Origin of the sequence: Bacillus sp. FSL W8-0223, assembly GCF_038006805.1 — a bacterium.
GTDB classification, from domain to species: Bacteria; Bacillota; Bacilli; order Bacillales; family DSM-4216; genus Bacillus_O; species Bacillus_O smithii.
Genome location: NZ_JBBOVX010000001.1, coordinates 3,196,286 through 3,253,956 on the forward strand (window position 1 = coordinate 3,196,286; position 57,671 = coordinate 3,253,956).

Genomic DNA, 57,671 nt, shown 5'->3' on the forward strand with positions numbered 1-57,671 from the left:
AAATCCTAAGATCCGTCCCATAAAACCTTTTATCCAATTTCATTTGGATAGCCTAAAAAAATCTTTATACGCCAATCAAGCACTGTATATTATGGATAATATGATGCTGTCAAAGCTAAGGAAGGACGCTGTGTGTAATCCTTTTATTATACAAAAGGGATTTCAACTATCTAAAATCATTCTCATTCCAGACATCATTCTTGAAGAAGCCTCAAAAAACTTACCCGATGAAAAGGCATTTGAAAAATACTATTATGAATTATTTCGAATTCTATCTACAGAGCATGAAATATACGTAGCAGATTTACAAATCATATTTGAATTATTAAGGGATATGATTGGCACAAAAGAAGCCGCATTCAATATATTGAAAAACATATCTTTAGAAGCTGTAAGAACAAATCAAACAATACGTGATTCCATTAAAGAAATCGATTCTCATTCTGAAGCTGCTTTAGAAACATTAATTGGTTGTATTATTGCCAATGGAAAAAATGCCGGCGAACGTTTTATCACTATTTTTTCCCTTGCATTATTGAGCTTGTATTTCGGTCCTGTTTATATCGTCAGTGAAGATGAAAAGGGAATTTATGGACCCTTTAGGACATTTTTAAACAATGAGAGGTTAATGGAATTAATTAATATCGATAATACTTTTGACTTTATTCAATTGTATCAATTCATGTCCTATGAATCCTTAATTCTTTCTCTTTTTCATCAAGCTGATTTAAGTAAAGAAGAGTTGATCGATTTGATTGAAAAAAGTAATCGTAATCAATCAAGAAATATCCTATATAGTTTGAACGGAACCTCTTTCCATACACCAATCTCTAACCAAAATTTGGTTGAATGGATTAGCCAACAAATAATCAAAATACAATTTTAAAAGTTCCTGTCCTTTAAAGAGGCAATACCTGAATTTCTTCATCGGCTAATCGAATAAAAGCAGAGGGAGCTCCGAAAATCTTTACGGATTTCCGGCTCCCTCTGCTTAATTTTCTCTCAATACAATCTCTCCAAGCACTCCACATGACAGGGAGCAGTTCATTAAGGACAGCCCTTTTGTTTTATCTTTAATTATATTTTCTTTTAAAAACAAGGAATAAGCCTATCTTTAAAGCCGATCAGCAAATAATGGAATATTGATGCAGCCGTATTTGGCAATACAATAATTCATAAAAAGATCACCTATTTATAATTGTTCAATTTATGAGTGAAAAGTCTTTCTTTAAAAATCGTGAGTAGATCTGCTCAATTTTCTCTATAAATTTATAAATTTGATCGTAAACACCCAGTTCCTTTAACATTTCCATATCCTTTATTTTATAAACATATATCTTCCATTTTACTAATGAAAAAGGCATCTAAGAGTGGCTATAAAAACCCTTAAGACGCCTTTAATAGTTAAGCGTAAAATATTCAGCTAGGCCCTGACAATATCCCCAGAGTTCTTGTTAATCTCGTCAATAATGCCAATGATTTTCCTTACGTCATTCTGTTTTTCTTTAAATGAGTCTACAATGCTTTTCCTACACATTAAAATGTTATTCCTGCAGCACTTTTTTATCCATGACTCCGTTATTGACAATGTAATCGACAATTCATTTAAAAAAATGACTTTGGTTAAAGTTAAGTGGTTCATTGGATAAAAACTCGGAAAATGCCTCATTCTCTGCTTGCGGGTCAAGACCACCAATTGGTAATCACCACCTATTCAACCAATTGTTGATGTCGCTTGTGTAACCAATTCATAATAATCAATCCCTTGAGCATCAAGGATACTTTTAGCTCTACCCTCATACCCTTTAACTCGATCCGTTTTTTTGCCCGGATTTTCATTACCCTTCTTTTGAGCAATAAAACAAGACCTTTCAAATGAAAGATCTTTGTTCAATTCACTCCGGAAAATACATTCGTAACCATCGTGGTTAAAAGGTCGCCAATTTTATTGAATAGCAGTTGAGTCACTCCTGTGTCAATGACCACGAAAAACACGACAGTGACCACAACTAAAATTATAACCGCCTTGTTTTCTGACATGGATCACACCTCCTTTCAAGGAATAAAAAAGAACACAGCCCTTTGGCTATGCTCTCTTCTTGTTTTACAAATATTTATTCCGTTAGTCCCTCATACTGCGGTAATGGATAGGTTGAAATGTCTAATCGCTTCATTACTGGAATCGAACGAGTATACCAGCCTAATTCTTTTGCAAACTCTCTCACAGGGACATAAACGGTTCCATTTTTCGCTTCTACATTGACGGATAAAGTCTTGCTTTTCCCATTCACTTGAATGTCATTGCTTCCCGGCGTGAGATTGATCGTGGTTCCGTTATATTGAACGGTTTCGCCATCATTGGACACCGTGACAGTTGGCACTTGAGCAAACAGACCTTTGACATCGACCATCACGACACCAGATTTTGTATAGGTTGGTTGAACTTGACCAACCGTCACTTTGTCATGACCGTATACACCAAATTGAGTATATGGAATATGCAAGTCAATCCAATATTGATTTGCTTCTTTCGGTTGAGAAGGCATAGTAACCGTTACCGGATGATCTTCCGGAAAAGGAGGATTATAAATTTCTGAATCCTTATAAGCCTTACCGTTGAATGAAATAATTTCATAGTCTGGATAATGAGCGCTTATCAACGTTTTTTGAGATAGTAAAGACTGTGTTTCATTTTTTAAATAGGTTTCAGGATCTGGAAGATTTTTATAGGCATCTTTTGATTGATGTAGTTCGTTGTAAAAATCTTTTAACAAATCAACATCTGCTACAATGCCCCCTCCCGGCACCATACCATCAATTCTCCGAACTAATGTCCAGTCTCCATATTTTGCGTGAAGCTCACTCAATGACATATTGACATAATCAGGAACCGTATCCGAAGGATTCGTAGGTGTAGATGGACCTGTCGGATTGCTCGGTTCAGTTGGATTCGTTGGCGCCGGTGTTGATGGACTTCCTGGATTGCTTGGTTTCGTTTCATTTCTTTCGATAACCTGCAGCATCCGGCTCACCAAAACGCTGGATGAAGCACGGTCGGCGTCTTCACTAGGAGCAAATGTACCGTTTGTTTTTCCTTGAATCACGCCATAAAAGACCATTCGTTTGACTGATTCTAAAGCATAGGCCGGAACATTGTCTTTAAATTTCAGATTTCCTTCTTCTTTGAAATTCCCTTTGAGATTCATGGCCCGATCTAACATAACGGCCATATCAGCGCGTGTTACGGGACGATCAGGATAAAATTTACCACCTGTCCCCTTAACAATTCCTGCACTCGCAGCACGACTAATTTCATCATAAAGTGCCTTCGATTCTGGAACATCTTTGAAACGACTCGTTCCCTTTGGTAACTTCAACGCTCTAGCAACCATGCCAGCAAATTGTCCTCTTGTTACCTTTTCATCTGGATGAAATTTGCCATCAGAATAGCCAGTGACAGCACCACGTTCTACTAATTTCTCAATATCCGAATAAGCGTATGAACTTTTCGGAACATCTCGAAAGTCTGTATTAGCTGCACTCGCCCCAACAGCAGGGATAGAACCCGTTAAAAAAGTCGCAAATGCCAAAGCTCCTACAAAACTCTTTTTCTTCAATTCAAACGCCTCCTTAAAAAGATACCATTAATTTCATTATACACAACTATCTACCTATATTGGTTATATGTTCCACTGAATCCTCTTTCAATCGGGCCGTAGCTACTAACTGTTTCAATTCATCGATAGATAAATTTTCAAGAGGCTCGCCTTTATGGGTGTAAAAATGCAACCTTTTCAATTCTTCTATAAGAACTGATTTTGTTTTGTTATGCAAACCACCCAACGAAAACCCCCCTTTCTTTCATTTGAACAATGCTTTATATTTACAGTTAAGGAGAAACCCACGATAATAACTTGGAATCTCCTCATAATTCCGAGCAAACAAAATTCGTTGAGGAAGTTGGAAGAAATCTTCCAACTTGTTGAGTTTTTCTCGGTTGCAGAAGCTCAAGCCGGCTTCTATCCGTTGATATTGCCGGATCGTGGTTCCGATTGCTTGAGCCACATCTTCTTGAGTAAAATCCATCTTTTCACGCATTTTTTTCAAATATGTCATGTACCACCACTCATTTTCAATGTTATAACGACATTTTATGTCGTTTTATAAGTTCAATATATGCGACGTTTTATGTCGTGTCAACAATTTTTTCGGAGGATTTTTCTATGGCATCATTAGGCGAAAGAATTAAAGAATTAAGAGTCTCAAAAGAGCTAACTCAAAGTGACATTGCAAAATTACTTAATATCACCACTAGGCAAGAACAGCGTTATGAAAGTGACAAAAGCGATATGCCGATTTCCAAAGTTATTATTCTTGCCGATTTTTTCGATGTATCCATCGACTATCTCACAGGACGTTCGGATGATCCAACACGAAAATAGCAACGAAGGGAACAAGCCCTCCGTTGCTACTTCCTTTGAAATATGCATAATTGAATCGGAAACTGTTTGAGAATCATTGCGGCAATTTACTGCATTTTTTGAAACATCATCAATCATTTCATTTTTATCATCCCCTTTTTGATTAGCATAAAAAAAGAACATAGCCCTTTAAGCTATGCTCCTTTTTATCTCACACTATCATAATAGCAGATTTTTTTCTGTTTTCCGTACCAAAAAAGTATCAAAAAAATTGCAAAAAACTATCAAAAAAATCTCACGAAAGTTGCACAAAAGTCGCACGAAAATCTCATAAAACTCTCATATTTTTATTAATTGATACTCTTTTCTAATAATAAAGTTTAAAGTCTCTTCACCATTTTTGTTATTAGCATAGAATTTGGCAATAAGTTAATTAGAATGGGATACACTCAAACCTTCTCCTTCTTCAACTTACTGACCAGCCAGTTGATGAAAAAAAGCGGTCAAGCGCTTTCCTTGGCGATTCTTTTCCATCAACTATCCTTTATTACCGTGCTGAAGAAGTTTAGTTGATCGAATCGAAATAAAAAAGCGACGCCGCAGTAAGCGTCGATGACCGCTTCATCGCCTTTTAATTCGGCATATTCCAAAGCCTTGTCATACAATACTTTCGTTTGTTCAGCATTCACTTGGTAAGAGGATTTGTCCGAAATGTCAAATTGAACTTTGCCGAGTCGTAAATGGCACCCCGTCCTCATATTTTTTCCGGGAATGACATTCATCCGCTTACTGTTGACGTTTTGAATGATACCCATACATTTCATCCGAGAAAAGGATTTTATCGACAGGATTAACGAGCATAGATACAGTTCAAGTACATACTCACGGAGAACTGTCTATTATCGGATAACAATATACGGTCTCATCATCTCATAATCCTCGTGCTCCAAGATATGACAGTGCCATACATACAACCCTGTATAAGGACCAAACTTCATGATAATTCGAGTGACTTGGTTAGGATTAGCTCTTACTGTGTCCTTCCATCCTTGTTCTTGTGGTTCGGGAGGCATCGCCGGACCCGTATAATGGATCATTCTCTCCTTTTTATACTTTTCTACATCGAAATCTCTCCGGTCTAATATTTGATAATCAATTAAGTGAAGATGAATAGGGTGTGTATCCGTAGTTAAGTTAATTAGATACCATATTTCAGTTGATCCCAATTTTGGATTTTCTGTTATGGGGGCATCCCAGTGTTTATTATCCAATAGCATGAATTCACGACCGTACTTATCCATATTATCATTTAATGTTAGGTATCGTATCTTGGAAGCTGACTGTACTTTTATTTTTGGAAGAGGCATCATATAAGCCGGAATAACACTCGTATCAACACTTGACAGTGGAAGAGTCACTCTAAACTGCATCACAGTACCTGTATTTTCATTTGGTGGATCTCCGGTTGGAAATGGCGCGGGGGCATCATTTGTCATGATAATATTCTTGCCTTCAAGATTGGTAAAATCAATGATCACATCTGCTCGTTCTGCAGGTGCCAACATGATTTCTTTGACGCCTATCGGGTGCTGCATGAATCCTCCATCCGTTCCGATTTGATAAAAAAGTTGTCCCGAATCAAGCTTTAGCCTATAGAAACGGGTGTTAGATGCATTTAACAACCTGAATCGATATTTACGGGGTTCCACTTTTAGATACGGCCATACTTTTCCGTTCACCAAGATGGTATCTCCAATAAATTCAGGAACTATCGACGTTTCTAATTCCGGGACTGGTTTTTCTGGTTGCTTCGGGTAATAAAGAGAACCATCTTTATTAAATGTCTTGTCTTGTATCATAAGAGGGACCTCATATTTCCCACTTGGTAAATTCAATAAACGTTCCCGATGATCTCTGATAAGATAGAATCCTGCCAATCCAGCATACACATTGAGCCTCGTGATACCAAGCGCATGGTCATGATACCAGAGGGTGCAAGCTCGATCGTCATTATCATATCGATATATTTGCTTTCTAAAATATGGACCGACTTGTTTGAATCCCTTTGTAAACCAAGCCTCCGGGTAGCCATCGCTTTCCCATTCAACACTAGCGCCATGTACGTGTACCACCGTTCGTACTTCCGGGACATCCATGTGGGCACCATGCACCGTATAGTCTACCGGCAAAAGATGCTTATCGGGAAGATTGTTGATCCATTTAATAAACACTTTTTCTCCGCTTTCTACTTCAATTGTAGGTCCTGGATAACTGCCTTCATATCCCCAAACAGTTGTATCGTTTAATTCGCTATGGAGCGACTGTTTAAATTCCGTCATATTCACTTCATAATAAGTATGAAACCGATCTTTCCATCGAGGTTTTAAAACAGGGGGAATGGAGAGCTCATCTACAAATTTGGAGAGAATCATATTTCCACTCCTTTATAACCTGCTGATTATAAGCATCTTCTTTCTAAAGGTTATAAATATTTCAAGCCCTGTATGACAAATTCAAATGGTTATTGCGGTTGACAAATAATGCGATTGCACGAGAAAATCAAAGAAAACAAAAGAGAAGTTCGTCGCTGTACACATAGTACGTACTATTCTGAATCATTGGAATAGGCGCTTGTTCAACTAAGGGTACTACTACAATAAGTGATGCCGCCTTTTTTATTGTGCAAATGGGGGTTTCGTTGAAGAAGACATACAAAAAAATCAACATTAAAATTTAAAAGTGCCTTTCTTTTATATCCCACCTAGTGCCGAACAAATCACTTTCCTATTTCATATGGGCAGCATCCCCTTCAAACAACACATGATGAACTTGCCATTGAGGAATTAAAACAGTTACTGGAAGCCTTTATGGTTTTTCAAAGAATTGGCTCCTGAAATCCTACATCGATGATATTGAGCGAATTGAAAAAAAGCAGATGGAACACCGAAAATCTTTTTCAGATTTCCGGCTTCCTCTGCTTATTTCTCCTTCAACACCATCTGCGCCACTGCCTCCACATGCCCTGTCTGCGGGAACATGTCGACGGGTTGGACTTTGGTGGTTTTGTATCCGCCGTCTTCGAGGATGCGGAGGTCGCGGGCGAGTGTGGCGGGGTTGCAGGAGACGTAGACGACTTTTTTTGGTTTCATTTGCAGGATGGTGTCCAATAGAGCCGGGTCGCATCCTTTTCTGGGGGGATCGACGACAAGAACGTCGGCTTTGACTCCTCTTTGGTACCATTCCGGGATGACTTCTTCCGCTTTCCCCGCCGCAAATTCGGAATTGGTGATGCCGTTTAGTTCGGCATTTTTCTTCGCATCCTCAATCGCTTCGGGGACGATTTCGACGCCGTACACTTTTTTCGCTTTTTTGGCTAAAAACAACGAAATGGTGCCGATGCCGCAATAAGCGTCGATGACCGTTTCATCGCCTTTTAATTCGGCATATTCCAAAGCCTTGTCATACAATACTTTCGTTTGTTCAGGGTTCACTTGGTAAAAGGACTTGGCCGAAATGGCAAATTGAACATCGCCGATCGAGTCATAAATGACATCCCGTCCCCATAAAACGATCGTTTCCTCGCCGAGAATGACATTCGTTCGCTTGCTGTTGACGTTTTGAATAATCGAACGGATCCCGGGCACACGTGCTTTGATTTCTTGTACGATCTTCTTTTTATGCGGCAAGTCTTTTGTCCGTGTAATCAAGACGACCATGATCTCACCGCTCGTCCGGCCATAGCGGACCATAATATGACGGAGTATGCCTTTATGCTGTTTCTCATCGTAAGGACGAATGCGATAGCGGGCGCAAATGTCTTTTACGACTTGAATCGTTTCGTCGGTTTGCTTTTGCTGAATGATGCAAGCGTCCATTTCCATGATCTCGTGGCTGCGTTTTTTGTAAAAACCGGCAATGATCTTGCCGTTTCTTTGACCGACCGGCACTTGCGCCTTGTTGCGGTAATGCCACGGTGTTTCCATTCCTAATGCCGGAAGGACTTCCGCATCCGTTATTTTTCCGATTCGCACAAGGCAATCTTGCACATGCTTTTCTTTTATTTTTAATTGTCCCTCATAGCTTACATGCTGAAGCTGGCAGCCGCCGCATTCATGGTAAAGCGGGCACGGAGGATTCATGCGTTCCGGGCTTTCTTCATAAATGTCGAGGATTTTGCCAAAACCGTAGCTTTTATTGATTTTGGTTACTTGAATCGTTCCCTTTTCTCCTTGCAGAGCTCCGGGAACAAACAACGGATAGCTGTCTACCTTGGCCACTCCTTGCCCTTCATGCGTGACATCATCGAAGATAACCTCGATCTTTTCATTTAATTGAACCGGTGCCTGTACTTTCGCCAAACCTATCACCTTCTTTGGTATCTCCTATAAAATCAGTATCTCAATTTCCCATTCGCAATATCCGATTAGATTTGTGCACATAACAAAAGGGCGGACTTTGCTTCCTAAGCCTGCCCCAATATCTAAAAATGGATTCGCATTTTAAATGAGATTTTTTTCGCCAACCTCAATCCACTCGATCTTGCGGACGAACTTTTTCAATAGGTACAAATACGTCCAAGTGGCGATAAAGATTTTCAAATTCTGCCGGTGCTTCTCCGCCCAGTTCTCCATCCAAGTTAATTAATACTTTTTCAGAGGAACGAACTTTTACTCGGTTGGCCGTTGTATAAATGACGTGATCGTCGGATAAATGTTCTCCCCGCAGCGCCAGCGTGGCAATTCGCAAAAATTCGGCTAGATTCGTTTTCTTTAAAATTAAAAGAGTAAAGAGACCGTCATTGATGGACGCATCGGGAGCCAGTTTTTCGAAGCCGCCGACTGAGTTGGTCAGGGCAATTAAAAACAGCATGGCTTCGCCTTCAAACAATTTTCCATCATATTCAATCGTCAATTCCGTCGCCTTTATCGACGGAAGCATTTCAATTCCTTTGATATAATAAGCAAGCTGGCCCATCATCGTCTTTAGTTTGCTGGGCACTTCATATGTCAGTTCTGTCAGCCGGCCCCCGCCGGCAATATTAATAAAATAGCGGTCATTCATCCGTCCGATATCAACCGGAAGCGTATCGCCTTTCACAATGATATCGACGGCTTTTTCAATATCACGCGGTATTTGAAGAGCTCTGGCAAAGTCATTGGTCGTTCCCATAGGAATAACTCCAAGTTTTGGCCGATATTCCTGCTCTGCTAATCCGTTTACGACTTCATTGAGTGTCCCGTCTCCTCCTGCGGCCACCACAATGTCATAACGTCGTTCCACCGCGATTTTGGCAGCCCTGATCGCATCGCCTTCACCGGTGGTCGCATGAGCGGATGTTTCATAACCGGCATTTTCCAACTTCTGCAAGACTTGCGGCAAATGTTTTTTAAACAATTCGCGTCCTGATGTCGGATTATAAATAATTCTCGCTCTTTTCATAACTCCCCATCCTAATCTGTTAAAGTCGTATGTGTTTGCATTTACCCTCTAACATCATAGCCTATCAGGACGAAGGAATCAATTTTGTAACCCCCTTCATTTACACCCCCATCCCTTTCAACTGGCAGCTCTAAGTGCAAATGCTTATCCACTTTCTTCAAACATCGAAGGATTCTTTGGAAACGTTTCTCTTCTCTGGACGACGCAAAAAATTCTTCTCACAAAAAAAGATTTTCCTTAACATACGCCTGCGCTCGCTCATCCTACCATCTCTATCTGCGTAAACTGCCTGTATATCTTTTGATTCAAACCATTTGTTTGAAATGCTGAAAGCAGCATATCCAATACGGGGCACTGCGGATAAAAATAAAAGGATAAACGAGTTGAAGCACGAAAAATACAATATCAAAAAAGGCGTTCGTCTATCGTTCAAGAAAAACAGTACATCAGAGCGACAAATAAATCTCTTCCTATTTTCTGTTGGATCAAACAACGATGGATTTGCAATGGATGAAAGGGTTGCATTGGGGACAAAAAAAGGGATGATTCCAAAACAAGATGCCTACGAGTTAGCCCGGCTATCTTACCGTTCACTCTCTTCATATTCCTTCATTGATTGGAGGAAGAATAATAGAACAATAATGTTCAACATGGCACGGATTTCTTTTTATTTACAAAAATGTTACACATTCTGTGGCAATCAATGGTATTATGGTGAAGGGTTCTACTTTCTTTGCTCGGGGGAAACCTTTCCGTTGAAAGGAGTTTCATATATGAAGAAACGAACCAAGCGGATCGTTTTGCCTATTTACTTGCTGTTGTTTTCGCTTCTCTTATTTGGACATACGCAAAGCGATCGAGCCAGCAACGAAAGTCCGGAAACTACTATGCTTTCTTTAATAGAAAAAAAATAGAAAAAAAAGATCAAAATTCCGTTTACGTCGATTTTAATAAAGACTTACATATGCATTTCGACCACGTCTTTCTTTTCCCGCCCTATACGGTTGAAAAGGAACAGAAAAAAGTGCTCGGCCAGGAATGGAAAAAGATCCAAAATATTGGTATAGCAAACCGGGACGATATTAATTTATTAATATTTGTCCAAAACGGAAAGATTTCCAATACCATTCTCTTGCCGCGCGAATACAAAATAAAAATGCCCCGTCCCATGAATAAAGACTACGAAATACCGTCGGCCGTCGTGATCGAAAAAAATGCTGACAAGTGACGGGTGATTCAAAAGCCAAAGAAATCCCTTTCATGTATCGGCATGGTCAAGAAAACAGAACCCTTAGCTCTCTTACCGGCCCTTTTTTTCTGCTTTAAAACAATCGTTCAGCCAACCTTGTTTTCAGGCTGTCGAAAACTTCATACCAATATTCTTCAGTTTCCAAATAGCTGTTTTTTAATTGTTGGTGCATTTCTTCATGCTTTTTCTCAAAGTCCGGATGATCCATTGGCGGAAGCGCCGAACGTTTTTCGATCACAAGCTTCTGAATTTCTGAAGCTCTAGGTCCCCAAACAGCTTCCTCTTCTCCATCTTGGTTCAAAAAAATGAAAATGGGGATCGACCTTGTTGTGCCGTTTGTTAAATATTGATCCATCAGTTCAAGATTTTCATCCCGATACAAAAACCGTACGTCCATCTCTGCGGCTTCCGCCAACTTTAACAAGATCGGAACATTCAGCATCGAATCACCGCACCAGTCTTCCGTCAACACAATCACGCGCAGTTTTTTTTCTTTTAAACCATTAATAAAATCCTCTTCCCCTTCCGGAATGGTAAATTGGTTGTATATGAAAAGCAGGTTTTCTTTGTTGACGTCCATCTGTTTGACATATTGCTCTGCTGTAATGCCTTTTTCAAACCATTTCTCTAAATTCATCGACACTCCTCCGTTTCTTCTTTAACCGGAAACATGAATGATGCATATTGACTTTCCCTTTATTTTAGCACAACTTCAAGCTATACTCATAAGTTTCTCTTATAAAACAGATGAAATAATCTGAATATTTTATCAAAATGATTAATAAATATACAATCATATCCGTAAAACAAGTCATAAGGTGAAATAAGCGTTGGCCGTGCAATCAAGCAAAAAATACGTCTTAAACAGAAAAGATTGGAGTATTAGCTGCTTAAATGAACCGAAATTTTATTTTTGTCATGCGCCTGATTTTTCTCATCCAAGAAAAAAACAGTTGATTTATGCTTCATACAATTCTATAATTATAAAAAATTACTTATAATTATGAGATTTTATAAATAAAAATACAATCCAGGAGGTTTCTGATGAAAGCTGCCGTTGTCGGTGCTTCCGGCTATGGAGGAGCCGAGTTGATACGCTTATTAATCCATCATCCCCATTTGAAATTGAATAAAATGTATTCTTCAAGCAAAGACCACGTTCCGATTTCTGCAGAATATCCGCATTTATCTGATATATGTGATCTAGAGCTTACGAAATTAGATCCTGACCAGATCGCAGAAGAAGCAGACGTTGTCTTTTTAGCTGTTCCTTCGGGAGCATCAGCAAAACTGGTCCCTGAACTATTGAAGAATGATGTAAAAGTAGTCGATTTATCGGGCGATTTGCGCTTGAAAAATCCTGAAGATTATAAAAATTGGTATAAGAAAACACCGGCGGATTCTTTCTATTTGGAACAAGCGGTGTACGGATTGACCGAATGGAACCGAGAAGCCATCAAAAAGGCGAAACTTTTATCCAATCCGGGCTGTTATCCGACCGCCACACTGCTGGGGCTCGCTCCCGTCGTCAAAGAACATTGGATTGATGTTCGGCAAATTATTGTTGACGCGAAATCCGGCGTCTCCGGCGCGGGCAGAGGGCTTTCCTTGAACGTTCATTTCGCGGAAATGAATGAAAACTTCCGTATTTATAAAGTCAATGCTCATCAACACATACCTGAAATCGAACAGCAGCTCGAACTTTGGAACAAGGCTAGTGGACCTATCACCTTTTCAACCCATTTGCTGCCGATTACAAGAGGCATTATGGCCACGATATACTCTCCATTAGCCAAAGAAGCGACATCCGAACAAGTATATGAATTGTACAAAGAAACATACAAGAACGAAAGGTTTGTCCGCGTTCGTCCTCTTGGTACGTTCCCAAGTGTGAAAGAAACAGCTGGTTCCAACTTTTGTGACATCGGGGTCGCCGTGGATGAACGAACGAACCGACTCACCATCGTCTCGGTTATTGACAATTTAATGAAAGGAGCCGCGGGTCAAGCGGTTCAAAATGCAAATTTGATGTTTGGATTTGACGAAACAAGCGGATTGAAAGGCTTTCCTTTATACCCGTGAAAATGAACAGGAGGAGTTTTACATGCAAGCATTGAAAAAACCGTACGATATCCATCAGCTGGAAAACGGATCTATCATCTCCCCGAAAGGGTTCGCCGCTGATGGAGTACATGCCGGGCTGCGTTATGCCAAAAAAGACCTCGGTATTATCTTTAGCGAAGTGCCTGCCCAATCTGCAGCTGTCTACACAACGAACGTGTTTCAAGCTGCTCCGTTAAAGGTTACTCAGGAAAGCCTTGCCCAGGAACATAAACTGCAAGCCGTTCTCGTCAACAGCGCCTGCGCTAACGCATGCACCGGAAACAGAGGGCTGCTGGATGCCTATCAAACGCGCGAATGGGTAGCCAAAAAATTCGGCATTCCCGATCACTATGTAGCCGTAGCGTCCACCGGCGTCATTGGGGAATATTTAGAAATGGAAAAAATGAAAAAAGGAATTCAGATGTTGAAACCGGCTGCCTCTAAAGAGCATTCGAATTCGTTTGAAACCTCTATTTTGACGACGGATCTTGTCACAAAAAGCTGCGGGGTCGAAACGACCATTGACGGAAAAAAAGTCACGATCGGAGGCGCGGCGAAAGGATCGGGCATGATCAAGCCGAACATGGCCACCATGCTCGCTTTTGTTACGACCGATGCCGCGGTTGAAGACGGATATGTGAAGCAGGCGCTGAAAGAAATTACGGATGATACTTTTAACCAAATTACCGTAGACGGCGATACCTCCACCAATGATATGGTCCTCGTCTTGGCCAACGGACTGGCAGGAAATAACCCGCTTTCCCCAAAACATCCGGAATGGCAGAAGTTTTTAGCCGCATTCAAAATGGTGTGCGAAGATTTGGCGAAAAAAATTGCCCGCGATGGCGAAGGAGCAACAAAACTGGTGGAAGTCAACGTCGAAGGAGCAGCCAATGACGAAGAAGCCAGAAAGATCGCCAAAACGGTAGTCGGGTCCAGTTTGGTGAAAACCGCCGTCTATGGCAACGATGCGAACTGGGGAAGAGTGGTTTGCGCTGTCGGCTATAGTGAAGCCACCGTTCTTCCGGATCAGATAGACATTGCAATCGGTCCTTATTGGATACTGAAAAATAGCGAAGTTCAAGCCTACAGCGAAGAAGCCGTCACGGAGTATTTAAAAAATGAAACGGTTGTGATCCAGATCCGTCTGAATGTCGGAAACGGGACAGGAACAGCCTGGGGCTGCGATTTAACTTATGATTACGTGAAGATTAATGCCAGTTATCGAACATAACGAAAGGTATGACAAAGGGGGATCCCAATGAAAACGGCAGTAGTGAAATGCGGCGGAAGTGTGGTGGACCATTTATCAGAAGATTTTTTCCAAAGCATGAAAGAAATGGAAAAAGACGGCTACCGCCTTGTATTCGTGCACGGCGGCGGTCCGGAAATCAGCGCCATGCTCGACCTGTTCAAGATCAAATCTGAATTTAAAAACGGTTTAAGAATAACCGACGAAAAAGTGCTGGAAACAGCCGAGCTGGTGCTTTCAGGCAAGACCAATCGAAAATTGGTCCACCTGCTGCAGCAGCACGGCTTCCAAGCGATCGGCTTAAATTCGAGCGACGCTTACTTGCTTGAGGCGGATTTTATCAATCGTGAAGAGTACGGACTAGTTGGAGATGTAACAAACGTCAAGGCCGATTTTCTGTCCAGCCTCACCGAACAGGGACTATTGCCTGTTTTAACGCCGATTGCTTCCGGTCCGGATGGCCGGATTTTAAATGTCAATGCCGATCATGCGGCTTGTGCGGTGGCTGCGGCTCTCAACGCGGACCATTTTTTAATGGTGACGGACGTCGATGGGGTCTACCAAAACGGCCGATTGATCGACCGTTTGACAGAAGAAAAAGCCCATCAACTTATGGAAAGCGGAGTCATTACAGGAGGAATGATTCCAAAAGTCCAATCGGCATTAAAAGCGGCTTCCCAAAATACGGGCCATGTGCATATTGTATCAGGGAAAAAGCGTTTTTATAAAAGCGGCCATTGGCATGGAACACAATTTGCAAAAGAGAAGGTGACAATATGAGTTACTTATTTCCCACATACGCTCGCTGGGAAGTGCAGCCCGTAAAAGCGAAAGGATCGCGGCTGACAGATCAAAACGGCGATGAGTATCTCGATTTTACAGCCGGTATCGGAGTGACCAATCTCGGACATGTACCATCCACTGTTAAAGAAGAGGTAATCGACCAGCTCAACCTGTTTTGGCACACTTCCAATCTGTTTCAAAGCAAACTTCAAGAAGAAACCGCCAAGCTTTTAGCGGAAGCATCCGGTCTTGATCTTGTATTCTTTTGCAACAGCGGAGCGGAAGCAAACGAAGCGGCGATCAAATTAGCCAGAAAGGCAACCGGCCGCTCGAAAATCATCACGTTCTTACATTCGTTTCACGGACGGACTTTTGCCGGAATGGCCGCAACCGGGCAGGAAAAAGTCAAAATCGGCTTTGGTCCGATGCTGGAAACATTTGAATACGTTCCTTTCAACGATATCGAAGCTTTAAAAGCAGCGCTTGATGAAAACACAGCGGCGGTGATGACTGAAATTATCCAAGGAGAAGGTGGCATAAATCCGGCCACGCCGGAATTTTTACAGTCATTGGAAACGTTATGCCATGAAAACGGTTCTCTCCTCATCATCGATGAAATTCAAACCGGCATCGGCCGGACGGGTAAACCGTTTGCCTTCCAACATTATGGCCTGCATCCCGACATTGTCTCGGTCGCAAAAGGAATCGCCAGCGGACTGCCTTTAGGTGCCATCATCGGCAAAAAAGAACTAGGCCAAGCCTTTTCTCCGGGCTCTCACGGTTCCACTTTCGGCGGCAATCCGGTTTCTGTCCGAGCCGCAAAAGCCACATTGGAAATCATTTTCCAAAACGATTTTCTGAATGACGTAGAGAGAAAAGGAGCTTATTTCCAAAACTTGTTGAAGACGAAATTATCCGATGCAAAAGTAGTTAAATCTATTAGAGGAAAAGGATTAATGATCGGTATAGAGCTTACAGACAATGCAGAGCCTTTCCTCGTTCAAGCAAGAAAAGAAAAACTGCTGATTTTAACAGCCGGATCTCATGTCCTCCGCATCCTTCCTCCATTGACGGTCTCAGATTCAGAAATCGAAAAAGCCGTCAACATCTTGTCAAAAGTTCTGGGATCGTAAATGAATATTCCACATCATTCTCCCCTTGTCTCTTTGAAAATGACAGGGGGATTTCTTTTTTTGCACTTCTTCACTCAAGGTTCTCTTCTTTCTTTATCACTATCGATAAAGAGCTCTGCCCTCTTGACAATTCTTTGCACAAAGTTTATCATCACAATATATAGATCGACAACTCCATACGATTTCAATATATTGTTTCGCTGCAAGCGATGGTGTCGTTGGACTTAAAAGGGAATCCGGTGAAATTCCGGAGCTGTCCCCGCAACTGTAAGTGAGACGAACGGGAATACCACTGTATCAGTTTGCTGTTCGGTGCTGATATGGGAAGGTCCCTAGTAGGATGACCACAAGCCAGGAGACCTGCCATCCTTGTCAAGTTTCAATTCTCCGGGGATTTGGGAAGATGAAACGATAGTGAAAAAGGGTTACCTCTGCCTTTTTTGTCTATCGTTTGATCCGCTCATATTTCCGGGCGGATTTTTTTGTTCTTTCAAACGATAAGGAGGACCAAACCATGATCTCAACCAATTCAAAAGAACAAGTTTTTCAGCTTTTATTTGAAAAACTATCTCACCAATATCCACAGCTTGATTTTTCGATATTATCCTTAAAAGCCAAACAGATGGCGGAACAAAAACCGTGGCTTTCGACCAAAGCGTTAACCGAGGAATTGATTTTGGAATGTCTCGGTTTTATCTCTGTAGAAGAACCTGATTGGACGTTTGTAGCCGCCAAGCTGTTCGCCGGCCTATTGTATACAGAAGCAGCAGCCAACAGAGGCTATGATCCGGGCGAGACAGGCTACGGGCCTTTTTATCCGTTGATTCAACATCTGACGGAGATTGGAATTTACGACTCTGTTCTACTTGAAACCTACACCAAACAAGAAATAGAAGAGTTGGAATCTATTATTGATCCGAAAAAAGACGAGCTATTTACATACATCGGGCTGCGTACATTAAATGACCGGTATTTAGCAAAAGATTACGAAAAAAGAACGATGGAATTGCCGCAAGAACGTTGGATGATCATCGCTATGACGTTGATGCAAAAGGAACCGAAAGAAAAACGTCTAACGCTTGTGAAAGAAGCCTACTGGGCGTTAAGCAATCTCTATATGACGGTAGCCACTCCGACTTTGGCCAACGCCGGCAAAAAATACGGTCAATTATCCAGCTGCTTTATCGATACAGTAGACGACAGCCTGCAAGGAATTTACGACAGCAACACCGATGCGGCCAATTTATCGAAACATGGCGGCGGAATCGGTTTGTATCTTGGAAAAATCCGCAGCCGCGGCAGCGCCATTCGCGGCCATCAAGGCGCTTCATCAGGAGTCATTCCGTGGATGAAACAATTGAACAATACCGCTGTCAGCGTCGATCAACTCGGACAACGCAAAGGAGCGATTGCCGTCTATCTGGACGTTTGGCATAAAGATATTTTTGCATTTCTAGACGCGAAGCTGAATAACGGCGACGAACGGTTCCGTACCCACGATATCTTCACGGGCGTGTGCATACCCGATCTCTTTATGGAAGCCGTCGAAAACCGGGATGATTGGTATTTGTTTGATCCTCATGAAGTCAGAACCGTCATGGGCTTCTCATTGGAAGATTATTATGACGAAGAAAAAGGCCGGGGAAGCTTCCGTGAAAAATATCAAGAATGTGTCAACCATCCACAGCTTTCCAAAGAAAAAGTGCCTGCGATTGAAATCATGAAATCCATTATGAGAAGCCAGCTCGAAACGGGAACGCCGTTTATGTTCTACCGTGATGAGGCCAATCGCATGAATCCGAACAAGCATAAAGGAATGATCTACGCGACGAATTTGTGCACCGAGATTGCCCAAAATATGAGCCCGACCGTCATGACCCAACAATATATCCAAGACGGCCGCATTCATGTGGAGAAAGTTCCGGGAGATTTTGTCGTTTGCAATTTGTCGTCCATCCATTTAGCAAGGGCCGTTCAAGATGGATGCTTGGAACGTCTCATCCGAATTCAAGTCCGAATGCTCGACAATGTGATCGACATCAACCATCTTCCTGTTTTGCAGGCTCAAATCACGAACCAAAAATATCGAGCCGTTGGATTAGGCACGTTCGGCTGGCATCATTTGCTCGCTTTGAAACATATCCGCTGGGAAAGTGATGAAGCCGTTCAATATGCGGATGAATTATATGAAACTATCGCTTACTATGCCATTCAAGCCAGCATGGAATTAGCGAAAGAAAAAGGGGCCTATCCTTACTTTGAAGGCTCCGATTGGGAAAGCGGACGCTATTTTGAAGTACGCGGCTATCTGAAAGATGAAAAATGGAAACAGCTAGCCCGCAGCATTCAAGAACACGGAATTCGAAACGGCTATTTAATGGCGATCGCTCCGAATTCATCGACCTCCTTGATAGCCGGAAGCACACCGAGCATTGATCCGGTTTTCCAAAAATTTTATGCCGAAGAAAAGAAAGATTACAAGATACCGGTGACAGCGCCGGACTTGAACGCCGACACGACATGGTATTATAAATCGGCCTATCTTCTCGACCAACATTGGAGCATCCGTCAAAACGCCGTTCGTCAGCGCCATATTGATCAATCGATTTCCTTTAACATGTACGTACAAAACACGATCAAAGCGAAACAGCTGCTGGATCTTCATTTGCAAGCATGGAAATCCGGACTGAAATCTACGTATTATTTGCGGTCCACTTCGTCGGAAATCATGGAAGAATGCGAATCGTGCTCAAGCTGACATTGGATATTCAAGGAGGATATGAAAATGGAACGATTAAAAAAGAGAGAACTAATCAATCGCGAAGCTCCCAACCGTTCGACGAAAATTGTCAACGGTGAAAGCTCCAATATTTTAAACTGGGATGATGTCCGCTTTTCTTGGGCTTATCCGAAGTATAAAAGAATGCTGGCTAATTTTTGGACGCCATTTGAAATCAATATGTCCCAAGACATTAAACAATTTCCTGAGCTGCCTCCTGCTGAACAGGACAGCTTTTTGAAAATCATCGGCCTTCTTGCTTTGCTTGACAGCATCCAAACCGACTATGCCGGAAAAGTAGCCGATTATTTGACCGATTCCAGCTTAAACGCGCTGATGATTATATTGGCTCAGCAGGAAGTGATTCATAATCATTCTTATTCTTATATATTATCCAGCCTCGTTCCGAAACAAAAACAAGATGAAGTTTTTGAGTTTTGGCGGACCGAACCTACTTTGCAGCGAAGAAATGAGTTTGTCACCGATGGGTATAAACATTTCGTGGATCAGCCGACTGTGGAGCACTTATTGAAATCCTGCGTGTTTGACGTCATTTTGGAAGGACTGTTCTTTTATTCAGGGTTCGCTTTCTTTTACCATCTTGCTCGCCATCAAAAAATGGTCGCGACAAGCACGATGATTAATTACATTAACCGGGACGAACAAATTCATGTCGATTTGTTTGTGAAAATCTTTAAAGAAGTATTAAAAGAATACCCGGAATATGATAATGAAGAAATGGAACACTTTGTGAAAGAAACTTTTAAACAAGCGGCAGAACTCGAGATTGATTGGGCACGAGAAGTGATCGGCAATAAAATAAATGGCATTTTCATTGAAGATGTAGAAGCCTATGTCAAGTTTTATTCCAACTTCCGCGTCAAACAGCTTGGATACCCGGATTCAAAACCGTTTCCTGGCTATCAAACCAACCCGCTTCCGTGGATTAAAGCGTATGAAGAAGTAGACTTAGGAAAATCGGATTTCTTTGAACAAAAGTCGCGTCAATATACAAAAGTCAATGTAATTGACAACGGATTCGATGAATTATAAACGCCTCAAGCTTAATCGAGTAGGAGGGGGTGATTAACCCCCGTCCTCTCACACCACCGTACGTACGGTTCCGTATACGGCGGTTCAATCAAGATAAATGACGCAAGAATTCATAACGTTTCTGTAGACTTTTAAGCCCTTGGTTACTCCAATAGGAGTTTCCAAGGGTTCTGTGTAATATGGGACTTTTTGAGATTCGCCAATAACCTTTGCGACTGTTCCCCCATTCATAAGCTTTCCATTCAGGAACTCCTAGTTTTATGAGGTTGCGTATCCTGGTCTTTGAGGTCTTCCAGTTTTTCCATAAACACATCCGGAGTCTTCGTCGAATCCAGCCATCCAAATCTTCAAAGATACTCTTTGTGTCTGCTAATGCAAAATATCCACACCATCCAAGTAGATATTGGTTAAGTTTCTTAATCCGATATTCCATTGGGTATGGTATTTTTCTTGACGTGATTTCTCGCACCTTTTTCTTCATTCGTTTTAGACTTTGCTTGGCAATCCGAACTTTTGGCTCTTTTGAAGGTGTAAAACTAAATCCTAGAAACTTTCGTTTCCATGGTCGGTCAACCGCAGATTTCTTCTCGTTGACTTTTAGACGAAGTTTTCCCTCAATAAATCGTTTGACACTAGCCATGGTTCTTTCACCAGCCCGTTTTGACTTCACGTAAATATTACAGTCATCGGCATAACGAACAAATTTATGCCCTCTTTTCTCTAATTCTTTGTCTAGTTCATCTAGTACAATATTCGAAAGTAAAGGGCTTAGGGGGCCACCTTGCGGCGTCCCTTCTTCTGTCCTAGATACCACACCATTAATCATGACACCAGCTTGTAGATATTTGCGGATTAGCTTCAATAGTGGCTTTTCTTTAATAGTCTTGGCTAATGTACTCATCAGCCTGTCATGATTCACTCGATCGAAGAACTTTTCTAAATCCATGTCTACTACCCATCTATAACCATCTCTGATATAGCCTTTTGCTTTCCTAACTGCGTCATGAGCACTTCGATTTGAACGAAACCCATAACTATGTTCGGAGAACATAGGGTCATATATCCTCGATAATACTTGGGCAATTGCTTGTTGAATCAAACGGTCTGTTACGGTTGGAATACCTAGTAACCGAACACCGCCATCAGGTTTCGGGATTTCGACTCTTCGAACAGGCATTGGTTCATAGGTACCCTTGAGAATAGCTTCTTTAATGGATATCCAGTTTTCGACTATGTGCTGACGTAGGTTTTGTACGGGCATCATATCTACTCCATGGCTACCTTTGTTCTTTTCTACTCTTTGTAAAGCTAAAAGCATATTCTCCCGTGACAGGATTTGATTCAAAAGCATTGTTATTCTTCCTTCCGTGAATAGCTTATCTTCTTATGCCAGTGGTCACTCCACCCTCCAAGAGGTCCCCCACGGGATTCACCGTTTCCTTCCTCAAGTGAGGTACTACGTTTTCTGTGTTCAACATGACACACTGAATGCAAAGGGCTATTCTCTCTTAATTGTTCAGTCCTTCCGAATTGTTCTAGACCAATTCGTACTATGACCTCTGCTGACTTCTGATGGCTCAGCTACTTATCACTAAGTAGGTTATGAAGGGTACTTCACGTATCCATCAGACCTCCCCGGGTAAGAGTGTAATCTTTCCTTCCATCCATCTGCTTCATTTACTCTGTATCACCTTCGGCAGAAAGGGCTTTGTTTTGTTGTGCAAACTCACCCAGTGATACCTAGCCTCATATGAAGTTCGTGTTCCTCAGATCGGAAGTTTGCCGCCCGCTTCCTTCAGATTCCGCGTCACCACGGACACCCTTGCGTTAAGCTAACTGCTACTTCTGCCTTCGCAGCTTGGGACTTTCACCCTATAGATTACACCCATGCCGGGCGCACACAAAAAAGGAGGCCGGCTCTTAAACGGAGCCGCCTCCTTTTTATTATAAAGCATGTTAACGTTTATTGATTTCTTCAAGCAATAATTTATTCACCATCGGCGGATTAGCTTGTCCTTTAGTCGCTTTCATAATTTGACCGACAAGGAATCCAAGCGCCCGATCTTTTCCGTTTTTAAAGTCTTCGATCGATTGCGGATTGGCGTCGAGCACTTCCAGTACATATTTGCGCAGTTCATTTTCATCAGAAATTTGGACAAGTCCTTTTTCTTTGACGATTTTTTCCGGATCTCCGCCTTTTTCGACCAACTCTTTAAATACTTTCTTGGCAATTTTAGAAGAAATAGTGCCATTTTCAATCAAGCGAATCATACCTGCCAAACTTTCCGGCGTCAAGGCGATTTCATGCAATTCTTTTCCTTGCGCATTTAAATAAGCGGACACTTCGCCCATCATCCAGTTGGAAGCGAGCTTAGCATCGGCTCCGGCTTTTACGGTTGCTTCAAAGAAATCGGACATTTCTTTTGTAAGGGTCAGAACTTTGGCGTCATAAGCTGGAAGACCCCATTCTTCCACATATCGTTTTTGCCTTTGATCCGGAAGTTCCGGGATTTCAGCGCGCACCCGTTCTTTCCATTCGTCGTCAATATACAGTTCTACTAAGTCCGGTTCCGGGAAGTAGCGGTAATCATCCGATCCTTCTTTCACGCGCATCAAGATCGTTTGTCCGGTCGCTTCATCAAAACGGCGAGTTTCTTGTTCAATGACTCCGCCGGACAACAAGATCTTTTCTTGCCGTTTTTGTTCAAATTCCAGCCCTTTGCGAACAAAGTTGAACGAGTTCAAGTTTTTAAGTTCCGTTTTCGTTCCAAATTCTTTTTGACCGTAAGGACGAAGTGAAATATTGGCATCGCAGCGAAGCGATCCTTCTTCCATTTTACAATCCGACACGCCGGTATATTGGATAATCGATTTCAATTTTTCCAGATAGGCATATGCTTCTTCCGGGCTGCGAATATCCGGTTCAGAAACGATTTCAATCAGAGGTGTCCCTTGACGGTTAAAGTCAACCAATGAATAACCGTTTCCGGCATGGGTCAATTTCCCGGCATCTTCCTCTAAATGCAGGCGAGTAATGCCGATTTTTTTCTTTTTGCCGTTCACTTCAATTTCAATCCAGCCATTTTGGCCAATCGGCTGATCATATTGAGAAATTTGATAGGCTTTAGGATTGTCCGGATAAAAATAGTTTTTGCGGTCAAACTTTGTTTCAGTCGCAATTTCGCAGTTTAACGCCATTGCCGCTTTCATCGCAAATTCTACTGCCCGTTTATTCAACACCGGCAGCACACCCGGATATCCAAGGTCGATCACGTTCGTATTGGTGTTCGGTTCAGCTCCGAAATGAGCAGGTGCAGGCGAAAAGATTTTCGACTCCGTTTTGAGTTCTACGTGCACTTCTAATCCGATCACAGTTTCAAAATTCATTCGCTTTTTCACCCCTTACAGTTGCGGTTTTTGTTTATGGAAGTCCGTTGCCTGTTCAAATGCATGCGCCACGCGGTAAACGGTGCTTTCGTCAAAGTGCTTTCCGATAATTTGAAGCCCTAACGGCAATCCGTCCGCAGAAAATCCGCATGGAACAGAGATTCCCGGCACACCTGCAAGATTCACAGGGATCGTTAAAATATCATTTGCATACATCGTCAACGGATCGTCTATATTTTCGCCGATTTTGAATGCCGGTGTCGGAGTCGTTGGCCCGATGATGACATCATAAGTTTCAAAAATATCTTCAAAGTCTTTTTTGATCAGCGTACGCACTTGTTGAGCCTTCTTGTAATAAGCATCATAATAACCGGAGCTTAACGCAAACGTTCCAAGCATAATGCGGCGCTTTACTTCGTCGCCGAAGCCTTCTGCTCTCGTTTTCTTATAAAGTTCAATCAAGTTTTCGGCATTTTCCGTCCGATAACCGTAGCGGATGCCGTCAAAGCGAGCCAAATTGGACGATGCTTCAGAAGAAGCCAACAGATAGTACGTGGCTACTCCGTATTTTGAATGCGGGAGCGATACTTCTTCCCAAGTGGCTCCTAGTTTTTCGAGCACTTTCAAAGCATTCAATACGGATTGTCGAACTTCTTCTTGAACTCCTTCGCCAAGATACTCTTTTGGAACGGCGATCTTTAATCCCTTCACATCTCCGGTTAGTGCAGCCGCATAATTCGGCACTTCCACATTGGCCGATGTAGAGTCATGCGGATCCAATCCGGCGATCACTTGTAGAAGATAAGCGTTATCTTCTACATTGCGTGTAATGGGACCGATTTGATCCAAAGAAGAAGCAAAAGCTACTAATCCAAAACGAGAAACCCGTCCATAGGTCGGCTTTAATCCTACGACTCCGCAAAAGGCTGCAGGCTGGCGAATCGATCCACCCGTGTCAGATCCTAAAGCAAAAGGAACTTGTCCCGCTGCCACTGCCGCAGCCGAGCCTCCTGAAGAACCGCCCGGAACACGTTCCGTATCCCATGGGTTGCGAGTCAGCTGGAAGCCGGAATTTTCAGTGGAGGATCCCATCGCAAATTCATCCATATTCAATTTTCCGATCGTAATGGCTTCTGCTTCCCGAAGTTTTTCGATTACGGTCGCGTCATAAATAGGATCGAAGTTTTCTAATATTTTGCTGGCGCAAGTTGTGCGCAGACCTTTTGTAACGATGTTGTCTTTAATTCCAATCGGCATTCCGAATAAAAGGCCTTTTTCTTCGTCGCTGCTAAGCTTTTCGTCCAGTTTTTGCGCTTTTTTACGAGCGTTTTCTTCATCTAAAGTTAAGAAAGCTTGTATTTTTTCATCAGTTTCACTGATTCTTTTATAAGCTTCATCGACTAAGTCCGAGACGCTTACTTCTTTGTTATGTAAAAGATCGTGCAATTCTGTCAGCTTATGGTCAAACAGTGCCATTCATACCCCTCCTCTACTCAATAATGGCCGGAACACGAATTTGCCCATCTTGGTGGTCAGGCGCATTCTTTAGAACTTCTTCGCGAGGAAGCCCTTTTTCCGGAGTATCTTCTCTCAGCACGTTTTTCATTTCCAGCACGTGCGAAGTTGGTTTTACATTCGTCGTATCTAATTCATTCAGCTGTTCCGCAAACGAAATAATGGCATCCAGCTGTGTAGCGAATTTTTCAGCTTCTTCTTCCGTAATCGCCAATCGCGCTAAATCAGCAACGTGCTTTACTTGTTCAATGGAAATTCGTGACATTTCCTTCACCTCCAGAATATTCTCGTGCCATTGCAATAATATTGATGATATCAAAATAAAAGATGGAAAAGCAACAAATTAGCGTAATTTCTCACTCAATGTTTATTGTACCACGAACATTGTCGACGGAGTAGAGAACAAATCTCCGTCTATTTCTTTTCCAAAATCTTTTTTATATGACTTGTTTTCTTAAAATACAAAATTATATAATATTTTTCTATAAGACCTTTTTCTCAAGGACGAAATGGCCGATCTACAGAATCCGGCCACCGTATAAACGGCTTTATGGTTCATAAAATAATAGAAAGATTTAAATTTGAAAATTCAAAAAAATATTACAAGAGGAGGATTTTATGGAGAGCGGCGTTTATATTTCAATATCGATTTATTTTTTGGCCATGCTGGCTATCGGATGGTACTCTTACAGAAAAACGTCGAATTTATCGGATTATATGCTTGGCGGCCGATCGTTAGGGCCTGCTGTCACCGCTCTTTCCGCTGGCGCCTCGGATATGAGCGGGTGGCTATTGATGGGGCTTCCCGGCGCCTTGTACACAACCGGAATTTCCGGTTCATGGATCGCCATCGGACTGGTCATCGGGGCGTATTCCAATTATTTATTTTTGGCGCCGCGATTGCGAATGTACACATATGTCGCCAATGATTCCATTACGATTCCAAACTACTTAGAAAATCGGTTTATCGACCGTTCCAGGCTGCTGCGCCTTGTTTCTTCGCTGGTCATTATTATTTTCTTTACCTTATATACATCCGCCGGGATCGTTTCAGGAGGAAAACTGTTTGAATCGGCCTTTCACCTCAACTATCATTTAGGTGCCTTTCTTACAGCAGGAGTCGTCATTTTTTATACTTTATTAGGTGGATTTTTAGCTGTCAGTTTAACCGATTTTGTCCAAGGAACGATCATGTTTATTGCTCTTATTCTCGTACCGCTTGTCGTTTTTCTGGATTTGGGCGGTCCCGTCTCCGTTTTCAGCGAGATTCATTCGGTGGATCCGAAACTGCTGGACATGTTTAGGGGTACATCGATCATGGGCATTATCTCCTTCCTAGCTTGGGGGCTAGGCTACTTTGGACAGCCACACATCATTGTCCGCTTTATGGCGATTCATTCTGTCAAGGAAATGAAAACGGCACGTCGGATCGGAATAGGCTGGATGATCATGACGGTCGGCGGCGCTGTTCTTGTCGGACTTACAGGGATTGCCTATATGTCCGTCAAACATTACCCTCTTCACGATCCGGAAACCATCTTTATCGTGTTCTCCAGGATCTTATTCCACCCGTTGATCACCGGCTTTTTATTAGCGGCTATATTAGCGGCCATCATGAGCACGATATCGTCACAGCTTTTGGTCACATCCAGCGCTTTGACCGAAGACGTTTATAAAGCGTTTGTGAAGCGGAATGTTTCTGACAAGGAATTGGTGTTGATCGGACGGCTTTCGGTTCTTTTAGTAGCCGTTGTCGCGATTATTTTATCGTATTCGCCGAACGATACGATTTTAGCTTTAGTAGGCAACGCTTGGGCAGGATTTGGCGCCTCTTTCGGTCCGGCGATCTTACTGAGCTTGTATTGGAAACGAATGAATAAATGGGGGGCGCTTGCAGGCATGATAGTCGGAGCTGTAACGGTGATCATCTGGATCAGCATCCCCGCCCTGAAACACTTTATGTATGAAATGATTCCAGGCTTTTTCTTAAGCACATTGGCGATTTTGATAGTTAGCCTCCTTACATCCAAACCAGAAAATGAAATTGAACAAACGTTTGAATTAATGGAAGAAACGTTGGCAAAAGAATTGAAAAAAGGGGTCAGACCCCTTTAGTTGAGTAAAGGGGCTTGGAAGCGGAAGATTAAGTGACGGCTACATGAAGAACAAGAGCTTCGGAATGAGATCCGAAGCTCTTTTCTTTATTATCTTTGAGGTTGAGTTTGGAATTGTTCCACTTCCGTAGAGCCTTTAAGGGCAACAGTAGAAGCGTTTCCGCCTGTAACCACCATGGACACTTCGTCAAAATAGCCGGTGCCGACTTCACGTTGATGGCGAGTAGCCGTGTATCCATATTTTTCGCTGGCAAACTCTTTTTGCTGCAATTCTGAGTAAGCAGCCATTCCACGCTCTTTATAGCCTCGTGCCAATTCGAACATGCTGTAGTTAAGGGTATGGAATCCGGCAAGAGTAACAAATTGGAATTTATAACCCATTTTGGCCAATTCTTTTTGGAAGTTAAGAATCGTTTTATCATCCAATTTTGCCTTCCAGTTAAACGATGGCGAGCAGTTGTATGCCAATAGCTTGCCTGGGAATTTCTCATGGATGGCTTCCGCAAATTGGCGAGCTTCTTCCACGTTCGGTTCGGATGTTTCACACCAAATAAGGTCAGCATACGGTGCATAAGCAAGTCCGCGAGCAATCGCTTGTTCAATTCCTTTTTTCGTGCGATAAAATCCTTCTTCCGTGCGTTCCCCTGTAATAAATGGAGCATCATATGGGTCAATATCGCTAGTGATCAAATCAGCTGCTTGAGCATCCGTTCTGCCTACCAGAATAGTTGGTACGCCCATTACATCAGCCGCCAAACGAGCAGCGATCAAATTGCGTACAGCCGTTTGGGTCGGCAGCAGCACTTTTCCGCCTAAGTGCCCGCATTTTTTCTCAGAAGAAAGCTGGTCTTCGAAATGGACACCGGCAGCCCCTGCTTCGATCATCGCTTTCATTAATTCGAATACATTCAATTGTCCTCCGAAACCGGCTTCTGCGTCTGCCACAATCGGAGCAAACCAATCAATGGAGTCGTCTCCTTCTAAATGGTGGATTTGGTCGGCGCGTTGCAAAGCTTGATTAATCCGTTTGACCACATGCGGTACGCTGTTGGCCGGGTACAAACTTTGGTCAGGATACATTTGGCCGGCGAGGTTGGCGTCGGCTGCCACTTGCCATCCGCTCAAATAGATGGCTTTCAATCCGGCTTTTACTTGCTGCACGGCTTGGTTTCCGGTCAACGCTCCTAATGCATTGATATAGTCTTCCGTATGAAGCAGTTTCCAAAGCTTTTCAGCACCGCGGCGAGCCAGTGTATATTCAATATCAATCGAACCGCGAAGTTTGATCACTTCTTCCGCTGTATATGGACGAGTAATCCCTTTCCATCTTTCATCATTTTCCCATGATTCTTTTAATTTTTGTACACGTGGATCTGTCATTGTCAATTCCTCCCATTTTCATAGATTCATATTTATAAAATTTTATAACCAGGAATGGTTAAGAAATCCTCAAATTCATCGTTTAACGTCAGTCTGTCAAACAATTCGACGGCTTCATCGAATCTTCCGGAAGCATAGGCTTCTTCGCCGATTTCTTGCTTGATTTTTTCCAGCTCTTCTTGCTTAAATTGTTCATACATTTCTTTCGTCACCTTTCGCCCGTCGTCCAAAATTCCTTTTGGATGGCGGATCCATTGCCATAACTGAGCGCGGGAAATTTCAGCCGTCGCCGCATCTTCCATTAAATTGTGAATCGGCGCAGCACCCCGACCGCTTAACCAAGAAGCAATATATTGAATCCCGACATTGATATTCATGCGGACGCCTTCTTCGGTGATTTTCCCTTCCGGAACTTCGACGAGATCTTGTTCCGTTACATGGACATCCTCCAATTTCTTACTTTCAATTTGATTCGGTTCTTTCATTTCCCGGTCAAACACTTCCATTGCCACCGGCACAAGACCCGGATGAGCCACCCATGTGCCATCGTGTCCGTCTCTTGCTTCCCGTTCTTTATCTGCCCGCACTTTGGCAAAGGCTTCTTCATTTTTCTTCTCATCATCTTTGACCGGTATTTGCGCAGCCATCCCGCCAATGGCCGGTGCTTTTCGGCGATGGCATGTTTTGATCGTCAAAAGCGAGTAGGAGCGCATAAACGGAACGGTCATGGTGACAGTAGAACGATCCGGCAAAATAACATCTTTATGATTCCTGAACTTTTTAATGTAGCTGAAAATATAATCCCAACGCCCGCAATTCAAACCGGCGGAATGTTCGCGCAATTCGTATAAAATTTCATCCATTTCAAAAGCTGCCGTGATCGTTTCAATAAGAACCGTTGCTTTAATCGTTCCTCTAGGGATACCGACATATTTTTGCGCATAAACAAAGACATCATTCCAAAGCCTTGCTTCCAAATGGCTTTCTATTTTCGGAAGGTAGAAGTAAGGTCCTGTACCGTTCTCCACTAATCGCACGGCATTATGAAAGAAAAACAGCCCGAAATCAAACAGTGCCCCGGAGATGGGTTGTCCATCCACCAACACATGCTTTTCTTCCAAATGCCAACCGCGCGGGCGCACAATTAATACAGCGGTTTTGTCCTTCAATTCGTATGTCTTTCCGTTAGGATTTTTGAAAGTGATCGTGCGGTTTACAGCGTCCCTTAAATTGATCTGTCCCTCGATGATATTCTCCCAAGTGGGCGATGTAGCATCTTCAAAACAGGCCATAAAACATTTGGCGCCAGAGTTTAACGCATTAATGACCATTTTGCGATCAACAGGCCCGGTAATTTCCACTCTGCGATCCTTCAAGTCTTCAGGAAGGGGAGAAATTTCCCAATCACTATTCCGAATAGATTCGGTTTCTTTCAAGAACGTCGGAAATTTTCCTTGATCGAACTCTCGTTGACGTTCTTCTCTCTTTTTCAGAAGTTCCACTCGACGCTGCCCAAATCTTCTTTCTAGCTGTTCAATAAATTGCAAAGCATCCGGAGTAAGAATTTCTTCATATCCGGGCCGCATCGGACCAGTTACTTGAATCCCAGCTATTTGAGTGGCCATCTTCTTTATCACCTCTTTGTTATATTACAGTTATTAACTGTTATTTGTATTATATAACAGATAACCTAGAAAAGGAAGTGGAATTTTCTAATTATTTATAAATTTTTGACCGATATTTTTCGACATAAGAAAAGAGCCTCCCTCCAAGCTTACCAGCTCGAAAACAGACTCTTTTTTTCTCTTGAGCAACACTGAAAAAGCCAACGTGAAAAAAATTGAGTTTCTCCGTTCCTTTCGTTCATTCCCTTTTACCGGACATCAAAAAATCCCCGCCTCTTTATAAAAGGCGGGGATCAAGCAAAGCTGCAGCAACGCTCTCGGAAGGCTTTACTGCCCATAAATATGAACGAACGGTTCTTTGGCTTTTGCTTTCTTCACAATTAATGCTTCCGGTCCTTCTACGGAACTGATATTGACTTCAATCGGGTAATAATCCGGGAAATGGTTGAGAATCAAGCCGGAAACATATTGCGTAAAACCAATCGCTTCGGCTTCGCCATTAAATTGAATACTGATGTCAATTTGCAAATTGTTCAGCTGGCCATCTTTATAAAAAGCACGGCCGACAACACCTGTCGTATTGTCAAAATATTTTTGGACGTCTTCTTTAAAATTCAAAAAGTAGGTATTGTCATCGCGATGGTCTGCATCTGCTTGGTCTGACGGGAAGAGATAATACTTTTCATCAAGCCCTTCCCAATGGCTGATCGTCGATTCTCCTTTTCCTAACGTAGTGTAGGCAAAGAAGTGTCCGGGCACGACAGAATCTTTGCTTGCTTGTTCAAAAAGGGCGATGACGACTGGAACATTTTCCAAGCCTTTTATTTTGCGAATTCGTTTGGCTACTTCATCCGCTATTTTCTTTCCTTGCTCTTCCACTTGTTTATGCGGAATTTTCAAGTCATACGTAGCACCGTATTCTTCTTTCTGATAGTAGTGGACCGAGTTAAGAGCGAGACCGATCACGACTCCTCCCAGTTGTACCGTGTTATCATCCATTTGCTTTAAATAATCTTGTTCCGAAATGTGTGCCAAATAAATGGGGCTTTTTTTATTCCGTTCGTCGATCGAACCTTTTTCATCATCAATCGGATTTAATCCTAGATTTTCAGATGGTTTAAGTCCATGCTCTTTCAGCTGCTTCTTTGTGTATTTTCGCTCAAGCCAGGCAGCAATCGTTTTTTTACTCAAATATTGCCCTTCTTGGAACAAATATTTTTCCGGCGAAAACTCTTGTTTTGCAATTCGCATTAATCCCGTTTCAAACTCATCGATGTCATAGCGAGTGTTTAAATTTTGAACGACCATTCCTTGTGCTTTTCCCGGTTTAAAAGGCAAAATCGTTTTATAATATTGATCCGAAATTTGGTAATTAGGAATGATCGCTTTTTCTTTTTTATCATTCTTTTTCTGAACGACCTGATTTTGTTTATCAATGGACGACGGTGCACAGCCGCTTATACTTGCCAAAAGGCAGGCCGCTAAGGCAACCGTTAACCACTTTTTCATCGAACGCACCTCTTATTTATTTAGTTCTTCCAACAGTTTCTCTTCATCCCAGATTTCAATATCGAATTCTCGAGCTTTAGCCAATTTCGAGCCAGCATCAGCACCGGCAATGACTAAATCCGTCTTTTTGCTGACACTTCCGGAAACTTTTCCTCCGAGTGCCTCGATCTTTTCTTTCGCTTCATTTCTTGTCAAAGCTTCCAGTTTTCCTGTCAGCACGATCGTTTTTCCGGCAAAATAAGAGCTGGATTGATCTCCGGAAACAGGCTTCGGCCCTTTATACTCCATATTGACACCCGCTTCTTTCAGCTCCTGAATCAGTTCCAGTACTTCCGGTTGATGAAAATACGTGACAACGGCGTCCGCCATCTTCTCCCCAACTTCCGGAATCGCCGTCAGTTCCTCCACGTCTGCCTTCATTAATCGATCCAGTGTTTCAAAATGAACAGCCAGCGTTTTCGCCGCTTTGGCCCCCACATGACGAATGCCGAGGCCGAACAATAATCTTTCCAAAGAGTTTTCTTTCGAATCTTCAATGGCTTTTAATAAGTTCGATACAGATTTTTCACCCATTCGATCCAATTGCAGCAGTTGATCTTTCGTCAATTGATAAATATCCGCTACGTCTTTCACTAATTGCTCCCGGAAAAGTTGAGCAATCACTTTTTCACCAAGTCCCTCAATATTCATGGCATTTCGGGAGACAAAATGGATCAGTCCTTCACGAATTTGTGCCGGACATTTTGGATTGATGCAGCGAAGAGCTACTTCCCCATCGAGACGAACCAGTTCGCTGCCGCATTCCGGGCAATGGCCAGGCATGTGAAACTCTTTTTCCTCCCCTTTTCGTCGCTCTTTGATCGGCCGCACGACTTCAGGGATGATATCACCGGCTTTTTTGATGACGACTTCGTCTCCAATTTTGATGTCCTTTTCCCGAATATAATCTTCATTATGAAGGGAAGCTCTTTGCACGGTTGTTCCGGCAACATGGACCGGTTCTAAAACGGCAGTCGGTGTCACAACGCCTGTCCGTCCTACGCTTAATTCAATGTCTAAAAGCTTAGTGACCACCTCTTCTGCAGGAAATTTGTAGGCAATGGCCCATCGAGGGCTTTTGGCGGTACTCCCCAATTTTTCCTGTTGGGCTAATGAGTCGACTTTGATCACAATCCCGTCGATCTCATAAGGAAGAGTCGATCGTTTTTCCGTATATTCTTTGATATATTGGATGACTTCTTCAATGTCTTTGCATTTTCTCCGCTCTTTGTTCGTTTTAAAGCCGAGCCTGTCCAAATAGTCCAATCCTTCGCTATGGGATTGAATATTGACATTTCCACTGTTGCCGATGCCGTAAAGAAAAATATCTAAATTTCGGGAAGCGGCGATTTTGGGATCCAGTTGCCGAAGCGATCCGGCAGCGGCATTGCGAGGATTGGCAAACAGCGTTTCCCCTCTCTCTTCCCGTTCACGATTCAGCTTTTCAAACGATTTTTTAGGCATGAACGCTTCGCCGCGAACTTCGATTGAAACCGGCTCTTTCAACCTCAGAGGAATCGAATGGATGGTTCGCAAGTTCATCGTAATGTCTTCGCCGATTGCACCATCGCCGCGAGTAGAGCCTTGGACAAACACTCCGTTTTCATAGGAAAGGGAAACAGCCAATCCGTCGATTTTCAACTCGCATACGTACGAATATTCTTCGTTTAAAGATTCCCGAACTCTGCGATCGAAATCCCTCAAATCGCCTTCTCCAAACGCATTCGCCAAGCTTAGCATCGGAATATCATGACGAACTTTTTGAAAAGCTTCCAACGGCTGGCCGCCGACGCGCTGAGTCGGAGAATCAGGCGTTCTCAATTCAGGAAAAGCATTTTCTATTTCGATCAATTCTTGCATGAGCCGATCATATTCCGCATCCGGAACAGTCGGCTGATCCAACACATAATATTCGTAGCTGTATTGATTTAAACGTTCATGGAGTTCTCTTACTCGTTTTTCTGCCGTATGTCGCTCCATTTTGCCAGCCCTTTCTTTGTCTTACTTTTGCTACTTATCCAAAACCAAGCGTTTATCGATTCGCCAAAGGCGAATCGATGATTCATCAACGAAAATGCGCTTTCGCATGCGAGTCTTTTCTTTTCCTCCAAAAAGAAAAGAGTTCAAAAAAGCTTCATATGTTCATATTCACGATAGATGAGTCTATTATTCCCCATTCATACTTTTTGAATGGGAGCGAATTTCGCCAACAGTCTCTTTACTCCTGTCGGGCTTGGAAACGCAATATCGAGTTCCATATTTTCCTTTTCGCCTTTTACACTGACTACGGTTCCGATGCCCCACTTTTTATGTTCGGCTTTATCCCCGACTTTCCATGGAATTTCTTCTCCTCCCGTGGAAACTGCCATTGGCCGAATAGAGGCTTTTTGAGAAGAAGTTGAAAGATTGGATTGAAAACGAGTAAAAGGTTTTTTCTCGACCACCACTTCGTCCAATAGATCTTCGGGTATTTCTTGAATAAATCGGGAAACAGGATTCAAATTGGTTCTACCGTATAACGTTCTCATTTGAGCGTTCGTCAAATACAGCTCCTCTTCCGCTCTTGTAATCCCCACGTAAGCGAGCCTCCGCTCTTCTTCCATTTCTTCTTCATCCATAAGCGAGCGGCTGTGAGGAAAAACGCCTTCTTCCATACCGATTAAAAAGACAACCGGAAACTCAAGCCCTTTCGCGGAATGGAGCGTCATTAATACAACCGATTGCTGATTGTTGTCCTCTTCATCTAATCGGTCAATATCCGCCACAAGGGCAAGATCCGTTAAAAAGGCGATCAAGCTTTTATCTTCGCTGTTTTCCTCGAATCCTTTTGTAACAGATAAAAATTCATCGATATTTTCCAAACGGCTTTGGGCATCAAGCGTTTTTTCCGCTTTCAGCATATCCCTATATCCGGACTTGTCCAACACTTCTTCCACCAGTTCCGTGACAGACAAGTATTCTTGCATTTGGGTATAGCCCTTAATTAAATCACGGAATTCAAGTACCGCTTTGGTGATTTTCGGGCTTAAACCGATAAAATCCGCTTCTTCCAATGCCTGAAATAGAGAAAGATCATTTTCTTGAGCATAGCGGGCGATTTTGTCCATTGAAGTGGAACCGATTCCCCGCTTTGGTACATTGATGACACGAAGCAAGCTGATATCATCGTCCGGATTGGCGATCAGTCTTAAATAAGCCAATATATCTTTAATTTCTTTTCGGTCATAGAACTTAATGCCCCCGACAATCGTATAGTCGATATTGGATTTCATCAGCACTTCTTCGACTACACGGGATTGTGCGTTCGTTCGATACAAAATGGCAAAGTCGGATAATTGTCTTTTTCCGCTTTCGACCAGCTCTTTAATTTTACCGGCGACAAACTGAGCTTCCGCCTGTTCATTTTCCGCCCGAAAGTAGACAATCTTCTTCCCTTCCGGATTTTCCGTCCACAGCTTTTTCGGTTTGCGGTTGTAATTGTTTTTAATCACTTCATTCGCTGCCTGCAAAATTCTTTTAGTGGAGCGATAATTTTGCTCAAGCAGGATGACATGGGCATTCGGATAGTCTTTTTCAAACGATAAAATGTTGGAAATATCCGCCCCGCGCCAACGATAAATCGACTGATCGCTGTCTCCGACCACGCATAAATTTTGAAAACGCGATGCCAAAAGCTTTACGAGCAAGTATTGGGCTTTATTTGTGTCTTGATATTCATCCACATGTATATATTGAAATTTGCATTGATAATACTCGAGAACGTCCGGCACTCGTTGGAACAGATGAATCGTCGTCATAATGAGGTCATCAAAGTCGAGCGATTGATTTTTCCGCAATCGTTTTTGATATTCTTCATATACTTCGCTGACAATCCGTTCATAATAGCTGCCAACTTGTTTGCTGTAAGATTCCGGATCGATCAATTCATTCTTTAAAGAACTGATCGTGCCAAGAATGGCTCTGGGATCAAATTTCTTGGGGTCCAAATTTTTATCTTTTAAAATGCCTTTAATTACGGACTGCTGATCGGTTGTGTCCAAAATCGTAAAATTCCGGTTAAAGCCAATCCGGTCTATATCTCTTCTTAAAATGCGAACGCACATGGAATGGAAGGTTGAGATCCATACTTCTTCCGCCGCGCCGCCCATCAATTGGCCAACACGTTCTTTCATTTCGCGCGCTGCCTTATTGGTGAAAGTAATCGCCAGAATATTATATGGATTGACTGCCTTTTCCACCATTAAATAGGCAATTCGGTGGGTCAGTACTCTCGTTTTTCCGGAACCTGCTCCGGCCATAATAAGAAGCGGCCCTTCCGTTGTTTTCACCGCTTCCTGCTGCTCTTTATTCAATCCGCTTAACAGCTTTTCCGTTAAAAATTGCATGTTTTCACCACCGTTAGAACATTTGTTCTTATTATAACCGATTTTTCTCTACCGGCGCGGAATCTTTTTCACCATTTCAACGGTTTTTAAAGCACTTTCCAAATCGGTATAAAGGACGTTTCCTACCACAATAACATCGGCAACCGCCCCCATCTCGGCTGCTTCTTCAGGAGATTGTATGCCGCCGCCGTAAAAAACAACCGTATCGGTCAATGTTTCTTTTACTTTTTTCACAAGCCGGGGATCCCCATATGTGCCGCTGTATTCCAAATAAAAGATTGGCAGATGCAGCATCTTTTCCGCCAAACGCGCATAAGCAACAGCATCTTCTATATCTAATTCCGTATTTGCCTCGGTTAATTGCGCTGCTTTGGAATCGCCATTTAAAATGCAGTAGCCTTCCGCGAGCACTTCATCCCAATTCATTAATTCGCCGTATTCTTTTAACGCTTGATGATGAAGCCCCAGCACCCAATCGACTTTGGAGCTGTTTAATACCATGGGAATAAAATAAAGATCAAACCCCGGCGTGATCGCTTCAAGCGTAGAAACTTCCAATACACAAGGAACCGTGTAGCGGCGGATTCTCGCCATTAAATGAAGCACTTTGTCGAGTGTGACTCCATCCGTGCCGCCGACGATCACCGCATCCGTTCCCGATTCGCAAATTTTCTCTAAACTATCATCATCTATTTCTTTATTTGGGTCCAGTTTGAACACATGGCGCCACTCGCGCACATCATACATCCAAATGCCCTCCATTTCATGATTTCATCTAACCATTATAGCATTTGTTTTGCTCTGCTAAAACCGGAAAAGAAGGAAATGAAGCGTTTCTATTTTTTGTTATAAATCCCTAAAAATATAAAACACCAGTTTTCTTTTTGGTGACAAAAACCACCCACACAGGTCATCGAACGATTCTCCTTTGATTTGTGAACGCCTTTTTCCTATCCGGACAGCGAAAAATATTGAAGATTTATACTCATTTATTGGATAATAAAAGTATTTTTTCAAAAATATCAGAATATAAAAATTGCGGTGAAATCGCTTTGTACCAATACGAATTTGTTAGCGTAAAAATCAACGCCTTGACGGGAAAAGCCAAGGAAGGTTATAAGGAGATTATTAAAGTTCTTACATGCTTTATAAGTTTTTACATGAATCAGAACGTTCTACATTAGCGGATATGAAAAAACATTTTAAAGCTGTACCGAAAACCAGTTTATATTCTATTATAGATCTCTTGTGATGATAAAATATTTAGAGAACGATTTAGAGACAACCATAAAATACTTAAAAAAGCAGAAGAAGAATTACGTTATTATGAAAAAAGCGGGTTAGGTTTTTGGAAGCTGGAACGCACATTATTTCAATCTCTCCAAGAAAAATAGCTTCGTCAAATAAAATGACGGAATTGTCAATATAGCCGATTGTCTTTTTAAGTGGATTGGAGTCAATATTTCGGGTATAAAAGTTAATCTCTTTTCCTGATTGTTTGATTTAATCTTCAATTGGATGATGAGTTTGATACTCTAGAACCATGAGAAATAGAAGTCCAAAAGATCAAAGAAGTCAAAATTGTATTGTGGTATGGAGACAAACGTTGCACCGCGATAGAAAGAGTAAACGCATATCTAAAGAAGTAATCCAACTAAACAACGTACGTTACAAGACAAGAAAAAATATAAGTTCACTTTGACATCAAATATACTGATTTGTAATGCTTCAAAATAAGCCATAGACCGCTAAAAGCCAAAAACGGCAATTTATAGGAAGAATTCTGATGATCATATAATGAAAGTCAGCTTAAAGATAATGAGGCGGTGAAACTTTTTTTACAAAGAAAATACCGTCCAACTGCTGCGCTGGAGTAATTAATTTTTGCATTGTTCCTGATTCTAATATAAGAGTTTTGTTAAAAATCCATTTGTTCAATTCGTTGGGTGATACATCTGAAAAATCAATGAAAGATATCGATGATTTATTATGGTTCATATAATCTTCAAGACTCTTTTTGGGAGGTTTAACTAAATCATATATTGTTTTATTATTTAAGGCCGCCTTCCCTTCATACATAAACAGTCCGAGATAATAGGATTTACTAACCATCTCTGGACTCATTAATGATCCCATAGGTTTATATTTAATTAGATTTTCATAATTTTTATAAATATGGGAGTTGTGTGCCCATACTATAATTTTTTCATTCGGGTATAATTTTTCACAAATCCATTCTATATTGTATGCCATAATTTGATCTCTAATTTTCTGATAAGTATGATGTCCAGTGGCAAGGTTTGATAATAAAAGTCGTCTATTTTCTATGACTCTTTGAATTAATTGAAAATATATATGCATATCTTTCCTAATAAATTCTTTTTCCAACTCCTCTAATGTCTTATGTAGCGAGGAGAACAATTCTGTTAATTCTTTTTGGGTTTCCAAATACTCTTGCATAATATGTCTTGGTATTTTCTTCCTCTCTCCTTTCAACTTGCCAATACGCATATACCAATCCATTGTTGCTTTATCCAAAGCTTTTATACTTAATTTGAATTTTAAGGGTAAATCAATATCCAGTTTGTCCAACAGATCTACAAATAAGTTTTGTTTGGATGAAGGTTGAAAATCAAATCCTATAAGATTCAAATCAGATCCTTTTATTAATTCAAACAAAGGTAGCGTTTCTTCTGTTTTCCATAAAGAAAATATTGATTTATCCATAAGTTCATTCACAGAAATATCATCTTTAAAGTAGTTAGCGCTATAGCATTCACTTAGGCCGCTTTCAAATGCTATTACCTTGAATCCCATTTTGTGATATAAGAATTCAATAAGTTTGGATTTTAAAAGATTATGCTCTGCAATTCCATGTCCATTTTCACCCAACCAAACGATTTGCTTATCCTTTAATATATTTTCTAAAAAATTAAAGTCATTAATCTCACATTTTTCCAGGGAGTCTATACCATAACTATGTTCTCTAACCCATTCCACAGCCTTTTTATATTTTCTATTCGTTAATTGAAAGATTGACATAATTGCCACCCGCTTCATTTTTTATAATTAAGTCTTTCTTTTTCAATAACTTCATACTTGGTAGCAAGGCTACTCAAGGGCAATCCTTATCGCTTCAAACTCCAATAAGCCATGCTAGAAGCAAGAAAACGGAGGAAAATCCCCCGTCATTATTCTCCGCTTTGCTCTTTTTCATTTTTGATTCTATCTAATACCATTCGATAAGCATCATTTCCATAATTCAAACAGCGCTTCACGCGGGAAATGGTAGCGGTGCTGGCGCCGGTTTCATTCTCAATTTTGTGGTACGTTTTCCCTTCCTGGAGCATTCTGGCCACTTCAAGGCGCTGCGCAAGAGATTGAATTTCATTAACCGTGCACAAATCATCAAAAAAACGATAGCATTCTTCTAAATCTTTTAACGATAAAACTGCCTGAAAAAGCTGATCCAACTCTTTGCCGCGCAATTTATCAATTTGCATCAACGATTCATACTCCTTTTCCCGATATTTTTGAAAATGGAATTGATATGTCTGTATTTCATTATTTTAACGCATTATAGTGGGAAAGAGTATAGTTTTTTTCATGACATCATAGATGCCGCGTGAAGTAACACGAATATACGGCAAATGGGTAGCTGACAGAAAAAGCAGTGTGTAAAAAGGATCAGAAAAAGAATAGCCGCGGTCGATTAACAATTTTTTCATCCTTTTTTCTTCTTTGATCAACTCTTCCATGCTCTGATCTGACATCATGCCGGAAAGCTTAAGGGGGATTTCATGAATGACTTTGCCGTTTTCCGCAAGAACAATTCCTCCGCCGATCTCTTTCATTCTTTGAAAAGCTCGACGCATTTCTTCTTTGCGTTTTCCGATCAATACAATATCGCCAGTGCTTGAAAAGGATGAAGCAAGACCTTGCACTCGATTGTCAAAACCTTTTAACACTGTGCTCACCCGCCATTGTCCGTTTCGGTCCAATAACAGCAAAAAGCTTTCATCATCCTCCGGAAGTTGATCCAATGAAATATCCCTTGTTAGTGAATATGGCTTCGTAATAACATCGTTGACCATCTGGATGCCAAACGGCATTGAAAACTGCAGATCTTCTTTTTTTAAATCCCAATGGAACGATATTGGTTTCAATCCCCAATTTTCCCATTTGATCGGATGGCCATGATACACCTTCGTTCCGTTCTTTTTGACCCACTGTCCTTTCGACAAAACGGAAACAGGCATCGGATTGTTTTCGTTTTCCAGAAAATTAATATTGGCTACTCGTCCAGGAGCAATCATACCGTAATAATGATCGATTCGATAATGCTTTGCGACATTATAGCTGGCCATTTGGTAAGCATCCATCGTCGGAACGCCAAATTCCAACGCTTTGGCGATCATACGGTCGATCACCCCGTCTTCATAGAAAGAGGGAAAAGAGCCATCCGTTGTAAACGTCATTTGATCATACTGATCCAAACCCATTTCCCGAATTTCTCTTAAAAGGATTTCTAAATCTGGACGTATGGAAGAATGGCGCAAAGCTACCGTATATCCTTGCATCAGTCGTTTGTACACATCTTTTCCGGTCATCGATTCATGGTCGCCATCTGCTCCTAAAAGCGTCATTTTCGTAAGCGTTTTCTCCGAAGCTCCCGGAAAATGTCCTTCAATTCTTTTTCCAAGCCTCTTTGTTTCCTGTATCCAGTGAAGAATCATATCATCTCCGTCCAACAATTTTGGCCAGCCAGTCAGTTCTCCCCCTTGGATAACAAATCCGCTTTCAATCCATGATTTGACATCTCTATGCGAAAATTTTTCATCCTCTTGATTCAGTTCTGTCATCGGATCATACCGGCACCACCAAAACAAAGAGAACGGAAGCTTATTTAATTCATTCATCAAAGAAAACGCTTTCTTATTTTTCAAAAACAAGAACAACACAAGATTATCGCTGACGAAACTCGTTGTTCCTGATTGAGATGCATATTCGGCAAATGACTGGGGATTATAAAGTTGAAAAGGATGAACATGCGGCTCAATGTAACCAGGCACAAGCGTAAAATTTTCACAGTTTACTACTTCACATTCGTCTAGCTTTTGCGGCAGTTTCTCCCCGACATAAACGATGCGGTCGTTTGCGATCCAAATATTGGCTTCCACCCATCTTCGCATTGTGGAATGCAAAAATCGCGCGTTTTTCAGCAATATATTCGGAGGCTTTTCTCCGTCAATCACTGCCACATGATCTCTGAGCTGTCTGTTTTTCCACCGATAATGCTGTTCTAACATAATTAAGGGCCCTCCTAATTGTATTAAAACTTTCAACTATGGATTCTTCCCGTTCTCTTCTTTATATGGGTTTATGCTGAACGGATGAATCATACACAAAAAGCTCTTTTGCTGAATGAAAAAAAGCTGTCATTGAAAAAACTGTCCTTTGCTGAAAAGATGAAGTGAATAGCTAAACATTCCGCCTGCTTCATTCGGTACTATGTCAAAAACGGAATCATCCTTTTTCCGCTTTTTGCAGTGGCGATGTTTACTGATATTCAAGGAAAAATGGTAATTTTAATAGTACCATATTTTGACGACAAACTCAGGCCAAAAAGAATGTAAAGTTTGAAAATTTAGTGAAAAGAGGCGATCCCTTTGAAAGTAAAACAAAATATCGGCATTTTGAATGCTTTGATTCGAATAACCTGCGGACTCACAATGCTTGCATGGGGGACAGCTAAGCTTTCCAAAAAGCCTTGGCGGCAATCGTATTTGTTCATCGCTTTCCTAGGGGCCATGCGGGTTGGAGAAGGAATTTTACAATATTGTCCGCTGACCGACCTATGGGAAAACGGTTCTTTCATGAACCAGCAGAATAACCAAAACCGGCAAAATCAGCAAAACCAACAGAATCAACAAAATCAGGCGAACCGTAAGGAAGACATCGACATTCCTTACAATCCGTCATAAATATCTAAATCCTCGAGAAGTTTTTTTCAAAATCAGCTTTCACGAGATTGATGACAGTCTAAATAACATTAAATTGCGTCAGAACGTTTTTTTCAAATAGGAGGGCGCAGTCTACAAACAAGAAGGCACTTAAACAGAAAGCGAATAGCCTGAACAATCTTGAAATGCCGCCTGAATGTTTCAAAAGAAACTATCAGGCGGTTGATGACAAGAGTTAAGCATTAAGCACTATGAAAGGCAATTTCAACTGACCAAAAGGAGTGAACGAAAAATGTACAATCGGACGTTTATGGAATATATCACACACTCGTCATTTGCACTTATTCTTCTCATTGGAAGTATTGCTGCTCTCATCTATATTTTTTTCCGCATGTCTAAGAGGAGAAACGAGCAATAGCCCTTGCACCGATATCTTTTCGGTAAAAAAATCCGGGCTGATCCAATTTTTTCATTTCCCGGTAGACTTGCTGCTGGGCTGCTTCTACCGATGCACCGCTAGCCGCAACCAACAGAACGCGGCCGCCGTCGGAACAAATGGCTCCTTTCTCACTTCGAATCGTTCCCGCATGATAAACCGTCGCCTGCTCAATTTCATCTAATCCCTTGATGGGGACTCCTTTTTGATACGATCCCGGGTAGCCTTCTGAAGCCAATACAACCCCAAGAACCGCTTCCTCTTTCCATTTGAGTTGTGGATCTTTTCCGGCCAGCACATCTAAAAATACCTGCGCCAAATCGGATTCCAATCGCGGCAAAACTACTTGAGTTTCAGGGTCTCCAAAACGGGCATTAAATTCGATCGTTTTAGGACCTTGTTTTGTCATCATCAAGCCGGCAAAGATAACCCCTGTGAACGGACATCCTTCTTTCACCATTGCCTTTGCACATGGCTCCAAAATTTCGCGGACGGATTGTTCGACGATGTCAGCCGGCAAATGTGGGACCGGTGAATAAGCCCCCATCCCGCCTGTGTTCGGTCCTTTATCGCCGTCATACGCCCGCTTATGGTCTTGAGCAGCGACCATAGGATATACTTTTTCGCCATGAACAAAGGCCATCAAAGAATATTCTTCCCCTTGCAGATATTCTTCAATCACCAATTTGGACGACGCTTCGCCGAATTTCTGATTCAAAAGCATTTCTTCCAGGGCCGATAACGCTTCTTCCAACGTCATGGCAACGGTAACCCCTTTTCCGGCTGCAAGCCCATCTGCTTTTAGCACGATAGGAGCCCCATGTTGGACAATATAAGCTTTTGCTTCTTCATACTCTTCAAATACGGCATAGGATGCTGTGGGGATCTGATACTTCTTCATCAATTCTTTTGCAAATGATTTGCTGCTTTCTAACTGGGCCGCCTTTTGATTAGGTCCGAAAACCGCTAATCCACGCTGTTGAAAATAATCCACAATCCCGGCAGCCAATGGATTTTCCGGACCGATTACCGTTAATTCGATGCCTTGTCTTTCCGCAAAATCGGCTAAACCGACAAAATCCATTTCGTCTATATTCACTAACTCCGCATCTTCAGCAATACCGGCATTGCCTGGAGCACAAAATACTTTTTCAACAAGCACGCTTTCATTCAGCTTTTTGCAGATCGCATGCTCCCGTCCGCCTCTGCCGACCACAAGGATCTTCAAACCAGCCACCTCTTTTCTCATATTCTCATTCGCCCTCAAAGATTAGGGGAGGTAAAAAGCCCTGTCAAAACAAGACTGTCGATCGTCGGGCCTTTTCATACTTCCCCAAACCGTTTAATGTTTAAAATGACGAACGCCTGTAAACACCATTGCGATTCCGTATTCATCCGCCTTTTTAATGGAATCCTCATCACGGATCGATCCTCCCGGCTGGATGATAGCGGTGATTCCTGCTTTGGCTGCAGCTTCTACCGTGTCGTCCATCGGGAAAAAGGCATCTGAAGCAAGGCAAGCTCCTTTTGCCAAGTCGCCGGCTTGTTCAAGAGCAATTTTGGCAGCGCCGACGCGATTCATTTGTCCTGCTCCGATTCCTAACGTTCTTTCTTCGTTGGCCACCACGATGGCATTGGACTTCACATGCTTGACTACCTTCCATCCAAGCTTCAAAGCTTCCCATTCTTCTGCAGTAGGCTCTCTCTTCGTCACCGTCTTCAGCTCAGCTTCATCCAGCGAGAACGTATCCGGATCTTGGACTAAGAGGCCGCCTTCAACCGATGTCAATACTTCTTCTTTTTTCTTCTCACCCGTAAAAGGAAGGACTAACAGCCGAATATTTTTCTTCTTGGTTAAAATGTCCAATGCTTCCTCTGTAAATTCAGGAGCCACCACAATCTCAAGGAAAATTTCATGCAGTTTTTCCGCCAGCTCTTTTCCGACCGGTCGATTAAGCGCCACAATCCCTCCAAAAATAGAAACCGGATCCGCTTCGTAAGCTTTTGCGTAGGCTTCTTCTATTGAATTTCCGATGCCCACTCCGCACGGATTCATATGTTTGACCGCAACAGCAGCCGGTTCTTGAAAATCTTTAATGATTTGCAAAGCAGCGTCCGCATCGCGAATGTTATTATAAGAAAGTTCTTTGCCGTGCAATTGCTTGGCTCTGGCAATGGAAAACTCCGAACCGAGCGGTTTTTGATAAAAAGCCGCCTTTTGGTGCGGATTTTCACCATAGCGAAGCGTTTGTTTCAATTCATATGTATAAGTGACTCTCTCCGGATTCTCTTCGCCGGCAAGACGGGTCATATATTGCGAAATTAAAGCATCGTAAGCAGCCGTATGCCTAAATACTTTGGCAGCCAGTTTTCTCTTAGTTTCTTTGCTGACTTTCCCGTTTTCTTTCAGCTCGTCCAGCACTTTTCCGTAATCAGCCGCATCGACCAGCACCGTGACATACTCATGGTTTTTCGCTGCGGATCGAAGCATAGTCGGCCCGCCGATATCAATATTTTCAATGGCTTCTTCCGGCGTAACATCCGCTTTTTCAATCGTTTGCTGGAAAGGATACAAATTGACGCAAACGATTTCGATGGGCTCAATTCCTTGTTCGTTCATTTGCCGTTGATGCAGTTCGTGATCCCATTTCGCCAGCAGCCCGCCATGAATAAGAGGATGAAGAGTCTTCACACGGCCTTCTAATATTTCCGGAAATCCAGTTATTTCTTCGACGGCTGTGACCGGGATTCCGTTTTCCGCCAAGATCGTTTTGGTGCCGCCGGTTGAAAGAATCTCAAATCCTAAAGAAACCAGTCCTTTTGCAAACTCCACGATCCCTTCTTTATTGGAAACACTGATTAATGCCCGTCTTTTCATAGTTGATCTCCCTTTCTATTCATCCAATAATTCATTGATGGTTTTCGGATATAACTCATGTTCAACAGCCTGGATTTTTTTCTGAAGCGTTTCTCTTGTGTCCTCAGCCAAAATGTTGACGCTTTGTTGAGCGATGATCGGCCCGGTATCCATTCCTTCATCGACAAAATGGATGGTAACCCCCGTCACTTTTACCCCGGCGTCCAAAGCTTGTCCAATGGCATCTTTTCCCGGAAACGCCGGCAAAAGCGAAGGATGAATATTCACGATACGGTTGCGATAACGATTTAAGAGTGTAGAGCCGATCAAACGCATGTAGCCGGCAAGGATGATCCATTCGACGCCCCTTTTGGCTAACTCTAATGCAATTTCGTTCTCAAACGCCTCTTTGGAAGGATACTCTTTTGCCCGAAAGGAAAACACAGGAATCCCCAAATGGCGTGCCCGTTTGACTACATAAGCATCCGGCTGATCGCATACAAGCAAGCAGATGTCCGCGTTTAGTTCCTTTCTTAAACTCGCTTCTGCCAGCGCCTGAAAATTGCTACCGTTTCCAGACGCGAATATCGCCACTTTTTTCATTAGTATCCAACCTCTCCAATCAGGAAATGCGGATTCCCTCTTGAGGAACCACCTGGCCGATTTTGAACGCTTTTTCTCCTATTTGTTCAAGATCATTTAAAACAGACTCCGCATCCGCTGCTGCGACGATCAAGACCAGCCCAATTCCCATGTTAAAAATATTATACATTTCTTTCCGATCCAGTTTTCCATATTCTTTTAGCACTTCGAAAATGGCTGGTATTTCCCATGTGCCTTCTGCAATTTCCGCACCGTATCCGGCCGGCAGAGCACGAGGTATATTTTCAATAAAGCCTCCGCCTGTAATATGGGCCATCCCTTTAATTGTACCTTTTTTATGAATACTTTGGATTTGCTTGACATAAATTCGTGTCGGTTCAATCAATGCTTCTCCCAGTGTCCCCTTCAAACCGTCCAATTGAGAGTCGATGTGCAATCGATGCTCTTCAAAGAAGATTTTTCTCACCAAAGAATAGCCATTGCTATGAATTCCGCTTGATGGAAGACCGATCAAAACATCACCTGGCCTAATTGCACTTCCCGAAATGAGCTCGCTTTTTTCGCACGCCCCTACCGCAAAGCCGGCCAGATCATATTCCCCGGGAGCGTACATGCCCGGCATTTCTGCTGTCTCTCCTCCGATTAAGGCGCACCCTGCTTGTTCGCAGCCGTCAGCAATTCCTTTCACAATTTGTTCTATTTTCTCCGGCTCATTTTTCCCACAAGCGAGATAATCGAGAAAAAAGATCGGACTGGCTCCTTGAACGAGGATGTCATTGACACACATGGCGACGCAATCGATGCCGATCGTATCGTGCTTATCCATCATAAAAGCAATTTTTAATTTGGTTCCCACACCATCTGTACCTGATACGAGAACAGGTTCTTTAAGCTGGAGGACGGATAAATCAAACAAACCGCCGAAACTTCCAAGTGCTCCCATCACCCCAAGCCTTTTCGTCCGTTCGACATGTTTTTTGATTCGTTCAACTGCTTCATACCCTGCTCCTATATCCACTCCAGCCGACTTATATGATTTTGCCATTCCCGGTCCTCCTCCATTTGCGTCCTTCTAACAATGTATTGGGAAACCATTTCGACTAAGATAAAGTTACCATCTGTTCTTTTCCTGCGGGATATATCTCCGTCGGATATTTTCCGGTAAAACAGGCCAAGCATTGCCCGCAATGATTTCCGTCTTTTGCATGGCCAATGGCCTCGATCATTCCTTCAAGGCTTAAAAAGGTTAAAGAATCCGCGCCAATCAATTGTTTGATTTCTTCTACAGAATGAGAAGAAGCAATTAATTCTTCTTTCGTTGATGTGTCAATCCCATAGAAACACGGATGGGTAATGGGGGGCGAACTGATGGCGACATGAACTTCTTTGGCGCCTGCTTCTCTCAAAAGCTGAACAATTCGTTTGCTGGTCGTACCACGGACAATCGAATCATCCACCATAATCACTCTTTTCCCATTGACGACACCGCGAACGGCAGAAAGCTTCATTTTCACTCCTTGTTCGCGCAGCGACTGGGATGGCTGGATAAACGTGCGTCCGACGTAGCGGTTTTTGATGAGGCCCAGTTCATATGGAATACCGGAAGCTTCTGCATAGCCGATGGCAGCGGAAATGCTGGAATCCGGAACTCCCGTGACGACATCCGCTTCGATGCCCGCTTCTTCGGCTAATTTTTTCCCCATGCTCTTTCTGGCGCTATGCACATTAATCCCGTGAAGGTTGCTGTCAGGGCGGGAAAAATAAACGTATTCCATTGTACAAATGGCTTGATTGCTTTTTAACGCAAACGGCTCCGAATACATTCCTTCATTGTTGATGATGATCAATTCCCCCGGCTCCACCTCCCGGACGAATTGAGCACCGACAACATCAAATGCACATGTTTCCGAAGCGATGCACACCGCATCCCCGAGCCGTCCAACGGAAAGCGGTCTTAATCCGTTCGGATCGAGGGCAACCATCAACTCCGTTTCCGTCATGATCAGAAATGCGTATGCGCCTTTTAGCATGGTTAACGCGTTTTTGACCTGATCTTTCAAATGGACAAAACCACTTCTTTTAATTAAATGAGCAAGTACTTCTGTATCCGAACTGGTTTGAAAAATGCTTCCTTGAGCTTCCAGCTGATATTTGAGCATGGTGGCATTGACCAAATTGCCATTGTGAGCGAGGGCCAAGCTCCCGGTCTGGGAATGGAAGAGAAGGGGCTGAACGTTTTCGTACCCTCCTCCGCCTGCTGTCGCGTAACGGACATGGCCGATTGCACCGTATCCATGCAAATTGTGGATGGCTTCACGACTGAAAACCTCTGTCACTAACCCTTCCCCTTTTAACCCCTTTAATTCGCAGCCGTCCGTTACGACAATTCCGGCTCCTTCTTGACCGCGGTGCTGTAAACTATGAAGGCCGTAATACGTGATCTGAGCAGCATTTTCATGTCCCCAAACGCCAAACACTCCGCATTCTTCGTTTAATCCTTTTATTTCAGCAAGCATGGGATAGCTCCTTTCCAGGCTTGTTCAAGCTCACTCACTTGCGCCTGCAAAATCGATTCATTTTCAGCAGATCGAATCGTTAAAAGCGGTTCGTCGACAACGCGGCCTACGCACACCGCGTCCGTCACAATCGTTTCAAAAAGGCTGCGATGTTCCGGTTTCACCGATAACACATAACGTGATTGCGTTTCGCTAAACAGTTCGCAAACGGCCTCGCCTTCAATTTTTATATCCGCTCCTAAGCCAGTGCCAAACAAACACTCTGACAACGCGACAGCCAATCCCCCTTCGGAAATATCATGAGCAGATTGTACGGTTTTCCTTTTAATGGCTTGCAGAATAGCTTGCTGCCTTTTTTGTTCTACCGCTAAATCGATTTCCGGCGCTTTACCGAAAATACGACCTTCCAGCATTTTTTGAAGTTCGCTGCCGCCGAAATCATTGTTCGCTTTCCCCACGACGTAAATATAATCGCCCGCTTGTTCAAACGTTTGTTTAGTAATGTGAGCCACGTCTTCAATCAGTCCAACCATGCCAACGACAGGAGTCGGATATATTGCCGTACCGTTTGTTTCATTGTAAAGCGATACGTTTCCTCCGATGACCGGAGTTTGAAGCGTCTTACAGGCTTCGCTCATTCCATCCACCGCTTTTTCCAGCTGCCAAAAGATTTCCGGCTTTTCCGGGCTGCCAAAATTCAAGCAGTCCGTAATAGCGAGAGGTTTACCGCCTGCACAAACAATATTGCGAGCGGCTTCAGCGACTGCAATTTTTCCTCCTGTTTCCGGGTCAAGATAGAGATAGCGGGAATTGCAGTCTGTTGTCATCGCCAGCGCTTTTTTCGTCCCGCGGATTCGAATGACCGCCGCATCTGAGCCAGGCGCTACGACTGTATTCGTTTGAACTTGATAGTCATATTGCTGGTACACCCATTCTTTGCTCGCAATGGTCGGCTGCGAAAGCAGTTTGATCAGCGTTTCTTTAAAATCTTTCACTTCAGGTGCCGGTGCATCGATTTGCTGAAATTCACGGAAATAGTCCGGTTCTTTAGAAGGTTTATGGTAAACCGGAGCATTTTCCGCCAATGCATCGACCGGAACTTCCGCTACGACTTCGCCGCGATGAGTCAGTCTCAACATGGAATCATCCGTTACTTTTCCAACGACGACTGCTTCCAATCCATACTTTTGAAAAAGAGAAACGACTTCTTCCTCTCTTCCTTTTTTGACAACGATCAGCATTCTCTCCTGCGATTCAGACAGCATCATTTCATAAGAAGTCATGCCCGTTTCCCGTTGAGGTACAAGATCGAGGTTCATTTCGATTCCCGATCCGGCTTTGCTTGCCATTTCGGCCGCTGAACTGGTCAATCCGGCTGCTCCCATATCTTGAATTCCGACAAGTGCATCTGATTTCACCAATTCAAGACAGGCTTCTAGCAGCAGCTTTTCCATAAAGGGATCCCCTACTTGGACAGCCGGGCGCTTTTCTTCGGATTGCTCACTTAATTCCTCCGAAGCAAAAGTGGCCCCGTGAATTCCGTCGCGACCTGTTTTCGCACCGACATACATGACGGAATTGCCTACTCCTACCGCTTGGCCTTTCTGAATATCTTGATGATCGATCAAGCCGACACACATTGCGTTCACCAGCGGATTCCCTTCATAAGAAGGATCAAATTGCACCTCGCCCCCAACCGTTGGAATGCCGATGCAATTTCCATAACCGGCGATGCCTGCCACTACTTCTTGAAATAAATATCGGACTCTGGAAGACTCCAATTCTCCAAATCTTAAAGAATTCAACAAAGCTACCGGCCTTGCCCCCATGGAAAACACATCGCGGATAATTCCCCCCACACCGGTTGCCGCACCTTGATACGGTTCAATGGCAGAAGGGTGGTTATGGCTTTCGATTTTAAAAACGACTGCCTGGCCATCACCGATATCGACAATGCCGGCTCCTTCCCCCGGTCCTTGCAAAACTCCTTCTCCCTCTGTGGGGAATTTTTTTAGCACTACTTTTGAATTTTTATAGCTGCAGTGTTCCGACCACATGACAGAAAAAAGACCGGTCTCCGTGTAGTTGGGAAGCCTTCCCAAAATCGATTCAATTTGCGCAAATTCTTCGTCACTAAGACCCATTTGCCGATACAATTTATTTTCTTTTATCTCATCCGGTTTTGGTTCAGTGCGTAGTAGCATACGATTCCCTCCACTGTTTGACAATCGATTGGAAAAGCTTAAGGCCATCACTGCTGCCCAGCAGTTCGCTCACCGCTCTTTCAGGATGCGGCATCATCCCAAGTACATTCCCTTTTTCATTGATAATCCCGGCAATGTCGGCAACAGAACCGTTCGGATTGTTCTGATACGTAAAGACAATTTGCTTGTTACGCTTTAACGTTTCAAGCGTCTTGTCATCGCAATAGTAGTTGCCTTCGCCATGAGCGATAGGGATTCGGATCGTCTCCCCTAATTCATAACCGTTTGTAAACATCGTTTCATTATTTTCTACAGTCAGTTCTACCGTTTTGCAAATAAACTTTAATTGATCGTTTTTTCTCATGGCGCCAGGTAAAAGCCCTGATTCCAGCAAAATCTGAAATCCATTGCAAACGCCAAGAATCGGTTTCCCTTCTTCTGCCGCTTCGACCACTTTTTCCATCACTTTAGAAAAGCGGGCAATGGCGCCTGACCGCAAATAATCGCCGTATGAAAAGCCTCCCGGGAGCAAAATACCATCGTATCCGCTCAGATCATCAGCATCGTGCCAAACGAATTCCGCTTCTTCCCCCAATTCATCTTTGACGGCGTGGTACATATCGGCATCGCAATTGGAACCGGGAAAGACAATCACCGCAAATTTCACTGGATGACACCCTCCTCTATCTCATAACGAAATTCCTCTATCACCGGGTTGGCCAATAATTTCTCACACATTTCTCTGACCACGACATCGATGTCTTGATCGCTCTCCTTCACAGTCAGCTCCATATATTTCCCTATACGGACATCCTCCACCTGTCCGAATCCAAGGCTGTGAAGGGAACGCTGTACAGCTCCCCCTTGAGGATCCAATACGCTTTCACGGAGTGTCACAAAAACTTTCACTTTATACATGTGTTTTCCCTCCTAATCTCGTAAGCACTTCGGTATAGGCATCGATTAAATTGCCAAGATTGCGGCGAAACACGTCTTTATCCAGCTTCCGATTCGTTTCTTTTTCCCAAAGCCTGCATGTATCAGGCGAAATTTCATCCGCAAGCAAAATTTGTCCTTGAGGATCTTTGCCAAATTCCAATTTGAAATCGATCAAACGAATATTTAAGGAATCAAATAAGGAAATCAAAAACTGGTTGACTTTCAACGCCATCTTTTTGATTTGTTCCATTTCTTCAGAAGAAGCGATTTTTAAGAAGCGAATATGGTCTTCTATGATCAAAGGATCCCCAAGTTCGTCGTCCTTTAAGTAGAATTCAATGATAGGCTCTTTTAACGGGATCCCTTCTTCTATCCCCAGCCTTTTCGCCATGCTTCCTGCAGAAACGTTTCGAACCACGACTTCAAGCGGGATAATCTTCACTCGTTTGATCAGCTGCTCATGATCTGAAACTTGTTGGATAAAATGAGTCGGAAGATCCAACTCTTCTTTCATTTTCGTAAAAATAAAACTGCTAATTTGGTTGTTGAGGCTTCCTTTTCCGGCAATTTCCGCTTTTTTCTCTCCGTTAAAAGCGGTCGCGGAATCTTTATATTCCACGAATAGAATATCTTCTTGGTCGGTTGCATAAATCTTTTTCGCTTTTCCTTCATACAATAGCTCGCCTTTTTTCAAGTTGTCCACCTCATTTTGGAATATTGATAATCTTCCGAATACAGCGGTTTTAAGAGAGGCCGACCGCTTTAAGCCCTCTTGCCTTTTTCGCAAACGCAAGAAACAGCCTAAAAGTCAGCCTCTTTTGCTTAGTCGTTCAAACCGAGACGATCAAAAATCGTATCGACATGTTTTAAATGATAGTGGTAATCGAAGCAATCATCGATTTCTTCTTTTGTCAACTTCGAGGTAATTTTTTCATCGCTTTCTACTAGTTGACGGAACGGCACTTGTTTTTCCCAAGCCTCCATGGCCCGCGGCTGAACGGTGTCATATGCCTCTTCACGTGTAAGGCCTTTTTCAATCAGGGCGAGCAAAACGCGTTGTGAATAAATAAGACCAAGCGTCTTTTCCATATTTCGTTTCATATTTTCCGGATAGACGGTCAAATTTTTCACGATATTGCCGAAGCGATTGAGCATGTAATTAAGGGCAATCGTCGCATCAGGCAAAATAATGCGTTCCGCAGAAGAATGGGAAATATCCCGTTCGTGCCATAGCGGTACGTTTTCATATGCAGTTTGCATATACCCTCTTACCACACGGGCCATTCCTGTCATGTTTTCCGATCCGATCGGATTCCGTTTATGAGGCATGGCCGATGATCCTTTTTGGCCTTTCGCGAAAAACTCCTCCACTTCTCTCGTTTCGCTCTTTTGAAGTCCGCGAATTTCCACGGCAAATTTTTCGATCGACGTCGCGATTAAAGCGAGCGTGCTCATGTAGTATGCGTGACGGTCGCGCTGAAGCGTTTGAGTGGAAATAGGCGCCGGTTTGAGGCCTAATTTTTGGCATACATATTGTTCAACAAATGGATCGATATTCGCATAAGTGCCAACGGCTCCGGAGATTTTTCCGTACTGCACTCCTTCAGCCGCTCGTTTGAACCGTTCCAAATTCCGCTTCATTTCTTCGTGCCAAAGCGCCATCTTTAACCCAAAAGTAGTTGGTTCCGCATGGACTCCATGAGTTCTTCCCATCATCACGGTATATTTATGTTCTTTCGCTTTTTGGCGAAGAATTTCAATAAAGTTTTCCAAATCTTTAAGCAAAATCTCATTTGCCTGCTTAAGCAAGTACGATAGGGCTGTATCGACAACGTCAGTAGACGTCAATCCATAATGAACCCATTTTCGCTCTTCGCCAAGCGTTTCCGATACGGCTCTTGTAAAAGCCACTACATCATGGCGAGTTTCTTCTTCAATTTCTTTAATGCGGCGAATATCAAAGCCGGCATTCTCCCGGATTTTTTTCACATCTTCTTTCGGGATAACTCCCAGTTCCGCCCACGCCTCGCAAGCAAGAATTTCCACTTCCAGCCAAGCGTTGAAGCGGTTTTCCTCAGTCCAAATCGCCCCCATCTCCGGGCGGGTGTAACGATCGATCATCTTATACTGCCTCCGATCTTTTCTTCTTTTGCGCTCCAAATCCTGCTATCGTCTATTTCTTGCAATGTTTTCTCAAGATCGTCGGTCAAGACGGTGATATGCCCCATTTTTCTTTTCTCTTTCGCTTCTTTTTTTCCGTATAAATGAAACGACCAGTCCGGGTGGCGATGGAATTCGTTTAACGCCCCCTCTAAATGCTTGCCTAGAACATTGACCATAACAGCCGGTTTTAACAACTCCGTTTTCTGGAAAGGCCAATTGCAAATCGCTCGTATATGCTGTTCAAATTGAGACGCCTCGCAAGCTTCGATCGAATAATGGCCGGAATTGTGAGGTCTGGGGGCCAGTTCGTTTATATAAATCTCACCGTTTGAGCACACGAACATCTCCACCGCCAGCGTTCCGATCAGTTCCAAATAGTCGGCGATCTTGAGCGCCAATTTCACCGCTTTTTGTTTGACATCCCCGTCCACTCTTGCCGGAACAATGGTTTGATGCAAAATATTCTCGACATGAATATTTTCGCCAACGGGCAAAAAGCTGACTTCGCGATCCGGATTGCGAAATACAATCACTGAAATTTCCGTCGTAAACGGAATCCATTTTTCCAATACACACGGACCTGATTGCAGCAATTCGGCTGCCTTTTCGATCTCGCTTTCGCGGCGAATCACATACTGGCCTTTTCCGTCATAACCGCCTCTTGAGGTTTTTAAAACAGCAGGATAACCAAGCTTTTTTATCTTATCATATAGTTCGTTTTCTTCGTAAATCACTTCATAAGGGGCCACCGGCACACCCGCTTTTGTGATCGCATCTTTCTCTAAAATCCGATCCTGAGTAATGCGAATCAATTCGGCTCCTTGCGGAAGATAGGCTCTTTGCTCGAGCCACCGCAATGACTCATAATCGATGTTTTCAAATTCGTACGTGATCACATCGCTTATTTGAGCAAGCCGCGCCAAAGCGTTTTGGTCATCGTAGGCCGCCGTAATTTCCACATCAGCCACTTGACCGCACGGCGAATCTTCCGCAGGATCCAATACAGCGATTCGAAACCCTTTTTCTTTTGCTGCCAGTGCCATCATTCTGCCTAGCTGGCCGCCGCCAATAATTCCAATCGTTTTTCCTGGCATAATGACTGGATTAGTCAAGTTGATCACTGCTTTCTAGTACTTTTTCTTTCAGCTCAATTCGTCGGTTTTCCAATTTGCGGGCAATGTCGGGATTCTCAATCGATAATATTTGCGCTGCCAGCAAACCGGCGTTCGTGGCGCCAGCACGCCCAATCGCTACTGTAGCCACCGGGATGCCGCCGGGCATTTGTACGATCGATAACAGGGAATCTAAACCATTTAATGTTTTGGATTGAACCGGAACTCCGATCACGGGAAGAGTCGTTTTAGCCGCTACCATCCCTGGCAAATGCGCGGCTCCACCCGCTCCTGCGATAATCACTTTGATCCCTCGATCTCTGGCACTTTCGGCATAATCAAACATCAAATCAGGAGTGCGATGTGCCGAAACGACTTTTTTCTCATATTCAATTTCTAATTCATCCAATACTTCACAGGCGTTTTTCATCGTTTCCCAATCCGATGCGCTTCCCATAATCACTCCTACTTCCGCCGGCATTTCCATCCCTCCACATGATGCAGTCTTATATAACAAAAAAACCCGGCTTCACATACTTTCTTTGAGAGAAAGCAGTGAATCCGGGTAAGAAAAGACCAATTAAAAGCCTTTTATGGCAGGACTCATCGAAGAAAGATTTCTTCTTCCAATGGCGCTGCACATGGAATGAACGGCTTTCAGAACATAGTGCAATCGCCATCCTGAAGATGCCTCTTTCATTCACAGTTTTCCAGATAGCTACTTTCCCTCATAGTCCGATTATTTACGGTAATCGGGTAGAGACTTACGAGCCATATTCTCGTGATTATATGAGGGCTATTGAGTTGACAACTCCATCTTAACAATGAAAACAAGCCATTGTCAACAAAATTTTTCGAACAATAAAAACAGTCTCAATAGAAAACGTTCGGGTTTAACCTTCTTTTTTCCCTTCAAACTTTATAATTCGCCCAACAGGAACATATTCTATTTTTCCGTTTATGTTCTTTTCTTGAAAGATGGGTTCTTCCGTTCTTCTAACGGGTTTATATCCTTCTTCGGACATTCGTGCCAATAATTGATCAATGGTTTCATTTTCTTTCATCTCAAATATCTTCTTTTTACTCATCAGAGCAGCTTCCTTTTTCCATCATTCGACCATATCGATTGATACCTGTACAATTTATGGATAGAGTATTTTTACTGTTGCGTTTTATTTTAAATCATACAGCCTCTCTGTCAAGATGCTATAACGATTTGTTCTTCTCTGTCCTATAGCAGTAACAGCCGATCCACAATAGATTTGTAAAAACTTTATAATCATCTGCCGCACCTGCCTCTCGGCTTTGTGAACCATTTCAAATTCCCAACTCCTGTATCAAATGCTGAAATGTATAAAACGCCGGTTTCGGAGTATAATCATCCCGCATGATGCCAAATTGGTGAAAGAGATCATCTTTGGAACTGTCTGCATCCCTGAGACCAAAAAGCTCATAATGTGTGATATTGAGTTCTTGACGCAGATTATAAACGGTCCGTATGATCGTCTCTAGTACTTCAGATTGATGTTCGTAAGATCTGTCTTTGCCTACAAAAGGGTTTTTGCCCGTAGGCCATCCGTTTTCGGTAATGCGAATAGGGATGCAATCAGGTATACCGGCTGTCTTCAGATTCACTTCACGAAAACGCCGCAGCAAGTCCTCAACGGAAGCTGGGACTTTTTCCAATGAGAGCGGCTGTTCAAATACATCTACATAAAAATTATGCGCGACATAATCCAAAGAATCTATGAAAACCTCTCCGCCAATTTCAGCAAGGTTTTCCCAGAAATGCGGAACCACTTTCGGACCGTTATCCGGCACAGATCCAAATCCGATATCCACACGAACGTTCGCTGCTTCTGCTTCTTCTTTTGCTGCAATAACCCCTTGCACCAACAATGGCAGGATGTTAGGGTTTGATCCGTCCATAAAGCTCAAATTAGGTTCATTCGTAATTTGCAGCGAGTCAATATAAGAACCATACTCTCTAATGATTTTCCTAATAAGCGCGAGCCAGTGATTCATTTCTATGTTTGGAGCCAAAGAACCTACTACCAAGTCCCCCATTAATCCCAAACGAACATATTTCTCCACGATCGACAAAAGCTTCTCTCCCGAATCAGCAGGTCCTGTATAAACGAGATAAATTCTTGGCAACAGCGATTTAGATTCTCCTCGAAGACGTTTTAAGGCCATTTGAATTTGCTCATAGTTGTCTTGAGGTCCTACAGCTAAACCGGCAGGCGTACCGGCTACACTAAGCGGATAGATTCCAAACTGCAACCCGGATGAAAGCATAAAAAACGCTCCTTTTTCTTGTATTGGATAAAGCAAATAGTAAATAAATATTTATTATTTATATGAAACAATAAATATATATTTAATTTCCATACTAACAATATACTAAAATATCGATAAAAACAGGTAGAAAAGTAAATTATTTTTACCTATCACCTGCGTTTATAATAAATAATTATTTACTTTATTGTCAACAGGATTTTGGAATACAGAAGAGACGTACAGTACATTTTTACAACAAATTATTTTAGAAGGACCGGGAAAAGTCAGAGAAATCATGCGCCGAGCTAATCCAGATTAATCCGTGAAAACGTCATTCATCTTTTGAGGAGGTTCCCGTACTCAGGTATTTTTGGATCTTATGATGCAATAATCAACAAAATCATTCTCGAAATCCATCAAACAAAAAATTTC

Annotated in this window: 50 protein-coding genes and 2 riboswitches (2 of these 52 running past the window's edge); of the genes, 14 read left to right on the top strand and 36 right to left on the bottom strand. The window is 42.6% G+C overall.

Annotated elements, in window-relative coordinates; genetic code table 11:
• Nucleotides 1-9, top strand: the final stretch of a protein-coding gene (locus NST81_RS15335; protein WP_341030195.1) for an ImmA/IrrE family metallo-endopeptidase. The gene continues 804 nt to the left of window position 1, outside the view; 9 of the gene's 813 nt are visible here — the last part of the coding sequence; its start codon lies off the left edge, out of view; it ends in the stop codon at nucleotides 7-9.
• On the top strand, nucleotides 1-886 hold the 3' portion of the coding sequence (locus tag NST81_RS15340) for a hypothetical protein (protein ID WP_341030196.1). The gene continues 14 nt to the left of window position 1, outside the view; 886 of the gene's 900 nt are visible here — the last part of the coding sequence; the start codon falls outside the window, past its left edge; the stop codon is at nucleotides 884-886. Before NST81_RS15335 ends, NST81_RS15340 begins: the two co-directional genes overlap by 23 nt.
• Before the next feature lie 1,004 nt (nucleotides 887-1,890).
• On the opposite strand, the gene NST81_RS15350 is transcribed toward NST81_RS15340, so the two are convergent.
• The 4 genes from NST81_RS15350 to NST81_RS15365 all read right to left on the bottom strand — a co-directional run bounded on the left by NST81_RS15350 (nucleotide 1,891) and on the right by NST81_RS15365 (nucleotide 4,116).
• Nucleotides 1,891-2,040 (bottom strand): hypothetical protein, encoded by a 150-nt coding sequence (locus NST81_RS15350; RefSeq protein WP_003354155.1) that lies wholly within the window; start codon nucleotides 2,038-2,040, stop codon nucleotides 1,891-1,893.
• A gap of 74 nt (nucleotides 2,041-2,114) precedes the next feature.
• The gene (locus tag NST81_RS15355) at nucleotides 2,115-3,617 is read right to left on the bottom strand and encodes an S-layer homology domain-containing protein (protein WP_341030198.1); all 1,503 of its coding nucleotides are present in this window, start codon (nucleotides 3,615-3,617) and stop codon (nucleotides 2,115-2,117) included.
• Between the two features lie 46 nt (nucleotides 3,618-3,663).
• Nucleotides 3,664-3,843: a hypothetical protein gene (locus tag NST81_RS15360; RefSeq protein ID WP_341030200.1), complete on the bottom strand. Its 180-nt coding sequence runs from the start codon at nucleotides 3,841-3,843 to the stop codon at nucleotides 3,664-3,666.
• Between the two features lie 18 nt (nucleotides 3,844-3,861).
• Nucleotides 3,862-4,116, bottom strand: coding sequence for a helix-turn-helix domain-containing protein (locus NST81_RS15365; protein ID WP_341030201.1), 255 nt, complete (start codon nucleotides 4,114-4,116; stop codon nucleotides 3,862-3,864).
• A 107-nt stretch (nucleotides 4,117-4,223) separates the two neighbouring features.
• Between NST81_RS15365 and NST81_RS15370 the strand changes: the two genes are divergently transcribed.
• Entirely contained in the window at nucleotides 4,224-4,442 is a 219-nt protein-coding gene (locus NST81_RS15370) for a helix-turn-helix domain-containing protein (RefSeq protein ID WP_341030202.1), read from the top strand.
• Between the two features lie 512 nt (nucleotides 4,443-4,954).
• Here NST81_RS15370 and NST81_RS15375 read toward each other — a convergent pair.
• The 4 genes from NST81_RS15375 to NST81_RS15390 all read right to left on the bottom strand — a co-directional run bounded on the left by NST81_RS15375 (nucleotide 4,955) and on the right by NST81_RS15390 (nucleotide 9,860).
• Entirely contained in the window at nucleotides 4,955-5,236 is a 282-nt protein-coding gene (locus tag NST81_RS15375) for a hypothetical protein (protein ID WP_412678304.1), read from the bottom strand.
• A gap of 84 nt (nucleotides 5,237-5,320) precedes the next feature.
• Nucleotides 5,321-6,853, bottom strand: a complete 1,533-nt coding sequence (locus NST81_RS15380; protein WP_341030203.1) for a multicopper oxidase family protein — start codon at nucleotides 6,851-6,853, stop codon at nucleotides 5,321-5,323.
• A gap of 546 nt (nucleotides 6,854-7,399) precedes the next feature.
• Entirely contained in the window at nucleotides 7,400-8,788 is a 1,389-nt protein-coding gene (gene rlmD / locus NST81_RS15385; protein WP_445662363.1) for a 23S rRNA (uracil(1939)-C(5))-methyltransferase RlmD, read from the bottom strand.
• Between the two features lie 157 nt (nucleotides 8,789-8,945).
• A complete protein-coding gene (locus NST81_RS15390) occupies nucleotides 8,946-9,860 on the bottom strand; it encodes a diacylglycerol kinase (protein ID WP_003354134.1) in 915 nt (304 codons plus the stop codon).
• Nucleotides 9,861-10,633: 773 nt separating this feature from the next.
• On the opposite strand from NST81_RS15390, the gene NST81_RS15395 reads away from it, so the two are divergent.
• Nucleotides 10,634-10,774 carry a hypothetical protein gene (locus NST81_RS15395; RefSeq protein WP_341030205.1) on the top strand — a complete coding sequence of 47 codons (141 nt, stop codon included), beginning with the start codon at nucleotides 10,634-10,636 and terminating at the stop codon, nucleotides 10,772-10,774.
• 50 nt (nucleotides 10,775-10,824) lie between these two features.
• Entirely contained in the window at nucleotides 10,825-11,088 is a 264-nt protein-coding gene (locus NST81_RS15400; RefSeq protein WP_341030206.1) for a hypothetical protein, read from the top strand.
• A gap of 94 nt (nucleotides 11,089-11,182) precedes the next feature.
• Here NST81_RS15400 and NST81_RS15405 read toward each other — a convergent pair whose 3' ends face one another.
• A complete protein-coding gene (locus NST81_RS15405; RefSeq protein WP_341030207.1) occupies nucleotides 11,183-11,746 on the bottom strand; it encodes a thioredoxin family protein in 564 nt (187 codons plus the stop codon).
• A 407-nt stretch (nucleotides 11,747-12,153) separates the two neighbouring features.
• Here NST81_RS15405 and argC point away from each other — a divergent pair, with 407 nt between their 5' ends.
• From argC to NST81_RS15435, 6 genes are all read left to right on the top strand, one after another.
• The gene (gene argC, locus NST81_RS15410) at nucleotides 12,154-13,191 is read left to right on the top strand and encodes an N-acetyl-gamma-glutamyl-phosphate reductase (protein WP_341030208.1); all 1,038 of its coding nucleotides are present in this window, start codon (nucleotides 12,154-12,156) and stop codon (nucleotides 13,189-13,191) included.
• A gap of 22 nt (nucleotides 13,192-13,213) precedes the next feature.
• Nucleotides 13,214-14,446 carry a bifunctional glutamate N-acetyltransferase/amino-acid acetyltransferase ArgJ gene (gene argJ, locus NST81_RS15415; RefSeq protein WP_048624094.1) on the top strand — a complete coding sequence of 411 codons (1,233 nt, stop codon included), beginning with the start codon at nucleotides 13,214-13,216 and terminating at the stop codon, nucleotides 14,444-14,446.
• Nucleotides 14,447-14,473: 27 nt separating this feature from the next.
• A complete protein-coding gene (argB, locus tag NST81_RS15420; RefSeq protein ID WP_341030209.1) occupies nucleotides 14,474-15,244 on the top strand; it encodes an acetylglutamate kinase in 771 nt (256 codons plus the stop codon).
• Nucleotides 15,241-16,380, top strand: a complete 1,140-nt coding sequence (locus NST81_RS15425; RefSeq protein WP_341030210.1) for an acetylornithine transaminase — start codon at nucleotides 15,241-15,243, stop codon at nucleotides 16,378-16,380. Before argB ends, NST81_RS15425 begins: the two co-directional genes overlap by 4 nt.
• Nucleotides 16,381-16,573: 193 nt before the next feature.
• A riboswitch (cobalamin riboswitch) is annotated at nucleotides 16,574-16,762 on the top strand.
• 132 nt (nucleotides 16,763-16,894) lie between these two features.
• Entirely contained in the window at nucleotides 16,895-19,138 is a 2,244-nt protein-coding gene (locus NST81_RS15430; protein WP_003354125.1) for a ribonucleoside-diphosphate reductase subunit alpha, read from the top strand.
• Nucleotides 19,139-19,165: 27 nt separating this feature from the next.
• Nucleotides 19,166-20,212, top strand: a complete 1,047-nt coding sequence (locus NST81_RS15435; protein ID WP_341030212.1) for a ribonucleotide-diphosphate reductase subunit beta — start codon at nucleotides 19,166-19,168, stop codon at nucleotides 20,210-20,212.
• An 88-nt stretch (nucleotides 20,213-20,300) separates the two neighbouring features.
• On the opposite strand, the gene ltrA is transcribed toward NST81_RS15435, so the two are convergent.
• The 4 genes from ltrA to gatC form a co-directional block, all read right to left on the bottom strand.
• On the bottom strand, nucleotides 20,301-21,563 hold the full coding sequence (gene ltrA / locus NST81_RS15440; protein WP_003354109.1) for a group II intron reverse transcriptase/maturase: 1,263 nt from the start codon (nucleotides 21,561-21,563) through the stop codon (nucleotides 20,301-20,303).
• A gap of 605 nt (nucleotides 21,564-22,168) precedes the next feature.
• Nucleotides 22,169-23,599 (bottom strand): Asp-tRNA(Asn)/Glu-tRNA(Gln) amidotransferase subunit GatB, encoded by a 1,431-nt coding sequence (gene gatB / locus NST81_RS15445; RefSeq protein ID WP_270583414.1) that lies wholly within the window; start codon nucleotides 23,597-23,599, stop codon nucleotides 22,169-22,171.
• Between the two features lie 15 nt (nucleotides 23,600-23,614).
• Nucleotides 23,615-25,075, bottom strand: coding sequence for an Asp-tRNA(Asn)/Glu-tRNA(Gln) amidotransferase subunit GatA (gatA, locus tag NST81_RS15450; RefSeq protein ID WP_048624099.1), 1,461 nt, complete (start codon nucleotides 25,073-25,075; stop codon nucleotides 23,615-23,617).
• 13 nt (nucleotides 25,076-25,088) lie between these two features.
• Nucleotides 25,089-25,379, bottom strand: coding sequence for an Asp-tRNA(Asn)/Glu-tRNA(Gln) amidotransferase subunit GatC (gene gatC / locus NST81_RS15455; protein WP_003354105.1), 291 nt, complete (start codon nucleotides 25,377-25,379; stop codon nucleotides 25,089-25,091).
• Nucleotides 25,380-25,732: 353 nt separating this feature from the next.
• Here gatC and putP point away from each other — a divergent pair, with 353 nt between their 5' ends.
• Nucleotides 25,733-27,229: a sodium/proline symporter PutP gene (putP, locus tag NST81_RS15460; protein ID WP_048624100.1), complete on the top strand. Its 1,497-nt coding sequence runs from the start codon at nucleotides 25,733-25,735 to the stop codon at nucleotides 27,227-27,229.
• A gap of 89 nt (nucleotides 27,230-27,318) precedes the next feature.
• On the opposite strand, the gene aceA is transcribed toward putP, so the two are convergent.
• The 9 genes from aceA to NST81_RS15505 all read right to left on the bottom strand — a co-directional run bounded on the left by aceA (nucleotide 27,319) and on the right by NST81_RS15505 (nucleotide 41,475).
• On the bottom strand, nucleotides 27,319-28,608 hold the full coding sequence (aceA, locus tag NST81_RS15465; protein ID WP_003354103.1) for an isocitrate lyase: 1,290 nt from the start codon (nucleotides 28,606-28,608) through the stop codon (nucleotides 27,319-27,321).
• Between the two features lie 32 nt (nucleotides 28,609-28,640).
• Nucleotides 28,641-30,233, bottom strand: a complete 1,593-nt coding sequence (gene aceB / locus NST81_RS15470; RefSeq protein WP_048624101.1) for a malate synthase A — start codon at nucleotides 30,231-30,233, stop codon at nucleotides 28,641-28,643.
• A 327-nt stretch (nucleotides 30,234-30,560) separates the two neighbouring features.
• Nucleotides 30,561-31,742, bottom strand: a complete 1,182-nt coding sequence (locus NST81_RS15475) for a CamS family sex pheromone protein (RefSeq protein ID WP_048624102.1) — start codon at nucleotides 31,740-31,742, stop codon at nucleotides 30,561-30,563.
• A gap of 12 nt (nucleotides 31,743-31,754) precedes the next feature.
• The gene (ligA, locus tag NST81_RS15480; RefSeq protein ID WP_341030213.1) at nucleotides 31,755-33,761 is read right to left on the bottom strand and encodes an NAD-dependent DNA ligase LigA; all 2,007 of its coding nucleotides are present in this window, start codon (nucleotides 33,759-33,761) and stop codon (nucleotides 31,755-31,757) included.
• Between the two features lie 197 nt (nucleotides 33,762-33,958).
• On the bottom strand, nucleotides 33,959-36,166 hold the full coding sequence (gene pcrA / locus NST81_RS15485; protein WP_341030214.1) for a DNA helicase PcrA: 2,208 nt from the start codon (nucleotides 36,164-36,166) through the stop codon (nucleotides 33,959-33,961).
• A 48-nt stretch (nucleotides 36,167-36,214) separates the two neighbouring features.
• Complete coding sequence (locus NST81_RS15490; RefSeq protein ID WP_270583408.1) at nucleotides 36,215-36,913, bottom strand: heptaprenylglyceryl phosphate synthase; 699 nt, start codon at nucleotides 36,911-36,913, stop codon at nucleotides 36,215-36,217.
• Nucleotides 36,914-37,975: 1,062 nt separating this feature from the next.
• Nucleotides 37,976-39,208, bottom strand: a complete 1,233-nt coding sequence (locus NST81_RS15495) for an erythromycin esterase family protein (protein WP_341030216.1) — start codon at nucleotides 39,206-39,208, stop codon at nucleotides 37,976-37,978.
• Nucleotides 39,209-39,357: 149 nt separating this feature from the next.
• The gene (locus NST81_RS15500) at nucleotides 39,358-39,669 is read right to left on the bottom strand and encodes a YerC/YecD family TrpR-related protein (protein ID WP_003354092.1); all 312 of its coding nucleotides are present in this window, start codon (nucleotides 39,667-39,669) and stop codon (nucleotides 39,358-39,360) included.
• A 66-nt stretch (nucleotides 39,670-39,735) separates the two neighbouring features.
• Nucleotides 39,736-41,475 carry an adenine deaminase C-terminal domain-containing protein gene (locus tag NST81_RS15505; RefSeq protein WP_341030217.1) on the bottom strand — a complete coding sequence of 580 codons (1,740 nt, stop codon included), beginning with the start codon at nucleotides 41,473-41,475 and terminating at the stop codon, nucleotides 39,736-39,738.
• Between the two features lie 360 nt (nucleotides 41,476-41,835).
• Here NST81_RS15505 and NST81_RS15510 point away from each other — a divergent pair, with 360 nt between their 5' ends.
• The gene (locus tag NST81_RS15510) at nucleotides 41,836-42,150 is read left to right on the top strand and encodes a YgaP family membrane protein (RefSeq protein ID WP_341030218.1); all 315 of its coding nucleotides are present in this window, start codon (nucleotides 41,836-41,838) and stop codon (nucleotides 42,148-42,150) included.
• Between the two features lie 289 nt (nucleotides 42,151-42,439).
• Nucleotides 42,440-42,547: an EYxxD motif small membrane protein gene (locus NST81_RS17700; protein WP_412677267.1), complete on the top strand. Its 108-nt coding sequence runs from the start codon at nucleotides 42,440-42,442 to the stop codon at nucleotides 42,545-42,547.
• Here NST81_RS17700 and purD read toward each other — a convergent pair.
• The 14 genes from purD to NST81_RS15580 form a co-directional block, all read right to left on the bottom strand.
• On the bottom strand, nucleotides 42,525-43,793 hold the full coding sequence (gene purD, locus NST81_RS15515; protein WP_341030506.1) for a phosphoribosylamine--glycine ligase: 1,269 nt from the start codon (nucleotides 43,791-43,793) through the stop codon (nucleotides 42,525-42,527). The genes NST81_RS17700 and purD overlap by 23 nt on opposite strands.
• Nucleotides 43,794-43,907: 114 nt before the next feature.
• On the bottom strand, nucleotides 43,908-45,443 hold the full coding sequence (purH, locus tag NST81_RS15520; protein ID WP_327797159.1) for a bifunctional phosphoribosylaminoimidazolecarboxamide formyltransferase/IMP cyclohydrolase: 1,536 nt from the start codon (nucleotides 45,441-45,443) through the stop codon (nucleotides 43,908-43,910).
• Nucleotides 45,444-45,458: 15 nt separating this feature from the next.
• Nucleotides 45,459-46,025 (bottom strand): phosphoribosylglycinamide formyltransferase, encoded by a 567-nt coding sequence (gene purN, locus NST81_RS15525; RefSeq protein ID WP_327804621.1) that lies wholly within the window; start codon nucleotides 46,023-46,025, stop codon nucleotides 45,459-45,461.
• A 19-nt stretch (nucleotides 46,026-46,044) separates the two neighbouring features.
• Nucleotides 46,045-47,070, bottom strand: coding sequence for a phosphoribosylformylglycinamidine cyclo-ligase (purM, locus tag NST81_RS15530; protein WP_341030219.1), 1,026 nt, complete (start codon nucleotides 47,068-47,070; stop codon nucleotides 46,045-46,047).
• A 55-nt stretch (nucleotides 47,071-47,125) separates the two neighbouring features.
• Nucleotides 47,126-48,541, bottom strand: a complete 1,416-nt coding sequence (gene purF / locus NST81_RS15535; RefSeq protein ID WP_003354082.1) for an amidophosphoribosyltransferase — start codon at nucleotides 48,539-48,541, stop codon at nucleotides 47,126-47,128.
• Nucleotides 48,526-50,745: a phosphoribosylformylglycinamidine synthase subunit PurL gene (purL, locus tag NST81_RS15540; protein ID WP_328201164.1), complete on the bottom strand. Its 2,220-nt coding sequence runs from the start codon at nucleotides 50,743-50,745 to the stop codon at nucleotides 48,526-48,528. Before purL ends, purF begins: the two co-directional genes overlap by 16 nt.
• Entirely contained in the window at nucleotides 50,729-51,412 is a 684-nt protein-coding gene (gene purQ / locus NST81_RS15545) for a phosphoribosylformylglycinamidine synthase subunit PurQ (RefSeq protein WP_328201162.1), read from the bottom strand. Before purQ ends, purL begins: the two co-directional genes overlap by 17 nt.
• A complete protein-coding gene (gene purS / locus NST81_RS15550) occupies nucleotides 51,409-51,663 on the bottom strand; it encodes a phosphoribosylformylglycinamidine synthase subunit PurS (RefSeq protein ID WP_003354079.1) in 255 nt (84 codons plus the stop codon). The genes purQ and purS overlap by 4 nt, the downstream gene beginning before the upstream one ends.
• On the bottom strand, nucleotides 51,656-52,378 hold the full coding sequence (gene purC / locus NST81_RS15555) for a phosphoribosylaminoimidazolesuccinocarboxamide synthase (RefSeq protein ID WP_341030221.1): 723 nt from the start codon (nucleotides 52,376-52,378) through the stop codon (nucleotides 51,656-51,658). The genes purS and purC overlap by 8 nt, the downstream gene beginning before the upstream one ends.
• A 128-nt stretch (nucleotides 52,379-52,506) precedes the next feature.
• The gene (gene purB, locus NST81_RS15560; RefSeq protein WP_003354077.1) at nucleotides 52,507-53,805 is read right to left on the bottom strand and encodes an adenylosuccinate lyase; all 1,299 of its coding nucleotides are present in this window, start codon (nucleotides 53,803-53,805) and stop codon (nucleotides 52,507-52,509) included.
• The gene (gene purK / locus NST81_RS15565; protein WP_048624114.1) at nucleotides 53,802-54,959 is read right to left on the bottom strand and encodes a 5-(carboxyamino)imidazole ribonucleotide synthase; all 1,158 of its coding nucleotides are present in this window, start codon (nucleotides 54,957-54,959) and stop codon (nucleotides 53,802-53,804) included. The genes purB and purK overlap by 4 nt, the downstream gene beginning before the upstream one ends.
• Nucleotides 54,952-55,440, bottom strand: coding sequence for a 5-(carboxyamino)imidazole ribonucleotide mutase (gene purE, locus NST81_RS15570; RefSeq protein WP_328201152.1), 489 nt, complete (start codon nucleotides 55,438-55,440; stop codon nucleotides 54,952-54,954). Before purE ends, purK begins: the two co-directional genes overlap by 8 nt.
• Before the next feature lie 230 nt (nucleotides 55,441-55,670).
• Nucleotides 55,671-55,772: riboswitch (purine riboswitch) on the bottom strand.
• Between the two features lie 80 nt (nucleotides 55,773-55,852).
• Entirely contained in the window at nucleotides 55,853-56,047 is a 195-nt protein-coding gene (locus NST81_RS15575) for an NETI motif-containing protein (RefSeq protein WP_048624115.1), read from the bottom strand.
• A gap of 229 nt (nucleotides 56,048-56,276) precedes the next feature.
• A complete protein-coding gene (locus tag NST81_RS15580; protein ID WP_341030223.1) occupies nucleotides 56,277-57,257 on the bottom strand; it encodes a hypothetical protein in 981 nt (326 codons plus the stop codon).
• Nucleotides 57,258-57,671 lie beyond the last annotated feature (414 nt).

Coding starts and splice junctions, on each gene's coding strand:
- aceA (WP_003354103.1), bottom strand. CDS start 28,608: ATGACAGATCCACGTGTACAAAAATTAAAAGAATCATGGGAAAATGAT.
- NST81_RS15405 (WP_341030207.1), bottom strand. CDS start 11,746: ATGAATTTAGAGAAATGGTTTGAAAAAGGCATTACAGCAGAGCAATAT.
- gatA (WP_048624099.1), bottom strand. CDS start 25,075: ATGGCACTGTTTGACCATAAGCTGACAGAATTGCACGATCTTTTACAT.
- argC (WP_341030208.1), top strand. CDS start 12,154: ATGAAAGCTGCCGTTGTCGGTGCTTCCGGCTATGGAGGAGCCGAGTTG.
- purS (WP_003354079.1), bottom strand. CDS start 51,663: ATGTATAAAGTGAAAGTTTTTGTGACACTCCGTGAAAGCGTATTGGAT.
- NST81_RS15365 (WP_341030201.1), bottom strand. CDS start 4,116: ATGACATATTTGAAAAAAATGCGTGAAAAGATGGATTTTACTCAAGAA.
- NST81_RS15505 (WP_341030217.1), bottom strand. CDS start 41,475: ATGTTAGAACAGCATTATCGGTGGAAAAACAGACAGCTCAGAGATCAT.
- purB (WP_003354077.1), bottom strand. CDS start 53,805: ATGATCGATCGTTACACCCGCCCGGAGATGGGGGCGATTTGGACTGAG.
- NST81_RS15390 (WP_003354134.1), bottom strand. CDS start 9,860: ATGAAAAGAGCGAGAATTATTTATAATCCGACATCAGGACGCGAATTG.
- purM (WP_341030219.1), bottom strand. CDS start 47,070: ATGGCAAAATCATATAAGTCGGCTGGAGTGGATATAGGAGCAGGGTAT.
- ligA (WP_341030213.1), bottom strand. CDS start 33,761: ATGGAGCGACATACGGCAGAAAAACGAGTAAGAGAACTCCATGAACGT.
- NST81_RS15395 (WP_341030205.1), top strand. CDS start 10,634: ATGAAGAAACGAACCAAGCGGATCGTTTTGCCTATTTACTTGCTGTTG.
- purL (WP_328201164.1), bottom strand. CDS start 50,745: ATGCTACTACGCACTGAACCAAAACCGGATGAGATAAAAGAAAATAAA.
- gatB (WP_270583414.1), bottom strand. CDS start 23,599: ATGAATTTTGAAACTGTGATCGGATTAGAAGTGCACGTAGAACTCAAA.
- NST81_RS15400 (WP_341030206.1), top strand. CDS start 10,825: ATGCATTTCGACCACGTCTTTCTTTTCCCGCCCTATACGGTTGAAAAG.
- NST81_RS15430 (WP_003354125.1), top strand. CDS start 16,895: ATGATCTCAACCAATTCAAAAGAACAAGTTTTTCAGCTTTTATTTGAA.
- NST81_RS15375 (WP_412678304.1), bottom strand. CDS start 5,236: ATGGGTATCATTCAAAACGTCAACAGTAAGCGGATGAATGTCATTCCC.
- NST81_RS15435 (WP_341030212.1), top strand. CDS start 19,166: ATGGAACGATTAAAAAAGAGAGAACTAATCAATCGCGAAGCTCCCAAC.
- purF (WP_003354082.1), bottom strand. CDS start 48,541: ATGCTTGCTGAAATAAAAGGATTAAACGAAGAATGCGGAGTGTTTGGC.
- NST81_RS15425 (WP_341030210.1), top strand. CDS start 15,241: ATGAGTTACTTATTTCCCACATACGCTCGCTGGGAAGTGCAGCCCGTA.
- purH (WP_327797159.1), bottom strand. CDS start 45,443: ATGAAAAGACGGGCATTAATCAGTGTTTCCAATAAAGAAGGGATCGTG.
- argJ (WP_048624094.1), top strand. CDS start 13,214: ATGCAAGCATTGAAAAAACCGTACGATATCCATCAGCTGGAAAACGGA.
- NST81_RS15490 (WP_270583408.1), bottom strand. CDS start 36,913: ATGTATGATGTGCGCGAGTGGCGCCATGTGTTCAAACTGGACCCAAAT.
- ltrA (WP_003354109.1), bottom strand. CDS start 21,563: ATGCTTTTGAATCAAATCCTGTCACGGGAGAATATGCTTTTAGCTTTA.
- NST81_RS15495 (WP_341030216.1), bottom strand. CDS start 39,208: ATGTCAATCTTTCAATTAACGAATAGAAAATATAAAAAGGCTGTGGAA.
- NST81_RS15475 (WP_048624102.1), bottom strand. CDS start 31,742: ATGAAAAAGTGGTTAACGGTTGCCTTAGCGGCCTGCCTTTTGGCAAGT.
- putP (WP_048624100.1), top strand. CDS start 25,733: ATGGAGAGCGGCGTTTATATTTCAATATCGATTTATTTTTTGGCCATG.
- argB (WP_341030209.1), top strand. CDS start 14,474: ATGAAAACGGCAGTAGTGAAATGCGGCGGAAGTGTGGTGGACCATTTA.
- NST81_RS15350 (WP_003354155.1), bottom strand. CDS start 2,040: ATGTCAGAAAACAAGGCGGTTATAATTTTAGTTGTGGTCACTGTCGTG.
- NST81_RS15500 (WP_003354092.1), bottom strand. CDS start 39,669: ATGCAAATTGATAAATTGCGCGGCAAAGAGTTGGATCAGCTTTTTCAG.
- NST81_RS15575 (WP_048624115.1), bottom strand. CDS start 56,047: ATGAGTAAAAAGAAGATATTTGAGATGAAAGAAAATGAAACCATTGAT.
- pcrA (WP_341030214.1), bottom strand. CDS start 36,166: ATGCAATTTTTAACGGAAAAGCTGTTAAGCGGATTGAATAAAGAGCAG.
- NST81_RS15580 (WP_341030223.1), bottom strand. CDS start 57,257: ATGCTTTCATCCGGGTTGCAGTTTGGAATCTATCCGCTTAGTGTAGCC.
- purE (WP_328201152.1), bottom strand. CDS start 55,440: ATGCCGGCGGAAGTAGGAGTGATTATGGGAAGCGCATCGGATTGGGAA.
- aceB (WP_048624101.1), bottom strand. CDS start 30,233: ATGGCCACTCAAATAGCTGGGATTCAAGTAACTGGTCCGATGCGGCCC.
- purN (WP_327804621.1), bottom strand. CDS start 46,025: ATGAAAAAAGTGGCGATATTCGCGTCTGGAAACGGTAGCAATTTTCAG.
- NST81_RS17700 (WP_412677267.1), top strand. CDS start 42,440: ATGGAATATATCACACACTCGTCATTTGCACTTATTCTTCTCATTGGA.
- gatC (WP_003354105.1), bottom strand. CDS start 25,379: ATGTCACGAATTTCCATTGAACAAGTAAAGCACGTTGCTGATTTAGCG.
- NST81_RS15380 (WP_341030203.1), bottom strand. CDS start 6,853: ATGATTCTCTCCAAATTTGTAGATGAGCTCTCCATTCCCCCTGTTTTA.
- NST81_RS15370 (WP_341030202.1), top strand. CDS start 4,224: ATGGCATCATTAGGCGAAAGAATTAAAGAATTAAGAGTCTCAAAAGAG.